General features: G+C 65.3%; 45 protein-coding genes. 26 read left to right on the forward strand and 19 right to left on the reverse strand.

The genetic code is table 11. From position 1 onward, the window contains the following. The first annotated feature begins 114 nt into the window (after positions 1-114). The 7 genes from ACPDIX_RS09165 (at position 115) to ACPDIX_RS09195 (ending at position 13,829) form a co-directional block, all read left to right on the forward strand. A complete protein-coding gene (locus ACPDIX_RS09165; protein WP_423431487.1) occupies positions 115-3,696 on the forward strand; it encodes a PA domain-containing protein in 3,582 nt (1,193 codons plus the stop codon). A gap of 1,776 nt (positions 3,697-5,472) precedes the next feature. Beyond that, a complete protein-coding gene (locus ACPDIX_RS09170) occupies positions 5,473-6,780 on the forward strand; it encodes a hypothetical protein (RefSeq protein WP_423431488.1) in 1,308 nt (435 codons plus the stop codon). Between the two features lie 518 nt (positions 6,781-7,298). Next, the gene (locus ACPDIX_RS09175; protein ID WP_423431489.1) at positions 7,299-7,721 is read left to right on the forward strand and encodes a hypothetical protein; all 423 of its coding nucleotides are present in this window, start codon (positions 7,299-7,301) and stop codon (positions 7,719-7,721) included. Positions 7,722-8,141: 420 nt separating this feature from the next. Further along, entirely contained in the window at positions 8,142-9,305 is a 1,164-nt protein-coding gene (locus ACPDIX_RS09180) for a hypothetical protein (RefSeq protein WP_423431490.1), read from the forward strand. 1,159 nt (positions 9,306-10,464) lie between these two features. After that, the gene (locus tag ACPDIX_RS09185) at positions 10,465-11,592 is read left to right on the forward strand and encodes a hypothetical protein (protein ID WP_423431491.1); all 1,128 of its coding nucleotides are present in this window, start codon (positions 10,465-10,467) and stop codon (positions 11,590-11,592) included. A gap of 80 nt (positions 11,593-11,672) precedes the next feature. Continuing rightward, positions 11,673-12,230 carry a hypothetical protein gene (locus tag ACPDIX_RS09190; RefSeq protein ID WP_423431492.1) on the forward strand — a complete coding sequence of 186 codons (558 nt, stop codon included), beginning with the start codon at positions 11,673-11,675 and terminating at the stop codon, positions 12,228-12,230. Positions 12,231-12,257: 27 nt separating this feature from the next. Further along, the gene (locus tag ACPDIX_RS09195) at positions 12,258-13,829 is read left to right on the forward strand and encodes an ArnT family glycosyltransferase (RefSeq protein ID WP_423431493.1); all 1,572 of its coding nucleotides are present in this window, start codon (positions 12,258-12,260) and stop codon (positions 13,827-13,829) included. A 191-nt stretch (positions 13,830-14,020) separates the two neighbouring features. Here the strand turns inward: ACPDIX_RS09195 and ACPDIX_RS09200 are convergent, their stop codons facing one another. Further along, a complete protein-coding gene (locus ACPDIX_RS09200; RefSeq protein WP_423431494.1) occupies positions 14,021-14,758 on the reverse strand; it encodes an SGNH/GDSL hydrolase family protein in 738 nt (245 codons plus the stop codon). Positions 14,759-14,882: 124 nt separating this feature from the next. Between ACPDIX_RS09200 and ACPDIX_RS09205 the strand changes: the two genes are divergently transcribed. The 10 genes from ACPDIX_RS09205 to ACPDIX_RS09250 all read left to right on the forward strand — a co-directional run bounded on the left by ACPDIX_RS09205 (position 14,883) and on the right by ACPDIX_RS09250 (position 28,755). Then, complete coding sequence (locus ACPDIX_RS09205; RefSeq protein ID WP_423431495.1) at positions 14,883-16,547, forward strand: peptidylprolyl isomerase; 1,665 nt, start codon at positions 14,883-14,885, stop codon at positions 16,545-16,547. Between the two features lie 131 nt (positions 16,548-16,678). Next, positions 16,679-18,220, forward strand: a complete 1,542-nt coding sequence (guaA, locus tag ACPDIX_RS09210; protein WP_423431628.1) for a glutamine-hydrolyzing GMP synthase — start codon at positions 16,679-16,681, stop codon at positions 18,218-18,220. A 236-nt stretch (positions 18,221-18,456) separates the two neighbouring features. Then, complete coding sequence (locus ACPDIX_RS09215; protein WP_423431629.1) at positions 18,457-20,328, forward strand: DUF4914 family protein; 1,872 nt, start codon at positions 18,457-18,459, stop codon at positions 20,326-20,328. 79 nt (positions 20,329-20,407) lie between these two features. After that, the gene (locus tag ACPDIX_RS09220) at positions 20,408-21,628 is read left to right on the forward strand and encodes a 5-(carboxyamino)imidazole ribonucleotide synthase (protein WP_423431496.1); all 1,221 of its coding nucleotides are present in this window, start codon (positions 20,408-20,410) and stop codon (positions 21,626-21,628) included. A gap of 3 nt (positions 21,629-21,631) precedes the next feature. Then, entirely contained in the window at positions 21,632-23,329 is a 1,698-nt protein-coding gene (ilvD, locus tag ACPDIX_RS09225; RefSeq protein WP_423431497.1) for a dihydroxy-acid dehydratase, read from the forward strand. Between the two features lie 10 nt (positions 23,330-23,339). Beyond that, positions 23,340-23,849, forward strand: a complete 510-nt coding sequence (gene purE, locus ACPDIX_RS09230) for a 5-(carboxyamino)imidazole ribonucleotide mutase (protein ID WP_423431498.1) — start codon at positions 23,340-23,342, stop codon at positions 23,847-23,849. Continuing rightward, the gene (locus ACPDIX_RS09235; protein WP_423431499.1) at positions 23,849-24,832 is read left to right on the forward strand and encodes a sodium-dependent bicarbonate transport family permease; all 984 of its coding nucleotides are present in this window, start codon (positions 23,849-23,851) and stop codon (positions 24,830-24,832) included. The genes purE and ACPDIX_RS09235 overlap by 1 nt, the downstream gene beginning before the upstream one ends. Then, positions 24,832-25,149, forward strand: a complete 318-nt coding sequence (locus tag ACPDIX_RS09240) for a P-II family nitrogen regulator (RefSeq protein ID WP_423431500.1) — start codon at positions 24,832-24,834, stop codon at positions 25,147-25,149. Before ACPDIX_RS09235 ends, ACPDIX_RS09240 begins: the two co-directional genes overlap by 1 nt. Positions 25,150-25,227: 78 nt before the next feature. Beyond that, the gene (locus tag ACPDIX_RS09245) at positions 25,228-26,523 is read left to right on the forward strand and encodes a glycosyl hydrolase family 28-related protein (protein ID WP_423431501.1); all 1,296 of its coding nucleotides are present in this window, start codon (positions 25,228-25,230) and stop codon (positions 26,521-26,523) included. A gap of 51 nt (positions 26,524-26,574) precedes the next feature. Next, positions 26,575-28,755, forward strand: coding sequence for a right-handed parallel beta-helix repeat-containing protein (locus ACPDIX_RS09250; RefSeq protein ID WP_423431502.1), 2,181 nt, complete (start codon positions 26,575-26,577; stop codon positions 28,753-28,755). Between the two features lie 77 nt (positions 28,756-28,832). Here the strand turns inward: ACPDIX_RS09250 and ACPDIX_RS09255 are convergent, their stop codons facing one another. Next, the gene (locus ACPDIX_RS09255) at positions 28,833-29,744 is read right to left on the reverse strand and encodes an ROK family protein (protein ID WP_423431503.1); all 912 of its coding nucleotides are present in this window, start codon (positions 29,742-29,744) and stop codon (positions 28,833-28,835) included. Positions 29,745-29,952: 208 nt separating this feature from the next. On the opposite strand from ACPDIX_RS09255, the gene ACPDIX_RS09260 reads away from it, so the two are divergent. After that, entirely contained in the window at positions 29,953-31,473 is a 1,521-nt protein-coding gene (locus tag ACPDIX_RS09260; RefSeq protein WP_423431504.1) for a sialate O-acetylesterase, read from the forward strand. A 162-nt stretch (positions 31,474-31,635) separates the two neighbouring features. Here ACPDIX_RS09260 and ACPDIX_RS09265 read toward each other — a convergent pair whose 3' ends face one another. The 10 genes from ACPDIX_RS09265 to ACPDIX_RS09310 form a co-directional block, all read right to left on the reverse strand. Then, positions 31,636-32,286, reverse strand: coding sequence for an acyloxyacyl hydrolase (locus ACPDIX_RS09265; protein WP_423431505.1), 651 nt, complete (start codon positions 32,284-32,286; stop codon positions 31,636-31,638). 87 nt (positions 32,287-32,373) lie between these two features. Further along, on the reverse strand, positions 32,374-33,366 hold the full coding sequence (locus ACPDIX_RS09270; RefSeq protein ID WP_423431506.1) for a helix-turn-helix transcriptional regulator: 993 nt from the start codon (positions 33,364-33,366) through the stop codon (positions 32,374-32,376). Then, the gene (locus ACPDIX_RS09275; RefSeq protein ID WP_423431507.1) at positions 33,363-33,851 is read right to left on the reverse strand and encodes a hypothetical protein; all 489 of its coding nucleotides are present in this window, start codon (positions 33,849-33,851) and stop codon (positions 33,363-33,365) included. Before ACPDIX_RS09275 ends, ACPDIX_RS09270 begins: the two co-directional genes overlap by 4 nt. A 74-nt stretch (positions 33,852-33,925) precedes the next feature. After that, a complete protein-coding gene (locus ACPDIX_RS09280) occupies positions 33,926-36,622 on the reverse strand; it encodes an MMPL family transporter (RefSeq protein ID WP_423431508.1) in 2,697 nt (898 codons plus the stop codon). Positions 36,623-36,734: 112 nt separating this feature from the next. Next, entirely contained in the window at positions 36,735-37,463 is a 729-nt protein-coding gene (locus ACPDIX_RS09285; protein ID WP_423431509.1) for a YebC/PmpR family DNA-binding transcriptional regulator, read from the reverse strand. 80 nt (positions 37,464-37,543) lie between these two features. After that, positions 37,544-37,885, reverse strand: coding sequence for a YbjQ family protein (locus ACPDIX_RS09290; RefSeq protein WP_423431510.1), 342 nt, complete (start codon positions 37,883-37,885; stop codon positions 37,544-37,546). A gap of 207 nt (positions 37,886-38,092) precedes the next feature. Next, complete coding sequence (locus tag ACPDIX_RS09295) at positions 38,093-39,241, reverse strand: 1-deoxy-D-xylulose-5-phosphate reductoisomerase (RefSeq protein ID WP_423431511.1); 1,149 nt, start codon at positions 39,239-39,241, stop codon at positions 38,093-38,095. Continuing rightward, complete coding sequence (locus ACPDIX_RS09300) at positions 39,238-40,245, reverse strand: phosphatidate cytidylyltransferase (RefSeq protein WP_423431512.1); 1,008 nt, start codon at positions 40,243-40,245, stop codon at positions 39,238-39,240. Before ACPDIX_RS09300 ends, ACPDIX_RS09295 begins: the two co-directional genes overlap by 4 nt. Positions 40,246-40,268: 23 nt before the next feature. After that, the gene (locus tag ACPDIX_RS09305) at positions 40,269-43,580 is read right to left on the reverse strand and encodes a S41 family peptidase (protein ID WP_423431513.1); all 3,312 of its coding nucleotides are present in this window, start codon (positions 43,578-43,580) and stop codon (positions 40,269-40,271) included. 239 nt (positions 43,581-43,819) lie between these two features. Continuing rightward, entirely contained in the window at positions 43,820-45,157 is a 1,338-nt protein-coding gene (locus ACPDIX_RS09310) for a hypothetical protein (RefSeq protein WP_423431514.1), read from the reverse strand. Positions 45,158-45,349: 192 nt separating this feature from the next. Here ACPDIX_RS09310 and ACPDIX_RS09315 point away from each other — a divergent pair, with 192 nt between their 5' ends. Both ACPDIX_RS09315 and ACPDIX_RS09320 read left to right on the forward strand, forming a co-directional pair. After that, the gene (locus ACPDIX_RS09315) at positions 45,350-45,664 is read left to right on the forward strand and encodes a hypothetical protein (RefSeq protein WP_423431515.1); all 315 of its coding nucleotides are present in this window, start codon (positions 45,350-45,352) and stop codon (positions 45,662-45,664) included. After that, positions 45,661-46,287, forward strand: a complete 627-nt coding sequence (locus ACPDIX_RS09320) for a YceI family protein (RefSeq protein ID WP_423431516.1) — start codon at positions 45,661-45,663, stop codon at positions 46,285-46,287. The genes ACPDIX_RS09315 and ACPDIX_RS09320 overlap by 4 nt, the downstream gene beginning before the upstream one ends. Positions 46,288-46,405: 118 nt before the next feature. On the opposite strand, the gene ACPDIX_RS09325 is transcribed toward ACPDIX_RS09320, so the two are convergent. The 6 genes from ACPDIX_RS09325 to ACPDIX_RS09350 all read right to left on the reverse strand — a co-directional run bounded on the left by ACPDIX_RS09325 (position 46,406) and on the right by ACPDIX_RS09350 (position 49,940). Further along, positions 46,406-47,692 carry an aminopeptidase P family protein gene (locus tag ACPDIX_RS09325; RefSeq protein WP_423431517.1) on the reverse strand — a complete coding sequence of 429 codons (1,287 nt, stop codon included), beginning with the start codon at positions 47,690-47,692 and terminating at the stop codon, positions 46,406-46,408. A 132-nt stretch (positions 47,693-47,824) separates the two neighbouring features. Next, positions 47,825-48,172 (reverse strand): hypothetical protein, encoded by a 348-nt coding sequence (locus ACPDIX_RS09330; protein WP_423431633.1) that lies wholly within the window; start codon positions 48,170-48,172, stop codon positions 47,825-47,827. Further along, positions 48,118-48,540 (reverse strand): phage holin family protein, encoded by a 423-nt coding sequence (locus tag ACPDIX_RS09335; RefSeq protein WP_423431518.1) that lies wholly within the window; start codon positions 48,538-48,540, stop codon positions 48,118-48,120. Before ACPDIX_RS09335 ends, ACPDIX_RS09330 begins: the two co-directional genes overlap by 55 nt. 7 nt (positions 48,541-48,547) lie before the next feature. After that, on the reverse strand, positions 48,548-48,883 hold the full coding sequence (locus ACPDIX_RS09340) for a DUF883 family protein (protein ID WP_423431519.1): 336 nt from the start codon (positions 48,881-48,883) through the stop codon (positions 48,548-48,550). Between the two features lie 135 nt (positions 48,884-49,018). Then, positions 49,019-49,471, reverse strand: a complete 453-nt coding sequence (locus tag ACPDIX_RS09345; protein WP_423431520.1) for an acyl-CoA thioesterase — start codon at positions 49,469-49,471, stop codon at positions 49,019-49,021. Between the two features lie 130 nt (positions 49,472-49,601). After that, complete coding sequence (locus tag ACPDIX_RS09350; RefSeq protein WP_423431521.1) at positions 49,602-49,940, reverse strand: P-II family nitrogen regulator; 339 nt, start codon at positions 49,938-49,940, stop codon at positions 49,602-49,604. A 263-nt stretch (positions 49,941-50,203) separates the two neighbouring features. Here ACPDIX_RS09350 and ACPDIX_RS09355 point away from each other — a divergent pair, with 263 nt between their 5' ends. From ACPDIX_RS09355 to ACPDIX_RS09380, 6 genes are all read left to right on the forward strand, one after another. After that, on the forward strand, positions 50,204-50,605 hold the full coding sequence (locus ACPDIX_RS09355; protein WP_423431522.1) for a VOC family protein: 402 nt from the start codon (positions 50,204-50,206) through the stop codon (positions 50,603-50,605). Between the two features lie 114 nt (positions 50,606-50,719). Further along, on the forward strand, positions 50,720-51,553 hold the full coding sequence (folP, locus tag ACPDIX_RS09360; RefSeq protein WP_423431630.1) for a dihydropteroate synthase: 834 nt from the start codon (positions 50,720-50,722) through the stop codon (positions 51,551-51,553). After that, positions 51,550-52,422, forward strand: coding sequence for a diadenylate cyclase CdaA (cdaA, locus tag ACPDIX_RS09365; protein ID WP_423431523.1), 873 nt, complete (start codon positions 51,550-51,552; stop codon positions 52,420-52,422). The genes folP and cdaA overlap by 4 nt, the downstream gene beginning before the upstream one ends. Beyond that, on the forward strand, positions 52,422-52,832 hold the full coding sequence (locus ACPDIX_RS09370) for a CdaR family protein (RefSeq protein WP_423431524.1): 411 nt from the start codon (positions 52,422-52,424) through the stop codon (positions 52,830-52,832). The genes cdaA and ACPDIX_RS09370 overlap by 1 nt, the downstream gene beginning before the upstream one ends. Positions 52,833-52,842: 10 nt before the next feature. Next, positions 52,843-54,225, forward strand: a complete 1,383-nt coding sequence (gene glmM / locus ACPDIX_RS09375) for a phosphoglucosamine mutase (RefSeq protein WP_423431525.1) — start codon at positions 52,843-52,845, stop codon at positions 54,223-54,225. A gap of 41 nt (positions 54,226-54,266) precedes the next feature. After that, positions 54,267-55,199, forward strand: coding sequence for an L-lactate dehydrogenase (locus ACPDIX_RS09380; RefSeq protein WP_423431526.1), 933 nt, complete (start codon positions 54,267-54,269; stop codon positions 55,197-55,199). 46 nt (positions 55,200-55,245) lie between these two features. Here the strand turns inward: ACPDIX_RS09380 and tgt are convergent, their stop codons facing one another. Continuing rightward, a complete protein-coding gene (gene tgt, locus ACPDIX_RS09385) occupies positions 55,246-56,391 on the reverse strand; it encodes a tRNA guanosine(34) transglycosylase Tgt (protein ID WP_423431527.1) in 1,146 nt (381 codons plus the stop codon). Positions 56,392-57,671 lie beyond the last annotated feature (1,280 nt).

The following is a 57,671-nucleotide window of genomic DNA, read 5'->3' on the forward strand; positions in this document are numbered from 1 at the left end:
CTAGTTTGCCGGGGCTCAAAAAAAATCCTTGCCTTTACGGGAGGCCCCGCTATGCTCGCCATGAACCTGGGTCCGAAAACCAAAATCAACCCTGAACGAGATCAAACTCGTCCTATGCAAACCCGAATGCTTACCCTCGCCCTGGGTGCCGCGGTGGCGCTCAGTGCGTCCCCCCTCCGCCTGCGTGCAGGCACCATCACGTGGACGTTCGACGATTGGAACGATCCTTCACTGGCCAACCTCGTCGTGGCAGGTGACGACAACACCATCTTCTCGGAAAGCTGGAAGCAGTACGTCGATGGCAATCCACCGACCGGCGGCTTCCTTCAGCTGACCCCCGCCCAGGGCAGCCGAAACCTGGCCGTGGTCTTTCCGGATATTGACAACGGCGCGCCGGTCAAGGCCTTCAAGCTGACGATGGACATCCGGGCCGGCAACGGGACTGCTGAAAGACCCGCCGACGGCTTCAGCATCAGCTACGTTCGCGAAAACGATCCCGCCCTCAGCAACATCGTACAATACGTGAACCCCAACACCGGGCGCGGCATTTCGTTCGGGTATGCCGGGGGCGACGACCTCGCCACAGCCCAGGGCCCCCTTGGCAGCGGGAACGCCGAAAATGGCTCCAAGACCGGTGTGGCGATCATATTCGACGCCTGGCAGGGCAACCTGTTGCCGGACACACCCGGTAACGCCGACGTCGAAGGTGTGGCCGTGCGCGTGGATGATCGGACATTGATTCAGGTTCCCATGCCCGAACGCAATGGCAACGGCTGCGAGGCGACCAACTCCATGCAGACGGGCCCCTGGCTGAACGACGGCGGCACCTACTACAATCTGGAATGGTGCCGGTTGGAAGTTGAAAAGACCGCCGATAACAAGGTGTACGTCACTTGGAAGGGCCGGAAGATCCTCGATGGCTTTCAGCTCGAGAACTACGGCGTGCACAAGGGCCGGTTGATCCTCGCCGGACGAACCGGCGGCAACAACCAAAATGTCCATTTCGACAACATCACCCTGGAGACCACCCCGGCCATCGAACCCGTGATCAAGTCTTTGACCGTCAATAACGATCTGCGAGGGTGGACCCTGATCATCGAAGACACGCCGCCTGCCCAGGCCACCAACGTCACGCAGGTGATCTGGAACGGTACTGATGTCACCGCGAACGTTAGCGTCACCCGTGTGGGCAACGAGTTTCATGTCGTGTACACCCGACCCGACCGGTTGCCGGCCGGTTCGCAGAACACTGTGCAGGTTGCGTTCCAAAGCAATCTGGGTCAGTCCCTGCTCGGCACGGCCAGTGTGGCTACCCCCAGTTACTTCGTCATGCCGACGAATTATGCCCTGCCGCTCTCGGCTGTCTCCGGCCAGCCGCGCGGTATCGCCTTCGGCGCCATCTACCAAACCATGGCCCAAAACCGGAACAGCCGTGGCGACAATCAGCTGAATTGGACCGAAGAACAGATCCTCGGCCTGTGGGGTCCCAACTTGATCACCGGCACCCTGCCAACCTCCACGGACGTCTTGGACTACCAGAACAACGGTCCAATTGGAACACCCAACGGAAACTTCCAGCAAGGCGGCAGTTTTGCTGGTCTCTGGGAGGGCGCTGACTACGCGATTACCGACCTGGGCTTCGGGTCCAATCCCGACAAGGCGTCCACCGACGACGGTACCATCGAGTGGTTTGCCTACGTCTATTTCCCGAATGCGGGCGACTACACGATGATCGTCAACAGCGACGACGGATTTCGTCTGACCACCGCACGAAATGCCCGCGACCGCATGGGCGATGTCATTTCCTTCTACAACGGAGGCCGCGGCAACGCCACGGGCCTGAACGCAGGCACCGCCCAACGGATCATTGTCGACCAACCGGGCGTCTATCCGATTCGAGGCATCGTCTACAATCGTGCCGGTGGGTTCAACGTGGAATGGTACACCCGTGACGGGACCAATTTGTTCCTCGTGAACAGCAACGCCACGCCCCAGGCCCTTCAGGCATGGACCTCGGCCACGGGCGTGGGCTGTTATGTCCAGTCCGCCATACCGGTTCGGGACGCCGTGGACGTCAGCCCCGCGCGAACCATCCGGATCGAATTGGCGAACGGAGCCACCACTGTCAACCCCGGCTCCATTACGCTGAAAGTCAACGGTAATATTTTGACCCCCACCATCACCTCGGGCGCCACAACGGTCATTACTCACCCGCCCGTGGGTCCGGGTGGCTACTGGCCGAGTGGATCTTCCAACTTTGTCCAGCTGGCGTTCACCGACAGCGCCGGCACGCAGTACGCATACGCGTGGAACTTCCAAGTCGCGCCCTACAAGACCCTGTCTCAACGGCTTCCACCGGGTTCCGAGGACGCTTCCAAACCCGGCTTCCGCGTCCTGACGTGGAAGCCCATCTTCGGGTGGACGGCCGCGGGTGAATGGGACGGCGCGTATCCGCTGACCCGGATCTACGCGGCCGAACAGCTGCTGGCCGGTTACCTCCGGCCCAACGGCGCCACCAACCAGAACCAGATGATCAACGGGTATTTTGAATACACGGGACTCGTCAACTGGAACGGCGAGCTCGACGGCATGCCCTGGTCCGGTGGGCCCAATCAACAGGGCAACTTCCGGGACGTCAACGGTTATCCCGACTCGTTCCCGCCCGGACTGCCCGGCCTCAGCGACCAGAACATCCCCAACAGCGAGTTCCTCACCAAGGCCGGTTACTCGGTCGAGGTCCTGACGTGGGTGGTCTTCCCGCAGGCGGGCGCTTATCGGTTGGGTGTCAACAGCGATGACGGTTTCCTGGTTACCGAAGGGCACCAGCGTCCCACCAAGAACGGGGCGCTCATGGTCAGTGCTCCTGCATCGGTGGCCGGTGGTTACTACGCCATCCATGCACCGGCCGGTACCGCCCGGCCGCTGACCAACGCGCCCATCACCGGCAAACTGGTGCCGACGGATCCCATCCTCGCCAATGGACCGCTGAACAACGCCGCGGCTGTCTCCAACAACATCGCCATCTGCCGGCGGGGCGGCGTTTCGTTCAGCGCCAAGATCCGCAACTGCCTCCAGGCCGGCGCCCTTGCGGTCATCGTCGTCAACAACCGCGATGAGGTGGACACGGCCGCAGGCAATAACGGGCCCATTCCGACGGAAATGGGCGTGGGCGCCGAGGGTTACCAGGACATCCCGGCCGCGATGATCATGCTCGAGCACGGTAACAAACTCATCGCTGCAGCCGCGACGAACGACGTGATCGCCACCCTCAATCCGATCCCGATCTCGTGGGACGCCGAGGGTGCGCTCGGTTACTTCGACGGTGGTCGGGGCTCCTCAGACACCGTGTTCGACATTGTCGTGCCCCAGGCCGGCGTGTATCCGCTCCGCCTGATGTACTTCGAGGGTGGTGGCGGCGACAACTGCGAGTGGTTCAGCGTGTTGCCCGACGGCACCCGCGTGCTGATCAACGACCCGAACAACCCCAACTCCCTGAAGGCGTATCGGGCCGTGACCGTGCAACCGCCGCCCACGCTGTCCATCGCACGCGACGGCAATGACATCATCCTGACGTTCACCGGCACCTTGCAACAGGCCGACAACGTCACCGGCCCGTATACGGACGTGCCGAGCGCCACATCACCCCACCGGGTGACCATTTCTCCGGGCGCGAAGTTCTATCGAGCCCGGAACTGAGGCAAGAACCAAACAACAGCAAGTCGCAGCACAGCCGGGCGGTCCCCAAGGGACCGCCCGGTCTTTTTGGCGAATGGACACCGGCCTTCATAAAGGCCCCGCCCGTCCGTGCCCTTCTGCGCGACATTGCTGAACAACCACGAAGACACGGAGAGGACACGGCAGACGTTTTCAAAGGAACCACCGAGGCACGAAGAACGGAGAACTTTTTGTTCAACCACGGAGGCACGGAGGGCACAGAGGAGAAACGCGGACATTTCATCTTTTCCTTTGACATGGTCATGTTGCCTGCCGGAATCGGGCCGTGTTCGTAAAAGGTGGTTGTTGTCCTGTCGTGCGATTCGGCTGTTAGGGCCGGCCGGTAACCATTGGCAAGGTCAGTTGTGTGGGAACACTCCTGTTTTGATCTGTGAAAATCTCTGTGTTCTCTGTGGCTCCGTGGTTTGTTTTTGAAATCCTCCCAGTGTCTCCGTGGTGAACTCCGTGTCTTCCCGGCACCGATGAAGCAGGACCCGGCGGGCAACGGGTGACGCGGCTGGCGCTTCGCTCGCCAGCCCGGAGGTCGGACTCGCAGAGGTCGGTGGAGGCGGTCCCCTCCGGCTGCCGGCGCAAGCGGTGGTTCAGACGGGCGGCGGGTGGGAGACGGGGCGACCGATCGCAAAAGGACCCGTTCGGTTCGTGGTCTGCCATGGGAACCTCGCATGGCGTGGCAGTGTGTGCGGGAGTGGGTGCGGCACCCGGAAGCGCCATGCGAGGGACAGGTTGACCGGCCGTCGGTATCGGCTCAGCGGGCGGCCGATGGAACGGCGGCATGAGACGGATGACATGCTGGCGATCAACACGTGTCCTTGACGAAGCGATTAGGATGGCGTATATGACGTTTTGTGCAAACCGTGATGCCAGGGCGCTGCGGCATGGCTGGTGGCGTTGGGGGCTGGCCGGGGGGGTGCTGCTCTCTCTCTCTCTGAGGCGTGTCGGGCTTTTTGTTGTTCCCGGGTGTTTCGGCGGTGTTGGGTGGATGTCGTGTTGGATTTCCGGTCGTTCTGTTGCCGGTGGGGCGACCGGTGCGGGGCCGTTGGGGCGGCCCTTGCTTTGTGCGGCCGGCAGGTGTTCATGAAACCGAGTGGTGAACATGAAAGGGAAGAATGCCAGGATGAGTCTGCTGGGCTGAGCGGCTGCGACGGCCGTGGTGCTGCAGGCCCAGTGTCCGGTGCCGACGAATGACGGGATGTGCGGGTATGCGTCGCAGACCGGGGACCCCAGCAACGGGTGTTGTGAGGTGACCGGACCGGGGCAGATCCAGCGCAAGACCTGCAAGGGAACGGGAGGCGACCGGGAATGCATTAATAACGCGCAGCCTTTTTCATATGTATTGGCGAGCTATAATGTCGCGACCAACGGAGAGTCGGTCTATTGCAATCGGGACGAAAGGCCGTTGCCCTATAACCATTGCTTCGGTGAGCCGAACCCAAAGGTCATTGTGATATGGTGTAACCAAGCGATTCAGCTCAGCTCGGCGTGTCGGGGTTCCAGCTCGGGAGGCGGTGGCTCTGGCATGTAGCACCTTAACGCCATCTGATGCCTCAAGGTGGCGTCGGCGCTGCCGCAGATCGGAGAGTGCCGATTCGGGCGCCGGGTGCAGGCAGCTCTTGGAGTGGCAGCTCCGTCGACCCAGGTAGGCGGGATGTCCGGTGGATCATTGAAGAGCGCGTCATGAGAAAGGGACAGCGTTCAGCGAGCGCATGCTGGCCTTGGAGCGGCTCTGTGGTTGAGAATGTGTTGGAGGTGGCCCTGTTCGAGGTTATGCCAGTGATCAACGCGCTAGCCAAGCACGTGCTGCAGGCGGTGCCTAAAAGCTGGTGGTTCACCTGCGCAAAGGTCGACGTGTTTGCTCCGCGTTCTCGGCTCGCGTGGAGCGCGTGGTTGTCGCTACGGACGGTTCGACTACAACGGCAGATTCCTTTTGTGGTCGCCGTTGTTGTGTGGCTGGGTGGCAATTGGTGCGCAGCGGTGGGAGCGGGTTACGAGGTGGAAGGGGAGACACGTTATTTTCCCCTTGTGCAGGTGGACCGAGGAGCGGCGCCGATCGCCTACCGGTTCAGGCTGCAAGTAGACGGAGACCGCTGGCTTTTGGAGATGGAAAGAGCGTCGCGCTTGGCGGAGCCGGGTGGTTTCAGCCGGTGTATTGTGGCCGGGGATGGCACAGCCATCTATGTAACGCGTGTAACGGAACCGCAGGACATGGTCGCCGGACCGGGCGAGCAGACCAACAGCGCAGCGTTCCGCGCCGCTCAGGAGCAGCTGCGTCGTGGTCTGTTGCCACAGTGGGCTGAGGTCTTTCCAGGGCCTGTGCCGCCCTGGCTGCCATGGGACGCGAATCTCCTTTGGTTGGTGTACGTCGGCGGGCATCACCTCAGGATGGCAGAACCTCCCGCGCTGAGGATGCGTTTTTTCACGGTTAACCCGTATGAACCCAATGAACCAGTGGACGTGCGATGCGGATACCATCCTAAGGAAACAAACCTGTTGCTGTGGCTGGCTCGGGTGAATCCCGGGCATGCAAGTCGGGGGCCTGGAAAACCCAGGTTCGTGTTTGCCCCACCTTTTGACAAGGGTTTTACGAACATGTTGTATGAACTCCTAGAGACCAGGGAGGTGAAGGGGTCAATTGTGCCCACCAAGTTTCGATTTACGTGGTTTCAAGCACAAATTGATCCGGCCACTGGTGGCATTCTGGCGTCCGAGAGGATGGCTGGTGAGGTTCATCGAGCCACGGCATTGCGGGGCAGGCTTGCCGGCCGTCCCCCGCTTGGCCAGTTGTATCAGGTGACCGATCATCGTGCTGCTTCGATGAATGACGGGAAGCCGCTGGTGTATCGGACGCACCGGGAGTGGTGGCAGACGAACGAGGCACGGTTTGTGAAGGCGTTGCAGGGGATTTTCGAGGAGGAGAAGCCGGCGCAGTTGTCGCGTTGGACGGTGTGGGCTGCGTTTGGGTTGTTGGTGGTGCTGTACTGGGTGGGGTACTGGGTGTGGCGGCTGAGGCGGCAGAGCCAAGCCGGGTCGGTGCCTGGCGGTGGGTGAGGTTGGGGTGGGCCGAGGTGGGTGGGAGAGGGTGGACTTTCGTTTGGGGGAACTTTGTCTTTTGGGGATGAGTGGCGGGGCGGTGGGTGGTAGGGATTGGGGGCTGAGGAGGGTGCTTGCCGGTGTTGGGATGACGGAGCGGGGCATGGGGCGGGTGGCGGCGGGTTTGGGGAGTCGGTGGGTTTTGCAGGGTTGAGAGTGGATCTGTTGCGGCTGCCAGAAACTGGTCTTGATGTGATCATGAGAATGGTGTATGCATGACTATGTGAAAGCTCTGGTGCCAGGGCGCTGCGGCATGGCTAGTGGCGTGGGGGCGCTGGCCGGGAGTGCTGCTGTCTCTCTCTCTCTCTTTGAGGCGTGTCGGGCTTTTTGTTGTTCCGGGGTGTTTCGGCGGCTTGTGGGAGGCGTCGTGTTGGATTTCCGGTCGTTCTGTTGCCGGTGGGGCGACCGGTGCGGGCCCGTTGGGGCGGTCCTTGCTTTGTGCGGCCGGCAGGTGTTCATGAAACCGAGTAGCGAACATGAAAGCGAAGAATGCCAGGATGAGTCTGATGGGCTGGGCGGCGGCCACGGCCGTGGTGCTGCAGGCCCAGTGTCCGGTGCCGACGAATGACGGGATGTGCGGGTATGCGTCGCAGGTTGCAGATCCGAGCAACGGATGTTGTGACATTACGGGCCCCGGACAGATCCAAAGGGTCACCTGCAAGGGTAGTGGAGGCACGACCGACTGCGTGAACACGCCGCGACGATACCTTTATTCGTTTACCAAGTACTTTGTGCGGACCAACCAAGCCGGTGACTGGTACTGCGGGTTGGATGACGATGGGAAATTGCCGTCGTGGGGCTGCGGGCCGAGCGGCGCCAATCCTGAAACCGTTGAGATTTGGTGCAACAGTGCACGCAGCCTGAGTAGTTCCAATTGTAGAGATGGGAGCTCGGGGTAAGACGGCGGGCCACCCGGGTGCGAGTCACGCGACATTAGAGCCCGCCTTGGGGGCCAATGATGGGCGAGTGGGCCTGACTCACGACGGGGGCAAAGGTGGCTGGATAAACGTGACCGAGGCCCGGGTGCCTTATCGGACTTGTAGCGTGTGTCCGCATGTGCAGGGGAGGTCGCGAGTTGTCTTGATGGAGGCAAGGCGATTGACAGTGAACCTGTGTTATGAATAGCCCGACCTGTGCGACAAGTAGCCTGGGTCGGCTTCTGAAGCGCCACGCGGCTTTGAAGTGTCCAATAGGTTATGGTAGAGGGAGTTGCGAGCCAGCGCGGGAGAGCGCGTCGTGGGTGGGTTGGGGCTGAGGAACGCTGCCTCGCTTGGGTGAGTGGGCCGTCGCGTTCACGGTGCTCCTGTTGGAGAGTGAGTATGAAGAAGTCGGACCACACCAGCCCTCAAGCATCGGGACTCGTGGGCATTGTGCTTTCCGTTTGTCTGGTCTGCGGTGCACCTGCGGATGGAGCCGCTGGGCGAAGGGCGTTCGAAGCCGTCGGCCATGTGGTGGAGAAAGCCGGCACTGCGGAACCCGAGTTCCAGGGGAGGGTGGTGGCAAGGTACGATTTCAGCGTTCGGGTGGATGGCGAGCGATGGCTGATGACCGTGCGCTCGGACAGCCCGGGGCTGAAGGGGGTGCGTACCTACGGCTGCGACGGAGTTGACTGTTACCTGACCCACGTCATCAGCCCGGAGGAGATGTCGTTTTCTCCGGACGTCGCCACGAATCCGGCGGCGATGGAGCTGGAGCGCGAAAGAATGCGGCGAGGCCTTTTACCGCAGGGGGCCGAGGTGACTCCGGGCGTGATTCCGCGGCGGGACTCCTGGCTGGTTCGGCACTTGTGGATGGCCTTCTGCGCCGGTGAAGTGTTGCGGTCCATGACTCCCGAGGAGGCTCTTGAGCGGTTTTACGCGGACCGGCCTGTGCTGAAGATTGAGAATCGTATTGGATGGCGATTCCACGAGAAAGACCCCTTGCTGATTGCGGAGTACTGGACATTGAGTTTGGGCATTTACGATGCGAAGCAGAAGCGGCTCACGGCATACGCGCCTCCGTTCCATGACAAGGTGCTGACGAGTTTCCTGTATCGGGTGGTGGAGACCGCGCAGGTGGGTGGTTCGCTGGTGCCGCGTCGCTTTGAGATGGCTGGGTACCTACCTTGGTACGCTCCCGGGACGACAAACGCGACTTCCGGGCGGGTCTATGAGGGCATCGTTGATGAAATCCGACCTCTACGGGGCGGTGTGTCTGGCCGGCCGCCGTTGGACCGGCTTTTCGAGGTGACCGATCATCGTGCTGCTTCGATGAATGACGGGAAGCCGCTGGTGTATCGGACGCACCGGGAGTGGTGGCAGACGAACGAGGCACGGTTTGTGAAGGCGTTGCAGGGGATTTTCGAGGAGGAGAAGCCGGCGCAGTTGTCGCGTTGGACGGTGTGGGCTGCGTTTGGGTTGTTGGTGGTGCTGTACTGGGTGGGGTACTGGGTGTGGCGGCTGAGGCGGCAGAGCCAAGCCGGGTCGGTGCCGGGCGGTGGGTGAGGTTGGGGTGGGCCGAGGTGGGTGGGAGAGGGTGGGCTTTCGTTTGGGGGAACGCTGTTTTTTGGGGATGAGTGGCGGGGCGGTGGGTGGTAGGGATTGGGGCTGAGGAGGGTGCCTGCCGGTGTTGGGGTGACGGAGCGGGGCATGGGGCGGGTGGCGGCGGGTTTGGGGAGGCGGTGGGTTTTGGAGGGTTGAGAGTGGGTCTGTTGCGGCTGCCAGAAACTGGTATTGACGTGATCATCAGAATGGTGTATGCATGGCGGTGTGAAAGCTCTGGTGCCAGGGCGCTGCGGCATGGCTGGTGGCGTGGGGGCTGGCCGGGGGGGTGCTGCTCTCTCTCTCTCTCTCTCTCTCTCTCTGAGGCGTGTGGGGCTTTTTGTTGTTCCGGGGTGTTTCGGCGGTGTTGGGTGGATGTCCTGTTGGATTTCCGGTCGTTCTGGTGCCGGTGGGGCGACCGGTGCGGAGCCGTTGGGGCGGTCCTTGCTTTGTGCGGCCGGCAGGTGTTCATGAAACCGAGTGATGAGCATGAAAGCGAAGAATGCCAGGATGAGTCTGATGGGCTGGGCGGCGGCCACGGCCGTGGTGCTGCAGGCCCAGTGTCCGGTGCCGACGAATGACGGGATGTGCGGGTATGCGTCGCAGGTTGGGGATCCCAGTAACGGCTGTTGTGAGATCACCGGCCCGGGACAGATCCAGCGCAAGACCTGCAAGGGAACCAGTGGCACAAGGGATTGCGACAATAATGCAATAGATGTGGCGTATGTGTTAGCGTCCTATCCCATTGTGACAAACGGGACTGAGGTGTACTGTAATCGCAGCTATGACCCTCCGTATTACAACTATTGTTACGGAGCCGGTGAGAACCCCAGGATCGTGTTGATCAAATGCAATCAAGCAGTCGAACGCAGCAGTACCAATTGTCGCAACGGGAGTTCAGATGGAGGCAACTCAGGCTGATGCACGGTACAAACGGAATGGAGTCGATTGGTGAACGCCAAGCGGGCAAGTTGAGGTCTGGGCGCGGCTGGAGGTCGTTTGACTGTCAGGCAGGTGGGAGTCGCTCACCAGGGCTGCGCACGACCTTTCTGCGTATTGTGGACATGTTATGCGCGGCGCGGTTCACAGAGAACGGGGGGATGGCAGCTGTGGGAAATTGGTGATGGTGCTGATGGTGCTTTGCCTGTTGGCTACGTCGGCAGCCGCAGGTGTGAACACGCGGCAATCGTACCAAGTGGAGGGCCACTATCGGTATGTGCCGGTGCGCCCGCTCCCGCCGGGTGTGCCCGAGAGGGTCTATTCGTTCGTCCTGGAGCGTGATGGACCGCGCTGGCTGATCGTCGTGGATCGTGGTTACGAAACGACGTCGCCCGGCGGCTTCAGTCGCTACACGGCCGGCTGCGACGGGCAGGACATCTATATCGCGCTGTTTTCGAGGCCCGAGGACCTGAGTCCTTCTCCTGACATTGCCACGAATTCGGAGACCTGGCGGGCTGAACTGGAGCAGGCCCGGCGGGGCCTCACGCCGCAGTGGGGCGAGGTGTGGGCTGGGCCGGTTCCCAGGTGGATGTTCTGGGATGTGCATCTGCTTTGGCTCGCGTTTTGCGGAGGGGACTTTTTCAGAAGCAATCAGCCGAGCCCCATTGACGCCCGTTTTTTTATCCGGAATCCGTATGAACCGGACGAGGCTGTGCAGATCTATTGGGCGCACAATCCACGGCAGACGGACCTTTTGATGAGTCTGGTGTGGATGCATCCCGGCCATGCAAGCAGGGGCCCGAACCTGCCAAGGTTCGTGTTTCCGCCACCTTTCGACAAGGGCTTCACGAACATGGTCTACGAAGTCGTGGACTTGTGGAGGTTCGACGGCCGGATGATCCCTCGCAAATTCCGCTACACATGGTTTAGCCCGGCAATGGATCCACGAACAGGCAGGATCCAGGTCGGCAGCATTCTTGAGGGCGAGGTCGAACAGGTGACGGAATTGAAACGGCGAATCACGGGTCGTCCCGCTCTTGGTGCATTGTATCAGGTGACCGATCATCGTGCTGCTTCGATGAATGACGGGAAGCCGCTGGTGTATCGGACGCACCGGGAGTGGTGGCAGACGAACGAGGCACGGTTTGTGAAGGCGTTGCAGGGGATTTTCGAGGAGGAGAAGCCGGCGCAGTTGTCGCGTTGGACGGTGTGGGCTGCGTTTGGGTTGTTGGTGGTACTGTACGGGGTGGGGTACTGGGTGTGGCGGCTGAGGCGGCAGAGCCGGGCCGGGTCGGTGCCGGGCGGTGGGTGAGGGGGCTGCCGGCCCCACCGCCGGGAATGCTGCGACCGTCCCCGGCTGCAGGCGGATTTGTGCAGAGCCGTCAGGCGGCTATGAACGGTTCAACGAGAAGAGACGGTAACGTGGTCGCAGGTGCGCCGGAGGCGTCGGCGGGGACGGGGCGCCTGGAGGAGTGGGCGGGCTGGTTTGTGCGCGTGTTGGCGGGTCTGCTGTGGCTGACGGCGACGCTGAAGATGATATCGGTCCTGCAGGGGGACCCGGTTCTGCGATGGCGCGATCCTGTGTTTCAGGTGCCGAATCGGAACCTGTTGGTGCTGGGGGCGTGCGCGGAATGGGCGGTGGCGGCTTATGCGGTTTGGGGCGGGCGCTTGTGGCGGAAGGTGGCGTTGATCCACGGACTGGCGGCGTGCTGGTTGATGTACCGCGGGCTGCTGAAACTCAGCGGGTTCAAAGGGTACGACTGTCCCTGCCTGGGGCCGGTGGTGCGGGATCTGCCGTTCGAGGAGGGTGCGTGGTCGGTGTTGCTGGGGTGGATGGCGTGGGGGACCTTTCTGGGTGCGAGCCTGCTGCTGGGAGCGCACGCGTGGCGGCAGGCGCGGTCGAACTTGGAACCGGGCGGGGATGGGGCCGGTTCGGCGGGCGGCGGCTGAGGTCCGGGAGGGGTGCCGGAGGGCGTCATGACGGTTGGCAGGGAGAGTGGGTGCGGGCCCGGCGGTGGGAAGGTGGCGATCCGCCGGCTTGCGTGGCCGATGCTGGTGGCGGTGGTGTGGTGCGTGGTTGCGGTGACGGTCTTTCCGTTGCGCACGGCGTTTCGGATCGGGGCGGACGAGGCGTTCGAATTCACGAAGGGGCGGTTGTACAGCGACGGGCATCGGTTGTACAGCGAGGTTTGGAACGATCAACCGCCGCTGCACACGATGTTGCTGGGCACGTTGTTCCGGTGGACCGGGCCGACGGCTCTGGCGGGGCGGCTTTTGACGGTGCTGTTTACGGCGGGCCTGTTGGTGTCGTTTTTTGCACTGGTGGAGCGCAGGGAAGGGCCGGGCACGGCGGCGGTCGCGACGCTTTTTCTCTTTCTGTTGCCGCCGTTTTTGGAGCTGGGGTTGTCGTGCATGCTGGAGATGCCGGCCTTTGCGTTGGGGATGATGGCGACGTTTTTCTGGGTGCGGGGGTGGGAGCGGGGTACATGGGCAGATTTCGCGGGGGCCGGCGTATTGGCGGGAGCGGCGTGGATGACGAAGCTGACGGCAGGGTTGTTGTTGCCTGCGATGGCGTTGGAGGGGCTGCGGCTGGCACGGGGCCGGTGGCGGGAGGCGCGCGGGAGGGTTGTGTGGTGGATGGTCTGCTGGTTGGCGGGTCTGGCGGCGGTGGTGGGGCTGGTCTGGGCATTGCACCCGGCCATGACGGTGACGCAGTTGCTGGGGGTGCACTTCGCCGGGAGGACCCGTGAGATGGCCGGGATGGGCGGGGGCACGAGGTTCTCCTGGATGACGTTCTGGTTTCTGGGATATGCGGGGGTGCCGGCCTTGCTGGGTGTGGGGCTGCGATGGGCGCGGGGTTGCTCCGGCACGGTCCTGCTGCCTTTCACCTGGTTGGCCACGGTGACCGTGGCGCATCTTGTGAATCGGCCGTACTGGGCGTTCTATCAGTTGCACTTTGTGTTTCCGTTGGCCTGGCTGGCCGCGGTGGGGCTGAAGGAGGTCGCCGGCCTGGCATGGTCTGCGCTGGCGGGCGGGAGGTCCGGTGTGGCGGTGGTTCGGTCGCTGGGTTGGACGGCCTTGTTGGCGGGTTTGCTGGCGCTGGCGGGGGTGCATGGCGGGTGGGCGCTTGTCCGCCAGGTGCACGAGCTGCGATCCGTGCCGAGCGTGGAGGAGATGCACATGGTGGGGACGCTGAGGTCGTACGGGGACCGGATTCGATGGGCATACTCGGACGATGCGATGTACGTGTTTCAGGCGGGGTACAAGGTCCCGCCGGAGCTCGGGGTGTTGTCGTTCAAGCGGCGGCACGGGGCGGGGTTTACGGGCTCCGACGTGCTGGCGGTGTTGCGGAGGTATGAACCGGAGGCGCTGATTTTGCCGCCGTATGAGGACTACAGCCCTGCGTGGCGCGAGTTTTTGGGCCGGTATCGTGTGGTGGACGCGGATGAACGGATGGCATTGTTCGTTGTGCGTGGGTTGGCGGGAGGAGAGTCAGGGCGTGCGGATCGGGGAGGGGTGTCCGGATCGGCTGCGGGCGGCCGGGATTGAGTGTTCGCGCGGGCGCGGGAGCTTTTCGATCAGAAGGCGAGTGGTGGTCCGGGGTGAGGATCCCCGCAGGGACGGTTCAAGTGCGCACTTCCAAGCGGTGCATCCGTGGCTTGCGCGGAGGGTTGGGATGGTCGCGGGGGCGGTGGCATGGTTACCTGCAGGATTTGCCGCCCCGGGGGGTGCCTGGCCGGTCAGTCGGGGTTGTGGGGTTCGGGGGTTCGGTGCCTGTTCAGGGCCTGGCGAATGCGGTCGGCCCACAGTGCGTAGCCCTGACGGTTGAGGTGGAGTCGGTCCGAAACGAACAGTTCGGGTCGGGGCCGGCCCTGGGGGTCGAGCATGGGGGTGGCGACGTCAATGTAGGTGAGTTGTGGGTCGGTGGTGGCGAGGTTTTGAACCATTTGGTTGGCGCGTTGGGCCAGGGGCCAGAGGTGTTGGCGGGCGGGGCTGGGTTTGATGGATACGAAGTAGATGTGGGCCTGGGGCAGTCGGCGGTGGGTTTCGCGGACGAACGTTTTGAATTCGAGGAAGAACTGTTCGGGCGATTTGCCGGTGGCGATGTCATTGTCGCCCTCGTAAACGAGGATCTCCCGGGGTGCGTAGCGCCAGACGAGTCGGTCGGCCAGAGCGAGCAATTCGTGCATCTGGGATCCGCCGAAGCCGCGATTGATGACGTGGCGGTCGGGAAAGGCGTGGGGCAGATCGTGCCAGAGTCGGAAGCTGGAGCTGCCGACGAAGAGGGTGGCGCCGGGGGCCGGTGGGTGAGCGGTGTCCCGGGCGTCGAAGGCGGCGAGTTCGGCGGCCCATTTGGTTGAGGCGGCCCGGCGTTGTTCGGGGCTGACCAGGGGCGTGCGGCAGGCGGTGAAGGCGGTGAGGGCGGTGACCGCCAGCCAGGCTGTCGGCGGGATTCGTTTCGGGATCGGGACCGGCATGGGGTCATGTGAGCGATCGGGGGGCTGCGGGTCAAATGGAAACCGGCGGTGGGCGGGGATTTCGGTTGACCGTGGGGAAGCCGGGCGATAGCGTGCGGGCTCTAATTGCAGGACGTGCGGGGTTATGTTTGGGACGATTCGCAAGCATCAGACGTGGCTCTGGGTCATCATCATTGCGGTGACCGTGGTGGCCTTTGTGATTTATTTCAATCCCTCGATGCAGTTCGGCGGCCCGGCGCCGGTGACGGAGTTCGGGCGGATCCGGGGGGAACGGATCACGCGGGACAAGTTGGTGGCGGCGCAGAAGGAGGCGATGCTGCATTATCTGGTGCGGACGGGGGAATGGCCGGACTCGGCCGGGCGGGAGAGCGGATTTGACGTGGAGCGGGAGGCTTATGCGCGCTTGTTTTTGCTGCAGTTGGTGCGGGATCGGGGGCTGGAGGTGAGTCCGGCGGTGAGTGCGCGGCTGGCGCAGGAGATTCTGCGGGCGTTTGCGGGGGAGAATCAGCCGGTTTCCCTGGAGGCGTTTGTGCGGCAGGTGTTGGCGCCACGGCAGTTCACGTTGGAGGATTTCGAGCGGTTCGTGCGGCACGAGGCGGCGTTGCAGGCGCTGGTGATGTTGATCGCCCTGCCGGGTCAGATGGTGACGCCGGCGGAGGCACGGGGGCTGTACGAGCGGGAGCACCAGGAGATTTCGGTGCAGGCGGTGAACTTTCTGGCGTTGAATTATCTGCCGCAGGTGACGGTGAGCACGCAGGCGGTGGCGCAGTTCTATACCAATCAGATGGCACGTTACCGCATTCCGGAGCGGGTGCAGGTGAGCTACGTGGCGTTTCCCGTCTCGAACTATCTGGCGGCGGCGGAGAGTGAATTGGCGCAGACGAATCTGGACGAGATTGTGCAGGTGAACCTGGATCGGTTGGGGACGAACTATGTGCAGTTCGGGTCCACGGTGGATGAGGCGCGGCAGAAGATCCGGCAGGAATTGATTCGGCGTCAGGCGCTGTTGCTGGCACGCCGTGCGGCCAACGAATTTGCGACGGTTTTGTTCGACCGCGAGCCGGTGCGGCCTGAGAACCTTCGGGTCGTGGCGGCCGAGCGGGGTTTGGAGGTGGGGACGCTCGAGCCGTTCACGCTGGAGGAGGGGCCGCAAGGTTTCGACGGAGGGCCGGAGTTCGCGCAGGTGGCGTTTCGGTTGTCGGAGGACAATCCGTTCAGCGCGCCGGTGGTGGGGCCGGAGGCGGTTTATGTACTGGGGTTCGTGAAGCGGCTGCCGAGCGAGGTGCCGCCGCTGGAGAGGATTTTTGCGCGGGTGCTGACCGATTACCGGTATGAACAGGCCATCCAACGGGCGCGACAGGCGGCGGAGGAGTTTCGGGCGGCCCTGACCAACGCGCTGGCCCAGGGGCGGAGCTTTGCAGAGGTGTGCACGGCGTCGAACCTGCATCCGGTTCTGTTGCCGCCGTTTTCGTGGAGCACGCGCTCGCTTCCGCAGGTGGAGCAGGACCTGCCGTTGGCGCAGTTCAAGCAGGTGGCGTTTGCCACGCCGGTGGGTGAGGTGAGTCCGGTGGTGCCGACGCGGGACGGGGCGATGTTGATCTACGTGCAGGATCGGATGCCGCTGGATCAGGCGCGGATGGAGAAGGAGCTCCCGCAGTTCACCGCCTATCTCCGGCGGCTGCGGATGAACGACCTGTTCAACGAGTGGTTCCGCCGGGAGGCGGAGGTGGCGTTGCGGGAGACGCCTCTGGCACGGAGGGCCGTGCCGCAGATGGAAGCCGCGGAATGAGAGGGAAGTCGCGGGATAGCTTCGGGCGGTCGCAGGGGCGGGTGGCGGATTCCGGGAAGGGCTCGGGGATGCGCCGGCGGGTGCGTCAACCGGCTGGGGAATCTGCCGCGGCCGGCGAGCCGGCCGAGCCGATGCGGGATCAGGTCCTGATTTTGGATTTCGGGTCGCAGTACACGCAGGTCATCGCCCGCCGGGTTCGGGAGTGCGAGGTTTACTCCCAGATCGTGAGGTTCGACACTCCCGCTGCGCGGCTGGCGGAGATGCGGCCGAAGGGTTTGATCCTTTCGGGCGGTCCGGCCAGCGTGTACGACGCCGGCGCACCCATGCCGGACCCTGGGATTTTCGACCTGGGTGTCCCGATTCTGGGGATCTGCTACGGCCTGCAGGTGATGGCACAGACCCTGGGCGGGCGGGTGGAACCGGGCCAGAGGCGCGAGTATGGCAAGGGCACGCTGGAGATCCGGCGCCGAGATTGCCCGCTGTTTCGTGGATTGCCCGGGCGGCTGCAGGTTTGGAACTCGCACGGCGACCGTTTGACGCGGTTGCCGCGGGGTTTCGTGGTGGTGGCAACGACGGACAACTCGCCCTACGCGGCCATCGAGCATCCGCGCAGGAGGTTTTACGGACTGCAATTTCACCCGGAGGTGGTTCACACCCCGCGGGGGCGGGAGATTCTGGCCAACTTCGTTCACCGGATTTGCGGGTGCGGCCGTGCCTGGACGATGCAGAATTATCTGGAGCAGGCGGTGCAGGAAATCCGGGCGCGGGTGGGATCCGAACGGGTGTTGTTGGGTTTGAGCGGCGGTGTGGATTCGAGCGTGGCGGCCGCGTTGTTGCACCGGGCCGTGGGGGATCAGTTGACGTGCATCTTCGTGAACAACGGCCTGCTGCGGGCGCGGGAGGCGGAGCGTGTGCAGGAGGTCTTTGGCCGGCATTTCCGGATGCGGCTGCAGTACGAGGATGCGGGCGAGCTCTTTTTGCGGCGGCTGCGGGGCGTGACGGACCCGGAGCAGAAGCGGAAGATCATCGGACGCACGTTCATCGAGGTGTTCGAGGCTGCGACACGGAAGGCCGGTCCGGCGCGGTTCCTGGCCCAGGGGACGTTGTATCCGGATGTGATCGAGTCCGTGCCGATCGGAGGCAACCCGGCGGCGCTGATCAAGAGCCATCACAACGTGGGCGGGCTGCCGAAGCGGATGCGGTTCGAACTGATCGAACCGTTGCGCTGCCTGTTCAAGGACGAGGTTCGCCGTCTGGGTGAGGCGCTGGGTTTGCCGCGGGAGATTCTCTGGCGGCATCCGTTTCCGGGGCCGGGTCTGGCGGTGCGGTGTTTGGGTGAAGTGACGGCGGAAAAGCTGGAGGTGCTGCGGCAGGCCGACACCATCGTGCTGGAGGAGATGAAGCGGAGCGGCTGGTATGAGAAGGTGTGGCAGGCGTTTGCCGTGCTGCTGCCGGTGCGCAGCGTGGGGGTGCAGGGGGACGAACGGACCTATGAATGGACCGCGGCGGTGCGGGTGGTGGAATCGCAGGACGGGATGACCGCCGACTGGGTGAAGCTCCCCTACGAGCTGTTGGAACGGATCTCCACCCGGATCACCAATGAGGTGAAGGGAATCAACCGGGTGGTGTTCGACATCACGAGCAAACCGCCGGGGACGATCGAATGGGAGTGACGGCCGGGGCGGGCGGGCTGCCTTGACAGGGCCGGTCGGGGTGTTCTACGGTTCGGGCCGGTCCCGGCCCGACACGCTTGTCGGCGGAGGGTGTGGTGGTGATCCCAGGAACCCTGGGTGGGCGACCGGCTCCCGGTGCCGATCCGAGGCCGAGGTGTGTCCGCAGGGAACACGAGCGTGGACCATCCGGAGGGTGGTCCGAGGCGAATCGAAGGTTTGGAAGGGAAGTGCGATTGATGCGAGAGTTCGAGATCTACCATCCACCGGCTGAGGCGGTGGAGATTTTGGAGGCGTGTCCCCGGCTGATCATCGCCGGGAGTACGGAGGAATTGATCGAGCTGGCCTGTGGCGGGCCGGGCTCGGATTACTTCGAGGTGGCGTATGAGGTTCCCGGGCGGGGCCGTGTGGTGGAGGCCACGGTGGCCCGGGTGCGCAACGGGATCGTGGCCAACTATCCGGAGCCGTACATGCGGCGGAGGGATCCCGATTGCATGGTCATCGGGGACGACACACCGACGGACAAGCCGACCTTCCAGCAGCGGTTTGGCCGGCCGTTCGAACCGGTGCGCCAGGAGACGTTCGAATGGCTGAAGCGGCAGGAGCTGGCTATGTTCGGTTTTCACGCGGGCGGACTCGAGACAGGATTGGACGCGCTGGTCATTGCGCCGGCGAACGCGGGGTTCTTCGCCCTGGGTCTGGCCTTGCTGCAGGGCATTCTCAGGAAGGACGAGGTCCCCGGCACGTTCCGTCCCCGGGCGGTGATCTACGTGGCGCCTCCCTTCCGGCACACTCATTTCAACGGGCGTCAGGTGGTGGTGCACAACCGGCGGGACGGGTTGCACGAACTGTTTTCGTACAACCTTTATCCCGGTCCCAGTGCGAAGAAGGGCATCTACGGCGTGCTGCTCGGCCTGGGCGAAAGGGAGGGCTGGGTCACCAACCATTGCTCGACGGTGCAGGTGATCACGCCGTATGACAACGTGGTGACCATCATGCACGAGGGCGCCAGCGGCGGCGGCAAGAGCGAGATGTTGGAGCACATGCACCGGGAGCCGGACGGCCGCTTGTTGCTGGGCGAGAACATCGTGACGGGCGAACGGCGGTACCTGCAGATTCCGCGGGCTTGCGAGCTGCGGGCGGTCACGGATGACATGGCGCTCTGTCATCCCTCGGTGCAGTCGGGCGAGGGCAAGCTCACGCTGATGGATGCGGAGAGCGCCTGGTTCGTGCGGGTCAACCACATCGAGCATTACGGCACCGACGTGCATCTGGAGAAACTGTGTGCCGAACCACCGGTGCCGCTGTTGTTTCTGAACATTGACGCGGTGCCGCGCAGCCGGGCGTTGATCTGGGAACACATCGAGGATGCTCCCGGGGTGCGGTGTCCGAACCCGCGTGTGATCCTGCCGCGCAAGATCTATCCGGGCGTGGTGGAGGGGCCGGTGACGGTGGACATCCGCAGTTTTGGCGTGCGAACGCCGCCGTGCACGCGCGAGAAGCCGACCTATGGCATCATCGGTCTGTTTCACATCCTGCCGCCCGCGCTGGCGTGGCTCTGGCGGTTGGTTTCGCCGCGGGGGCATGCCAACCCGAGCATCGTGGATACCGAGGGGATGTCCAGTGAGGGCGTGGGTTCCTACTGGCCGTTTGCCACCGGGCGGAAGGTGGACCAGGCGAACCTGTTGCTGCGGCAGTTCCTGGACAGTCCGAAGACGCGGCACATTCTGGTTCCCAACCAGCACATTGGCGCGTGGAAGGTCGGTTTCATGCCGCAGTGGATCGCGCGGGAATATCTGGCGCGGCGCGGCCCGGCCAGATTCCGTCCCGATCAGTTGCGGCAGGCCCGCTGTCCCTTGCTGGGTTACGTTCTGCATCAGCTTCAAGTGGAGGGCGTGTTGATTGCCCGGTGGTTCCTGCAGGTGGAGACCCAGCCCGAGGTGGGGGAGCAGGCCTACGACCGGGGTGCGGCGATCCTGCGCCGGTTTTTCGAGAAGTGCCTGAGGGAGTTTCAGGTGCCCGACCTGGACCCGCTGGGGCGGGAGATCATCACGTGTTGTCTGGACGGTGGGACGGTCGGTGATTTTGAGAAGCTGATGCCGGCGGCTTGAGCGGACCCGGCCATTGCGGGCGGCGCGTCTCGCGCGTTTCCGGGGAGACCCGACGCGGCGGTTGCGACGACGGTGGCGCATGCGTGCAGAAGGCCTTGCGGTGACTGGCGAGCAGGTGAAAGCGGCCTGTTTGGAGGGGACCGGGGCACCGTGCCTGGTGATCCTCGGAGGAGGGCAGCTGGCCCGGATGCTGGCGTTGGCGGCCATGCCGTTGGGGTGCCGGGTTCGATGTGTGGAAACGCACGCGGACTGTCCGGCTGCGTGGGTGGCGCCGGTCACCACGGTCCCTTCCTGGGAAGACGTGCGGGCGGTGGTGTCGGCGGTGGGTGCGGAGGGCGTGGTGACCCTGGAGAACGAATTCATTCCGGACGGCACGATCGAGGCGTTGGCAGCCCGGGGTCGGACGGTGCTTCCGGGTTTTGCCACGATGCGGCGGATTCGCGACAAGTTTTTGCAGAAGACGACGCTGGCGGATGCGGGTCTGCCGGTGCCGGCGTTTGCACCGGTGGCCGGGCCGGAGGAGATCCGGACACGGGGTGCGTCCTGGGGGTGGCCGGTTGTGCTGAAGGCGCGTTGCCATGGTTACGATGGCAAGGGCAACGCAACGCTTCAGGGGCCGGAGGACGCGGAGGAGGCTTGGCGCCGTCTGGGTGGTCCCTCGGGTCGGGCGCTGTACGTGGAGGCGTTTTGTCCTTTTGATCGGGAAATCGCCGTGCAGGTGACACGCGGGCGGGACGGGCGTTCGGTGGTTTATCCCGTGGTGGAGACGGTGCAACGGAACCACATTTGCCATCATGTGTTGGCACCGGCGCGGCTGGGTGGGCCGTTGGCAGCCCGTGCGGCGGAGCTGGCGCAGGCTGCTGTGGAATGCGTGGGTGGTGTGGGGACGTTCGGCGTGGAAATGTTCTTGGATGCCGAGGGGGGCCTTTGGATCAACGAGCTGGCGCCGCGGGTGCACAACTCCGGGCATTACACCATCGAGGCCTGCGAGTGTTCGCAGTTCGAGAACCACGTGCGGGCGGTGCTGGGTTGGCCCTTGGGATCGCCGCGCATGCGGGCGCCCGCAGCCGCGATGGTGAACCTGCTGGGGCGAACGGCGGGCAGCGGCAGGGTGCGCGGGCTCGAGCAGGCGTTGGCCATCCCCGGGGTGCATGTCCACCTTTATGGCAAGTCGCGGTGTGCGCCCGGGCGGAAGATGGGGCATGTGACCGCCCTGGCTGCGGCGGTGGAGGAGGCCTTGGAACGGGCTGCGGCGGCGGCCCGGGCCATCCGTTTTGGCGAAGATCCGCAGGAGGTGTGAATGATGGCGGAGCTACCCCGACCCTGGTCGGCTCGAGTCCTGGACGGGCTGGAGCGTGCGCCGAGCCGCGCGATGCTGTATCCGCTGGGCTTCGGCCCGGAGGATTTCAGGCGGCCGGTGATCGGCATTGCGTCGACCTGGAGCATGGTGACGCCCTGTAACATGCATCTGGATGAACTGGCCCGGGCTGCGGCGGCCGGTGTGGAGCGGGCCGGAGGCAAGGGGTTGATCTTTAACACGATCACCATCTCGGACGGGATTTCCATGGGGACCGAGGGGATGAAGTATTCCCTGGTCTCGCGGGAGGTCATTGCCGATTCGATTGAGACCGTGGTGGCGTGCCAGGGGATGGACGGTTTGGTGGCGCTGGGTGGGTGTGACAAGAACATGCCGGGCTGCATGATTGCCATTGCGCGGTTGAACCGTCCGGCGGTGTTCGTGTACGGGGGGACCATCCTGCCGGGATGTCTGCCCGGTTCGGAGCGCAAGGTGGACATCGTGTCGGTATTCGAGGCTGTCGGGGCGCGCGCGGCCGGCCGGATCACGGATCAGGAACTGGAGGCCATCGAGCGTCATGCTATCCCGGGGCCCGGTTCTTGTGGAGGGATGTACACGGCCAACACGATGGCCAGCGCCATTGAAGCGCTGGGCATGAGCCTGCCCAACAGCTCGGCGCAGAACGCCGTATCACCCGCCAAGAGGGAGGACGCCCGCCGCGCGGGGGAGGCCGTGGTGAACCTGTTGCGGCTGGGATTGAAGCCGCGGGACATCATGACCCGGCCGGCTTTCGAGAATGCCATCACCGTGGTCATCGCACTGGGCGGTTCGACCAACGCCGTGCTGCATTTGTTGGCCATGGCGCATGCGGCGGGTGTGCGGCTGAGTTTGAGGGATTTTGAGCGGATCGGGCGGCGCGTGCCCGTGGTGGCGGATTTGAAGCCGAGCGGCCGTTATTCGATGAGTGACCTGGTGGCGATCGGCGGGATCCGGCCCTTGATGAAGCGGCTGTTGGATGCGGGGCTGTTGCACGGGGATTGTGTCACGGTGACCGGGCGCACGTTGGCGGAGGATCTGAAGGAGGTCGGAGATTATCCCGATGGGCAGGAGATCGTGCGGCCCCTGGATCGGCCGATCAAACCTGACAGCCACCTGGTCATCCTGCGGGGCAACCTGGCGCCCGAAGGGGCGGTGGCCAAGATCACCGGCAAGGAGGGGCTTCGGTTTGAGGGACGCGCCCGTGTGTTCGACTCGGAGGAGGATGCCATGCGGGCCATTTTGGGCCGGCGCATCCGGGAGGGCGACGTGGTGGTGATCCGTTACGAGGGGCCGAAAGGGGGACCGGGCATGCGCGAGATGCTGGGGCCCACTTCGGCGATCATGGGCCAGGGCCTGGGCGCCAAGGTGGCGTTGATCACGGACGGACGTTTCTCGGGAGGGACCCACGGATTCGTCGTCGGGCACATCAGTCCCGAGGCGTTTGTGGGAGGACCGCTGGCCCTTGTGAAGAACGGGGATCGGATTGTCATTGATGCCGTGCGCCGGACGCTTACGCTGGAGGTGCCGGAGGCTGAACTGGCGTCACGGCGGGTCCGGTGGCGTCGGCCGCGGCCCCGTTATCGTCGCGGCGTACTGGCCAAATACGCGCACACGGTCAGCTCGGCCTCCCTGGGTGCGGTGACGGATCTGCATCTCGACGACTGAGGTTGCCAACATGGCGGGAGCATCGTCCGGCAGGCCCCTGGTGGGGATCATCATGGGAAGCGATTCCGACTGGCCGACCTTGAAGGGCGCCGTCGAGGTACTGGAAGAGTTCGGTGTCCCGCACGAGGTGCGGGTGGTTTCGGCTCACCGCACGCCGGATGACATGGCCCGGTACGGCAAGACGGCCGAGGCGCGCGGGTTGCGGGTGATCATCGCCGGTGCGGGCGGTGCGGCGCATCTGCCGGGCATGGTGGCCAGTCACACCGTGTTGCCCGTGATCGGAGTGCCGGTATTGACGCAGGCGTTGCACGGGCTGGACTCGCTGTTGTCCATTGTGCAGATGCCGGCGGGGGTGCCGGTGGCCACGGTGGCCATTGGTAATGCGCGCAATGCGGGTCTGCTGGCGGTGCGCATTCTGGCCGTTCAAGACGACCGGTTGCGCGCGCGGTTGCACCGGTACCGGACCCGAATGGCACGCGAGTCGCGCGCCAAGAATCGCAATCTGCAAGCTGGCGGGTGATGGAGTTCTGGGAGAGTGTCCGGCTGAATCTGGCCTCGCCCCCGATCCTGTTTTTTGCGCTGGGGTTGCTGTCGGTTTTGCTCCGAACCGATTTGCGTCTGCCGGAGCCGGTTTACGTGGGGTTGAGCACCTACCTGCTGCTGGCGATCGGGTTCAAGGGGGGTGTGGCGTTGGCGGAGGCGGGGTTGCGGGAGGTCTGGCTGCCCGGCCTGGCAGCGATGGCGATGGGGACGGTGATCCCGTTGTGGTGTTATGTGGTGTTGCGTGTGGGATTGCGTCTGTCTGCAGTGGACGCGGCCGCGATTGGTGCACATTACGGGTCGGTCAGCGCGGTGACCTTCGTGACGGCCGTGCAGTATCTGAAGGATCTGGGCGTTCCGTTCGAGGGATACGCCAGTGCCTTTCTGGCGGTGATGGAGTCGCCGGCCATTGTGGTGGGGGTCCTGCTGGGGCGGTGGGCCACGCGACACGGGGGATTGACGGGCCGGGAATGGCGTCGTCTGGCGCACGAGGCGTTGTTGGGCCGGAGTGTCTTTCTGCTGGTGGGATCGCTGCTGGCCGGCGCGGTGTGCGGGCGACGAGGTCTGGAGATGACCGAGGGTTTGTTCGTCACGCCGTTTCAAGGGTTGCTGACGTTGTTCCTGTTTGAGATGGGGATGGTGGCGGCGCGGCGGTTGGGCGATTTGCGGAAGGTGGGGCCCGCCCTGGCGGTGTTCGGGGTGGTGATGCCCGTGGCGCACGCGGTGCTGGGGCTTTGGGTGGGACACTGGACGGGGCTCAGCCCCGGAGGCGCATTTCTGATGGGGGTTCTGGCGGCGAGTGCATCCTACATTGCGGCGCCCGCGGCGATGCGTCTGGCCCTGCCCGAGGCGAATCCCACGCTCTACCTGACGGCCTCGCTTGCGGTGACGTTTCCCTTCAACGTGACCCTGGGGCTGCCGCTTTATGCGCAGATGATCCGGTGGTTTCTGGGAGGCTTCTGATGAACGGGCATTCCATGACGCTGGTGACGGTGGTCTGCGAGGCGCTGGCCCGGACTCCGTTGTTGGAACTGTTGCGGCAACTGGGCATCCATGGCTACACGCTCTTCCCGGTTGAGGGCGCCGGGTCGAAGGGGGATCGCCCGGCCGACATCGAGGAGTTCGGCAACATCCAGGTGGAGATCATTGTTCCGGAGGAGACGGCCCGGCTGTTGACGGAGCGGCTGGCGGCGGAGTTTCTGACACGTTTTGCGGCCATCGTGTACAGCACCGAGGTGCGGGTGATCCGGCCGGAGAAGTTTCGTCCGCATCGGAGTTGAGCCGGGCCCGGGCCGGGCCGGGAGCGGAGTCGGAAGCAATTGCCCGGCCCGGGGTGTGGGGTTTATGCTGTGCGGGTCATGCGAACCAGTTGGCGTCCTCTTGTCCGGTTGGGTGTGGTGTGGGGGTGTGCCTTGGCGTGGACAACGAATGCGGCTGTCACGGATCGCTGGAACGTGCTGGATTACGGTGCCGTGCCGGATGGTCGCACCGATTGCACGGCCGCTTTTCAGCGGGCCCTGGACGAGGCCGGCCGGCAAGGTGGCGGTGTCGTGTACGCGCCGCGGGGTCAGTACCGCTTCGAAGGGTCCCTTCAAGTTCCGCCCGGTGTGACGCTGCGCGGCGTTTGGGAATCTGTACCGGCCCACAACGGCATCCGGGATCGCGGCCTGCCCAAGCCGACCGACGACGGCACCACCTTCCTGGTCACCGGCGGTGCCGGTTCGGAAGACGGGCCGCCCTTCATCACGTTGAACCACAACAGCACGCTCAAAGGGGTGGTGATCTACTATCCCGACCAGGATCCCGAGCTCGAACCCAGGCCGTATCCCTGGGCGATTGCCATGCGGGGGAAAAACCCGGCGGTGCTGGCCGTGGAACTGCTCAATCCCTACCAGGGCATCGACGCCTCGAACAATGAGCGGCATCTCATCCGTGACGTGCACGGGCAACCGCTGCGGCGGGGCATTTACGTGGATGCCATCTACGACATCGGCCGGATCGAGAACGTGCATTTCAACCCCTGGTGGAGTTTGCGGCCGCGGTTGCGGGCCTGGCAGCAGGAGAACGGGGAGGCTTTCATTTTCGGGCGCAGCGACTGGCAGTACGTGTTCAACACGTTCTGTTTCGGCTACAACGTGGGTTACAAGTTCATCGCCACGCGGGCCGGGGTGTGCAACGGCAATTTTCTGGGGATCGGTGCGGACGATTGTTACACCGCCGTGATGGTGGAGCAGAGCGCCCCGTACGGCCTGCTGATCAGCAACGGGGAATTTGTTTCCTTTAACGGGCCGGACCCGACCATGGTGCGCGTGGATGCACGTCACACGGGCACGGTCCGGTTCGTGAACTGCGCTTTTTGGGGACCGTGCAATCAGATTGCCCGGGTTTCAGGGCAGGGCACCGTGGGCTTCAGCGACTGCACGTTCGTGCAGTGGGACCGAAACAACGAAGGGCGGCACGCCCTTCAGATCGAGAGCGGCCGGGTGCTGGTGCGGGGGTGCGAGTTTCAGGCTGCCAAGCCGCAGGTCAGCCTGGGCGAAGGGGTGCAACGGGCGGTGGTCACCGGGAACCTGATGCGGGGACGGTTGGCGATCCGGGCGCCCGCGCGGCCCGGCATCGTCGTCCGGGACAATGCGGCCGAGGACAGTCCCTGAAGAACCTGATGCGCGGCGGCGTGTGAGTGGCCCGGAACGGAGTGCGGAGCCATGAGAACGGGTCAATCCAAGGGAACGGGTGCGGGGTTGAGGAATCGTATGGCCGTGTTGCGAGGCTTTTGGGGTTTGCTGGCCGGGCTGTGGATGGGTGGCGCGGCCGTCCTGTCCGGTGGCGAGGGCAGGGGGCCTGCCGGCCCGGTGTTTTACGTGGCAGTGACCGGCAACGACGCGTGGTCGGGCCGGTCGCCGGAGGCACGGCCGGAGTTGGGGCAGGGACCGTTTGCGACGTTGGATCGGGCGTTGGCGGCAGTGCGGGAGGCGCGGAAGGCGGGCACGATTCCGTCAGGGATGACGGCCCGGATCTGCCTGCGCGGGGGTACGTGGTTTTTGGAGGAACCGGTGGTGCTGACGCCGGAGGACTCGAATCTGGAGATCGTGGCGTATGGGAATGAGGTCCCGGTTTTGAGTGCCGGGCGGCCGGTGACCGGGTGGGGGGTGGTGGTGCGCGGCAGCGACACGTGGTGGGAGACGGGCCTGCCGGAATGGCGCGGCGCAGCCGGGCCGCATCGCCAGTTGTGGGTGGACGGCCGGCGGGCCGTCCGTGCACGACATCCGGACCGGGGTTATCTCCCGGTTGCGGCCGTGCCGGATGCCACGCCGCGTTGGCACGATGGCCAGCGCCGGTTCCAGTGTCGGCCGGGGGACGTGCCGGTGGGCCCCACGCTGACCGATGCCGATGCGGTGGTGATGAACCGGTGGACGGATTCGCATCTGCCGATCGTGGGTTGGGATCCCGAGGGGCACATTCTGAGTTTTGGCAAACGGTCCGTTTACCAGTTGCAGCCCGGCGATCTCTATTATTTGGAGGGCGCCTGGGAGTTTTGCGATGCGCCCGGCGAGTGGTGGTTGGACCCGGACAACGGCCGGCTGGTTTACCGGCCCCGGCCGGGCGAGGATCCGGTTCGCAGTCGGGCGATCGTGGCACGGGCGCCTGTGGTGCTGCGGATCGAAGGGCAGCCCGAACGCAATGCGTACGTGGAGAACCTGAGGTTGGCGGGACTGACCTTTTCGCACACCGAATGGTGGTTTCCGACCGATCCGGAGACGGCCCGGCGTCTGGCCATGGCCTGGCCGGCGCCGGCGCATGAAGTGGGCGGGTTTGGCCAGGCCGCCGTGGGTGTGCCGGCGGCGGTGCAGGCGGTGGGTTTGCACCGGAGCCGGATCGAACGTTGCCGGTTCGTGAATCTGGGTACATACGGGCTGGAACTGGGCCGGGGCTGTGTGTCGAACCGCGTGTGGCGCTGTGAGTTTGCCGACCTGGGCGCGGGCGGGATCAAGATCGGTGAGACGGTGATCCGCCCGGCCGAGCGGGACGTTGCCCGGGCCAACGAGGTGGCGGACTGCCACCTGCATTTCGGAGGCCGCATCTTCCACAGTGCGGTGGCCATCTGGATCGGCCAGTCACCGGACAACCGGATCCTTCACAATCACATTCACGACTTCTATTACACGGGCATCTCCGTGGGTTGGACGTGGGGCTATGACCCGCGCGCGCTGGCCACGAACCAACTGGTGGCGTGGAACCATGTGCACCACATCGGGGTGCAATCCGATGGGGACGGGCCGATCCTCAGCGACATGGGCGGCATCTACACCCTGGGGCGGCAGATCGGCACGCGGATCGTCAACAACCTGTGGCACGACATCGCCGGCGTACGGTACGGCGGTTGGGGGATCTATTTTGACGAAGGCACGCACGGGATCGTGGCCGAGAGCAATCTGGTCTACCGGACCACGCACGGCGGCTTTCATCAGCACTACGGTGCCACCAATCTTGTCAGGAACAACATCTTCGCCTTCGGCCGCGATCAACAACTGCAACGCACGCGCGACGAGGATCACGTGAGCTTCATCTTCACCAACAACATCGTCCTTTTTGACAACGGCGTGGTGTTGGGCGGGAGCTGGCACAACGACCGGTTCGTGATGGATTTCAACCTTTACTGGGACCTGCGTCCGGATGCGCGCTGGACCGAGCCGCGATTTGCCGGTGCGACTTGGGAGCAGTGGCGCGCGCGGGGCCATGACCGCCACAGTCTGATCGGCGATCCCATGTTCGCCGCGCCGCAAGCGGGAGATTTCCGTATTCGCAGCGGGTCGGCCGCGCGGTTCATCGGGTTCCAGCCGCCGGACTTGCGCGAGGTGGGGCCGCGGGAGGACGTTGCGGACTGACGGCTGCCGGGGGTGACGGATTCGTCCGCCGGTCCCCGCGGGTCTTTTGCGCTGCGCAACGGCCCGCGCCCCGCGACCTAGGCCCAACGCGCCATTTCGATTGCCCCCACGGGCACGGCGTCGCGTCCCAGGGCGGACAGTGCCAGTTTGGGTCCCGGCTGGAAGGCGTTCATGAGATGGCGGGGGAGGTGACGGGCCACGGCCGCCCGCAGGGGCTCGCCCACGCCGGCCAGGCCGCCGCCCAGGATGACGATTTCGGGGTGGAAAAGGTGCACCGCGTGGGAGAGGCCGAACGCGAAGTCGTCGGCCCACTCTTCGAGGAGGCGTTGGGCGAGTGGATCGCCCTCCGCGAGGGCGGCTGCCAGGTGCCGGGCTTCGTGCCCCGGATCCTCGCGGACTCTTCGACCAAGAGGCGTGCCGGGTGCAGCCGCCACGGCTTGGCGGACGCGTTCGTTCATGGCCCAGCCCGAGCAACGCGACTCGAGGGTGGTGCCCTGGCGGTCCAACCGGAGGTGGCCCAGCTCGGCCTCGCCGGGTGGAACGCCGTGGTAAACGCGGCCGCCCACGACCAGTCCGCCGCCCACCCCGCTGCCGATGGTCACGTAGAACACCGGATCGTGTGCCCGTCCGGCGCCGTGCCAGGCCTCGCCCAAGGCGGCGACGTTGGCATCGTTGTCCACCAGGACGGGCACGTCCACCATCGTTCGAATCCATTCGGCCAGCGGGAAGCCGGCCCACCCGGGGATTTGATGGGACTGAGTCACCGTGCCGGTCTTCCAGTGGACAGGACCGCCAAACCCCACCCCCACGGCGCGGACATCGTGGCCACGGATCAAGTTGGGCAGTTCCCGCGCAATCCATTGCCGGATGCCTTCGGCGCCTGCAGCAGGCTCGACCCGTGTTTCCTTGCGGTTCAACACGTGAAAGGGCGTTTCCGCCACGATCATTTGAAGTTTCGTCCCGCCGATTTCCAATCCCACGAACGCCATGCAGCGGAGGGTATGCGGTCAGGCGCGGGGTGGCAAATGATGGGACAACCCGCATGCGGGTCGGAGCCTGTCCCCGCCCCGGGCGGCGGGAGAGTGTCCGGCGGTTGCGGAGGTTGCCGGGCGGAGTCGGTTCGGCGGGGGCGTGTTGGTCCCGTCGGGTCAAAGTTCGTCATTGACAGACCTCGACGGCGACCTTGCACTGCGGTGCATGATTGAGCGAGTTCGCCTCTCATCCGTTTGGGCCTGCCTGCTTGCCCTGGCCGGCGCACCGATCGTTCATGCCGATTTCCAGGTTGCACCCGTGTTCAGCGACCACATGGTGTTGCAACAAGGTCAGCCGGTGCCGGTCTGGGGCTGGGGTGATGATGGTGAACGCATCACCGTGCAGATCGGCTCGCGCCGCGCCACCGCCGTGGTTCACAACGGCCGCTGGGAGGTGCGGCTGCGCCCCATGAAAGCCGGCGGCCCGTGGACCTTGGAGGTGCGGTCGCCATCGCGTTCCGTGACCTTCACCAACGTCCTGGTGGGAGAGGTCTGGCTGTGCAGCGGCCAGTCGAACATGGAATGGCCGTTGGAGCGGAGTTACCAGCCGGAGGCGGACATTGCGTCGGCGACGAACCGTCTGATTCGCTTTCTGGACGTGCCCAATGTGAAGGCGGAGGCACCCACCATCCGGCTCAACGCCCGATGGGAGGTTTGCTCACCGGATCGCGCCCGTACGTTCTCGGCTGTGGCGTATTATTTCGGCCGCGCATTGTACGAGGCCCGCAGGGTGCCGATCGGCCTGATTCGTTCCGACTGGGGAGGTTCGCCGGCCGAGGCGTGGATGAGCCGGGAATCGCTGGAGATGCGACCCCGCTACGTCCGGGAAATTCTCGACCCGTTTCCCGAGCAGTGGCGGCGGTATCAGGAGAGCCTTGAAGAGTGGCGTCGGGCCCGCGAGGAAGCGCAGCGGGAGGGCCGCGAGTTCAAGCGCAATGCGCCCTGGCCGCCGTGGCGGCCCTCCGAACTCTATCACGGGATGATCGTGCCTTTGATTCCATATGCCATCAAGGGGGTGATCTGGTACCAGGGCGAATCCAACGCGGGTCGGGCCGAGCAGTATCGAACCCTGTTTCAGGATCTGATCCGGAACTGGCGGCGCGACTGGGGCCAGGGGGATTTCCCGTTCCTGGCCGTGCAACTGGCGCCCTTCATGGCGGTTCGGGACGAGCCCGGGGAAAGCGCTTCGGCGGAGCTGCGCGAAGCGCAGGTGCTGGCCATGCGGCAGCTGCCGAAGGTGGGGGTGGTGGTGACGACGGACGTGGGCGACCCGAACGACATCCATCCGGTGTGGAAGAAACCCGTGGGCGAGCGGCTGGCGCTGGCGGCCCGCGCCCTGGCGTATGGGGAAAAGATCACCTGGTCGGGACCTCTTTATCGCAGCGTGCGGTTCGAGGGCTCGAAGGCGATTGTATCCTTTGATCACGTGGGCAAGGGGCTGGAGGCCCGCGGCGGTCCGTTGAAGGGATTTGCGGTCTGCGGCGAGGACCGCCGCTGGTTGTGGGCCGAAGCCCGCATCGTGGGGGACGAGGTGGAGGTTTGGAGTCCGCAGGTGCCGCGTCCGGTTGCGGTCCGATACGGGTGGGCCGACTGTCCGGTGGTGAACCTCTGGAACCGGGACGGTCTTCCGGCTTCGCCCTTCCGGACCGACGATTTCCCTCTGACGACCGCACCGCGCGAACCTTGACGAAAAAAGGCGGGGCTGGGGGCGGGGGGCGGAGGACATTCCCGCCCGCCGCGGGCGGAGTGTTTGGTTCGGATTCTCCCTCCGTGCGGCGGCCGGCTTGCCTGTGTCGGCTGTGTGTTGGGCGGCACGGTTGCGTCCGGCGGCGGTCGGCCGGGCTCCCCATCAGAATCGGTAGTACAACGTGAACGTGTGGCTGTTGAGACCCGGGTTGCGGGAGCTGAGGCTGGCGTTGGACATGTGTTCGAACCGGTACCCGCAACCGAAGTGACGGGTGAGGTCCCAGTTCATCCCTGCGTAGCTGGTGAATTGGAAATTGATGCCGAGGTCGAGCCCGCCGAAGGTATGCCGGGTCAGCGCCGTCGGGCTGATTCCCAACTCGATCCAGAATGGCGAGTCCGGCGGGCGCACGGAAAGGGCCGGCCCGGCGCGGAAAAGCCCGGAGGTTTCCCCCCGGCCGCCCAACCAGCCCAGGCTGACGCTGAGGTGGGTCTCGATTTGCCACCCGGAAGGGCGCGACCATCCCCAGGGGAGGCGCCACCAGGCGAAGGCTTCGCCACTGCCCATGTCACGTCCGCGTTGGTTGATGGCCAGGGAGGCGTGCCAGCCTGCCAAGACGGGTTGGAGATTCACGGGATCCTGCGAATCCGAGGCCGGGACCGGCTGGCCGGCAAGGACAAAAGCGACGCCCAAGGCCAGCCCGGAGGCGGAGGCCCGCCGTCCCAGCCGGGCGGACGCGCCGCTGGTGCGCCGCGGCACCGGTACGCCTTCCGGACCGAGGGAGGGGAGTTCGACCGCTTCAGGTGCCTTTTGCATGCCCCGCACGTTAAAGACCCGCGCAAGAGGCTGCAATGAGTCAGTCAGCACCGGCTGCCCGCCGCCTGTGGAAAACGATGGGGTGTTTCAGGTCGAATGCCCGGTCAGCAGCCGGGAGGCCGCATCGTGGACGCGCTGGATCAGTTCTTTGGGCCGCAGTACGCGTGCCTGTCCACCCCAGCTCAGCACCCAGCGCGTGATTTCCTCCAGCTCCGACAATTCCAAGTGGAGCTCCACACTGCCGTCGCGCCGGTCACGGAGCTGCTGGGTGGGGTGCCACTTCTTTTCCCGAACGTAGTCGGCGGCCGGCGGTTGAAACAGGATGGCGACGTGATAATGGCCCGTGCCGGAGCGGACGCCGAAACTGCCCCGCAACAAATCGTCCGGCGAAAAACGGCCCGGCCGGCGAAATCTGCGGCCGGTGAACCGAACCTCCTGAATGCGGGCGGGCACGAACGTCCGTAGCGATCCCCGGAGGTGGTCATGGGCGAAGAGGTACCATTCGCCGTTGATGTTGGCCAGGTGGTAGGGATCGATGCGGCGTTGTTCGGGCCGGGTCTGGCCGGGTTTGCGGTAAAGGATCTCGAGCTGTTCGCGGCGGGTGACTGCGCGGGTGAGGGCGTCAAACACACCGAGATCGAGCCGGGGTTCGACCCGCTGGCGAAAAGAAAAGGAGCGGGCCACGTCTGCCAGACTGACCGAGATGGTCTCGGGCAGGCCCTGCTCCATCTTCTGGATGGCGCTCAGCAAGGGTCGCTCGAACGGCGTGCCCCGGTATTGTTGGAGTGCCTTCTCGGCCAGCACCAGCGCCACCAGCTCGCCCTCTGTCAGCTTCAGGTTGGGAAAGGATTCGACCGGTTCGGTGTAGTGGTATCCGAACCGGCGCGCGTCATAAGCCAGCGGCAATCCCAGCCGATCCCGCATGAACTCCAGGTCGCGATGGACGGTTTTGGTGCTGACCTCCAGGAGCCCGGCCAGTTGATGGGCGTTGGGGAAATGCCCGGCCTGGACCTCCTGGTGGATGCGCAGCATCCGTTCCAGGGGCGGTCGCGACCTGCCACGGCGTCCGGCCTGACTCATGTGCCTTTCGACATCATCTGGGTCGAAGGGGTTGGATGCGTCAAGCTCGTGTCGCTGAGGACGACCAGACCGTCAATTTTCTGGGCTCCGTTGCCCCGCAGGCAGACAACCCGGGCGAACCCCTGCTGGAAAAGCAACGTCTCCCACTGCCGGATCAGCCGGGCCTGCTCCTCCGGGTTGTAGTTGATGCCCAGGACCACCACGCCCAGGTCCCGGCCCGTATCCAGCCGCTGCAGGTGCCGGGCGAAGTTCGACCGGTTCACGGGCACGAGGAAACCGTCCTTCCGATATTCGGGCCGCAGAATATGGAACTGATTCCAACTGTAGAACTGGACGACCAGGTTGGCGCGGTCGCCCTCGTGGAACCGCGGCAGATGAGCCGGGTCGGGGTCCAACGTGCCACAACCGGTCCACGCGACGGCCAGTGCCACGATGGTCAGCGTGCCGGGAAAACCGTCTCGTGCGTATGCGCGAATGCCTTTCATACCCGGCCGACACAGGAGCAACCGGCGGGCCAATTGGCCGCGGCGCGTGGGGGCAGGGGGGAGGATGCGATTCGTCAGAGAGGCCGGCGGCGCCGTTGATGCACCACCACCAGAAGGGCGGGCAACACCATCAGCGCGGCCACCATGCAGGCGGTGACCCCTGCACTCATCACGAAGCCGAGGCTGGCGATGCCCCGGTGGTCCGCAAGCAGGAGACTCCCGAACCCGGCCACGGTGGTCAGTCCCGAGATCAACACCGCCTTGCCCGTGCTCCGGGCCAGCAGACCCGGTTCCTGTTCCTCGGCGTACCGGTTGAGGATGTGAATGCCGTTGGTGACACCGATCCCGATCACCAGCGGCAGCGTCATGATGTTGGCGGGGTTGAAGGAAACCTCACGGCAGACCATCCAGCCCAGCAGCCACAACATCCCGAGTCCGACCGGCAGCAGGGCCAGTACCACTGCGGCGGGACTGCGAAAGTGCCAGGCCACCAGCGCCACGATGGCAAACAGCGCATACCAGGCCGCTTCTTCATAGCTTTCTTTCAAGAGGGTGGTGTACTCGTAGAGTTGCACCGGTGTGCCGGTGGCGTCCGGATCCACCGTGCGCAACTGCCGGACGAACGCCTCCTGCGGCCCCCGTTGCCAGACATCCTCCTTCGGAAAAACCTGAAGCAGCAGTTTTCCGTGCACGCCCACGAAGCGTTCCCGCAGCGCCGCAGGAAGGTCCTCCAGCCGCACCGGCACACCGGGGTCCTGCTCCTGCAGTGCCCGGAGGGTCTCGCGCAGGTCTTGAAAGAAGGCGCGCTGATAGGCCCCCAGTTTCCCAGCCCGGGCGGTCTCCGTGCCCAGTGAATCGTCCAGCATGCTCCGGCGCAGCGCCGTGATTGTGTCGCGCAGCGAAACCAGGTTGGTTCGGAGATCGGATGCCTCTGCCGACAGGCTCTCCAGCGCGAGCCCCACGTATCCGCCGAGCGCCCAAAGTGTGCGACTCAGATCGTGCAAAGCCACGGGGGCCGGATCGGGCACGGGCAGGGGGAGCTCCCGCGCCAGGTCGCGGATCTGGCGGATGCGCTCGCTTTTCCGCCCGGGTTCCGGCGTCAGCAGGGGGACCAGGCTTTGCACCTCCGCGACGGCGGGGAGACGTTCCAACTGCTGCTGCAGTTGCCGGGCCTCGGAGAGGTCGTCGGCAATGACCACCCCGTACAGCAGGGAGCGGCCGGCCGATTCGATCAGTTTCCTGCTGTACACCACCGCCGGCAGGTTCTCGCTTTGGAGATGGAGCAGGTTGTAGTCGAAGCTCACGCGGGGGGCTTGAAAACCCGCCAGCAACGTCACGATGGCGCCCAGGGCCAGGACCGTCCGCGGCCGCTGCAGCCAGAGCCGTTCGATGCGCGCCCGCACGGGGATGCGAACCGAGGTTTCGTCCCAGAGATTCTGGCGGCCGGCCAGCAGGAGCGCAGGCAGGAAGGTCAAAGTGGTGACCAGGCAGATGAGCATGCCGCTGCCGCAGATCCAGCCCATTTCCTGGATGCCCTTGAAATCGGTGAGGGTCATGGCGCAGAACCCGCCGGCCGTGGTCAGGGCACCGGTCAGGATACCCTGGCCCGTGTGGGTCATGGCACGTTCCAACGACGGCACCCGCCCGTGGCCGGCCCGCAGCTCTTCTTCGTACCGCGTGACCAGGTGGATGCCGAAATCAATGGCCAGGCCCACCAAAATGGGCACGAAGGTGATGGTGAGAATGTTGAGATGACCGACGGTCAGGGTGGCGAAACCGAGCGTGTGAGCCACCCCCACCAGCAGCGTGGCCATGGCCTTGAGAGGGCGACCGGTTTCGCGGTAGCCGAATACGAAGAGGGCCGCGCACAGCACCAGGGCCACCACACTGGCGCGCAGCGTGTCGCGCTGGGACTGCCGCATCTCGTCCCACTCCAGCACCGGCTCGCCCGTGATGCCCACGTTAACGCCGGGCACTTCTCGTTTGGTTTCCTCCACCTCTTCGCGGAGGCGCGCGATGGCCGCCCGCTCCCCTTCCACGCCGGGGGGATGGGTCGTCACCAGGAACATCCGGCCCTGGTTGTAGGCCAGGTACTGGGCATGGAGGGCCTCCTCACCCCCGTTGAACAGGGCGGTGACACCGGGGGAAGGCGGCAGCCCCGGCGTGTGAAGGCAGGCCTCGGCTTGGGCAAGGATCCGTTCCAAGGCAGGCAGGGCGCCCATGAGGACCTCCTGTTGCCCGGCTGGTGCGTTGCGGGCGGCGCGAAACCACGTGTTCACCTGGTCGAACAACGAGACCAGGTTGGTGGTGCCGCCCAGTGCAGACAGGAACGACCGGTATCGGACCAGTTGTTCGTGCAACTGGTCGAGTTCGTCTTCCGAAAGCAGGTGAAGCGCCTTGTTGCCGAGGAGCTTCAGGTCCCCCTTGTAGAAGACGCGGTGGAAAAGCTCCGGTTCGGCTTCCAGCCGGGCGGCCAGTCGTTCCACGAACTGCCGGTTGGCCTCCGGATCCTCGCTCTCCACCACCACCACCAGGTCGTCCGGTTTGGGGAACTCGGCGCGGAATTGGAGGAAGTTGCGGTGGTACCGGAGGTTTTCACCGACCAGGTTGCCTCGGCGGGTGTCGAACTGGAGGTTGCGGACCGTGTAGAGCAGGGCCGCGGCGGCCAGGAGCAAGTGCACCCCGACGAACCAGGCCGGCCGTCGGGCCACCAGTCGGGCCAGCGTGGCCAGGAGGGCGGGCACCCACTGATGGGCCCTGAACAGGTTCATGAACCGTGCCACGCACGCCGGCCCGGACCACGCCGCACACGCCGCGACGAACCCGCCCTGCGGGCGCAACGAACCGTGGAAGGAACACGCATCGGCGGCCGAACGGTCCGGGTCAGTTCAGGAATTCGGCGTTCGAATAGACTTCCTTGACGTCGTCGTGCTCCTCCAGGGCCTCGATCAACCGGTTGACCGCGGCGATGGCTTCCGGATCCTGAAGGGGCACGGTTGTGATCGGCAGCTCGGTGACCTCGGCCACCTCGCACTTGATGCCGCGTTGTTCCAGGGCCTTGTGCACCGCCTCGAACCTGGCGGGTTCGGTGATGATTTCGTAGCCCTGTTCGTCCGCCCGGAAATCTTCCGCACCGGCCTCGAGTGCGATTTCCATGAGCTGATCCTCCTGGGCGTTTTCGCGCGCCACGATGATCTGGCCCTTGCGCTGGAAGAGGTGGCTCACCGCGCCGGTGGTGGCCATGGAACCGCCGTTGCGCGTGACGATGCTGCGGATCTCGGCCGCGGTGCGGTTGCGGTTGTCGGTGCTCACCGGCACCAGCAACGCCACGCCGTGCGGCGCGTAGATCTCGTAGGTGATCTCCTCGTAGTTGCCCGAGTCCCCGGCGCCGGTGGCCCGTGCGATGGCCCGCTCGATGTTTTCCTTCGGCATGTTGGCCGACCGGCACTTCAGCAGCACCATCCGCAGGCGCGGGTTCATCTCCGGGTCACCGCCGCCCTGTTTGGCCGCGATCATGATCTCCCGCGCCAGCTTCGAGAACAATTTGCCCCTCTTGGCGTCCAGAGCGCCCTTGAAGTGCTTGACCTTTGCCCACTTGCTATGACCAGCCATAAACCTGTCCGTCCAATTCCTCTGCCGCGTTTCGCAACCGGCCGGACCGCCGACGTTCCAGAGAACCGACCCGCGACCGTTCAGCCCTGCGCCGGCTCCACGCGAACGGCCGTGCCGTAACACAGCACCTCGGTGACGCCGGAGGCGATTTCCGTGGCGTCGTAACGCACCCCGATGACGGCGTTGGCACCCAGTTGACCGGCGTGCGCCAGCATCTGGTCGAACGCCTCCTGCCGCGCCCGCTCGCACAACGCCGTGTACAGGGTGATGTTTCCCCCGAACAGCATCTGCAGACTGGCACCGATGTTGCCCAGGAGCGAACGCGAACGTACCACAATCCCGCGTACCACGCCATAGTTCTGCACCACCCGGTAGCCGGGCAACTCGAACGCCGTGGTCGTCAGAGGATGCGTCTGGCTCATACCGCACCATTCAATCCCGCCTCCGCCGCAGCGAAAAGTCCAATCGGGCCCCCGGCTCCGGCGGCAGCCGGGTCCGGGACGGGCCCGGGGGCAGACGCCCGCCGGGGAGCGCGTCCAACCGCAAACCGCGGTCGCGTTTCCTCGCCGGCCCGCGCCGGGCCGGCATCGTTGCGCGACCGAAACCGGCCAGGGCGGGCCGGCCGCCCGTCAGATCTCCAAGGTCACACGCCGCGCCCAGGCGTCGGCCTCGAGGATCTGTTCCAGGGTGGGCTCTTCGATGACCCGGTGGGCCTCCATGGCACGGCGCACCCGTTCCGGGATCTCGGCAAACGAGAGCCGGCCCTGAACGAAGGCTGCCACCGCCACCTCGTTGGCCGCGTTCAACACTGCGGGCAGCGTCCCGCCGATCCGGCCGGCCCGCCGCGCAAGGTCCAGCGCGGGGAATCGCTCGCGATCCGGGGCCTCGAACGTGAGGGCACCGAGCTTGACAAAATCGGTTTGGACGCGGCCGCTCGGCACGCGTTCCGGATAGGTCAGCGCATACTGAATCGGCAGGCACATGTCCGGCGTGGACAACTGCGCCAGCCAGGAGCCGTCCACGAATTCCACCATCGAATGGACCACGCTCTGCGGATGGATCAGGACCTCGACGCGGTCGATGGGTATGTCGAACAACCAGCGGGCCTCGATCATTTCGAGTCCCTTGTTGAACAGCGTGGCCGAATCAATGGTGATCTTGCGGCCCATCACCCAGCTCGGATGTTGCAGGGCGTCCTCCAGCCGGATCTCGGCAAACCGATGTTGGGGCCATTGCTGTGGATCGCGAAACGGCCCCCCGGATGCGGTCAGCCAGAGTTTTCGCACCGACTCGATCGGGCGGCCGTCCAGACACTGGAAAATGGCCGAGTGCTCGCTGTCCACCGCCAGGATGCGCACGCCGTGGGCGCGGGCCTCGCGCATGACGATGGACCCGGCCATGACCAGGACCTCCTTGGACGCCAGCGCCAGATCCTTGCCGGCGCGGATGGCGGCCAGGGCGGGTCGCAAGCCGCCTGTTCCGACGATGGCCAAAAGGACGATGTCCGCCTCCGGCATCGTGGCCAGACGCACCAGCCCCTCCTCACCGCTGCAGACCTCGCAGGGCAGACCGGGCGTGGCCTCCAATTCCGCCGCCGCGGCCGGATCCCGCAGACAGGCCAGTCTCGGCCGGTACCGCCGGGCCTGTTCGCGCAGCAGCGCGACGTTGCTGCCGGCCGCCAGACCGACCACGCGCAGCCGGTCCGGCAGATCATCCACCACCTTCAACGCACTCGTACCGATGGATCCGGTGCTGCCCAGGATGACGACGTTCTTCATGGACGGGTCAGAACGTGGCGCAGGTACAGATACATCAACGGCGCATTGAACAGCAGGCTGTCCAGGAGATCCAACAGACCGCCGATGCCGGGGAACCAGCGGCCCGAATCCTTGACGCCCGCCTCGCGTTTCCAGAGCGATTCGATCAAATCTCCCAACACGGCACCCGCACCCAGTGCCAGACCCAGCACCACCGCGTGCAGCGTGTGCATACCGGGCAGGCGGGGACCGAGCGCCGCTGCCAGGGCCAGACTTGCGGCGGTCGAAAAGAGAAGCGCACCTGCGAAACCCTCCCAGGTTTTGCCCGGGCTGACCCTGGGAGCCATCTTGTGGCGGCCGCAGATCGAGCCCACCACGTAGGCGCCCGTGTCGCTGAGTTTGGTCACCACCAGAAAATACAGCACGTACCACCGCCCGAGACCTTCGATGCCGGGGAAAAAGTGGATCTTCTGGATGAAGTTCAGCAGCCACGGCACGTACAGCAAACCCAGCAGACTCACCGCCATGACGGACAGGCCCTGACCCGTGGGACCGGAAACCAGCAGGCGCAGCGCCAGCCCCAGAACGAACACGATCAGGAAACTGGTTTCGAAGTCGTTCACCCGGGCCGGGCTGTTGTGGATGCCCAGTTTGCCGGTGCAGTGGAGGAACGTCCCCACCATCAGCAGGCATCCGCCCAGCAAGCCGCACCCGCGAAAGGCAGGCAGTCCGCGCCGTGCCGCCAGACCGTAGAACTCCGCCAGTCCCGCGGCGGCCAGGAACACCATGATGCCCAGGAAGACCCAGTTGGCCACCGCCGGATGATCGGAGAACAGTGCCAGCAAAACGGCGGTCCACAATACCAGCGAGCTGGCCAATCGCCGCAAAAAGGTCCGGGCGCGACCCCCCGGAACGGTCCGGCCCGTGCCGGACGCGGGCGGCCGCAACTCGGACGGCGAGGGACCGGGCTTGGGTGTGGGCGCGGATGCCTGAGAGCAGGCGGGCTCGTTCGGCTCGGGTTCCATGGGTGTGCCGTGATTGCTTGAGGTCAGGAGGCCCGGTTGGGGTAGGGCGGTTTGCGCACCCGCGGCGGCGGGTTCTCCCTGAGCATGCGCAACACCTCCTGCACCGCGCGTTCCAACTGGGGATCCCGGCCCCGGGCCATTTCGCCCGGATCATCCACGACCTCGATGTCCGGATTCACCCCGTATCCTTCGATGATCCATTCGCCGGTTTTGCTGTAGATACCAAAGGTGGGGACCGTGACGGTGCCGCCGTCAATCAGCTGCGGTGCGCCGGTCATGCCGATCAACCCGCCCCAGGTTCGTTGGCCGATGAGGGGGCCGAGCCCGGACTGTTTGAAATAGTAGGGGAAACAATCCCCGCCGGAACCGCTCCAGCCGTTGATGAGCATCGCCTTGGGCCCGAAATGAGCCACCGGCGGCCACGCCCAATCCCGTCCGTCGCGCACTCCCCAAAAGTTCCGCAGCGGCCGGTTCAGCAGTTCCACGAAGCGATCCGGGATCTGGCCGCCGCTGTTGAAGCGTTCGTCAATGATCAGACCCTCCCTGGTGATCTGGCCCCGCCATTGCCGGACAAGTTCGTTCTGCCCGTTCCGGCCCGTGTCAGGGACGTACACGTACCCGATGCGCCCCTGGCTGAGCTCCTCGACGCGACGGCGATTCTGTTCGATCCATGCCAGGTTGCGCAGCCGCATCTCTCCGTCCAGGTCGAGGGTTTGCACCAGCACCTGGCGGGCGCCCTCGAAGGCGGGCCGGTCGTTCACGGTGAGCAGCACCGGCTGCCGCTCGAGTCCCTGGAACGCGGCCCACGGATCCCGGTTCGTATCCACCGGTTCGCCGTTGACGGCCAGCAGGTAATCGCCCACGTGCACGTTCGTGACGCCCGGCTCGCGCAGGGGCGAACGAACCTCCACATCCCAGGGCGCGCCCTCGAGGATGCGGGCGATCTGATAGGCCCCGTTGGTCAGGATGAAGTCGCAACCCAGATAACCCACGCCGCGTTCGGGCGGGCGCTCCAGGTCACCCCCGCTTCGATAGGTGTGGGAGGCGTTGAGCTCGGCGATCATCTCGCCGATGATGTAGTTGACGTCCCAACGGGTGACCGCCTCGGCCAGGAGGCGTTCGTAGCGTTCCCGGATGGTGTCCCAGTCCACACCGTGCAGGTTCGGGTCGTAAAAGTAATCCCGTTCCAGCCGCCAGGCATCGGTGAAGATCTGACGCCACTCGGCCACCGGGTCGATGGTGGCCTCGAGCCGGTCGGACGCCAGGCGCTTGTCCATGCGCTGGTTTTCCCGCGGTTCGACGAAGGCGTACTGGCTGCCCTTGCGAACGAAGAGTTTCGAACGATCGGCGGTCAGCTCGAATGCGTCCGCGTCGTCCAGCACACGCCTGGTCTCCCGCTTGTCCAGGTCGTAGTACTCAACGGGGCTGGCGGTGTGATCGCTGCCCACACGGGGCATCCAACGGTAGAGCAGTTTGCCGGGCACGGCTGCCAGGTCGTCGTAGCGGCCCGGTTTGGTGGGCAACAGCACGACACGCTGTTCAAACCCCTCGAGATCAATCTCTACAGGGGCGGGGGACCGGGTTTCCGATTTCTCTTTTTTCTTTTCTGCGCCGGACGGTTCGGAGGGAGCCTCTTCGGCAGAGGGCTGCTGCGCGGCTGCGGCGGGCGCGTCGGTTGGCCCGGCTGTCAACAACGCCGCACTGCGTGCGTCCGCCTTCTTCGGTTCGTCAGGTTTTTCGTCCCTGTCCGGCTTGGGCTTTTCCTCGTCGTTCCGTGGAGCGACGGGGGAGGGAACATTGGTTCGGAGCGGCACGGCCGCCAGGCGCTGCCCGTTGGCGTAGATCCAGGAGTTGTCCACCTCGCTGTAAAACGGCTCAAAGTGGCGGAAGCTGCGGAAAAACAGGTATTTCCCGTCGGGATCGAACACGGGTTGATCGTCGTTGTAGAAGCCGCTGGTGACCTGGTGGCGCCGGTGATGTTGGTAATCGTAGAGCACGATGGCGGTCTGGCGGTTCTCGCAATCGCCGGCGTAGGCGATCCATCGGCTGTCCGGCGACCAACTCACACGGAAACGGCTCAGGTCGCCATGGTACATCCACATTTGCTGGTCAATGCATCGGTTGGTCCGGGTGTCCAGATCGTAGACCCAGATACGCATGGATTGATCAATCCAGAGGATCTTCTTGGAATCGGGGGACCACTGGGGCTGGTAGCGGAAACCGGGGCCCAGCCGGGTCAAGGTTCGCGGTTCGGCCGCCCCGACCGGTGCGGGGTCGGCCGGGATCAGAGTCAGCTCGTATTCGCCGGTGCGGTCACTGAAACAGGCGATCCAACGGCCGTCCGGGGACCATGCGGGATACCGCTCGGCCGAGCCCGGTGTACGTGTGAGGTTGAAGATCACACCGTGCTCGGCCGGCACGGAGAAGATTTCGCCCCGGGCCTCGAACAGGGCCCGCTTGCCCGTGGGCGAGGGTGCCGCGTTCTGGATGAAATTCGACACGTTTTGCACCCGAGGTTTCAGGGTGAGCCGATCGGTTCGGACCGTGACCGGCACCTCCCGCGTCTGTTCCGTTTTAAGGTCCAGCAGATAGAGGCGACCCGCGTTTTCGAACACGATCTCCTCCGGACCGATGCTGGGGAAACGAACGTCGTAGTCACGGAAGAACGTCACCTGACGGAACCGGTCCCGCGCAAGGTCGTAGGCCCAGATGTTGAACCTTTTCTCGGGCCCGCGATCGGAGAGGAAGTAGAGCGTCTGCCCGTGCCACATGGGGATCGATTCGGAAGCGTCGGACTGCGTCAGGTTGCGTGCCCGGTAGGTCTGCAGGTCGAACAGCCACAGGTCCGGATTCATGCCGCCGCGGTACCGTTTCCAGGTGCGGAAGTCCACGCTGATGGGCTGATAGACCAGGGTGCGCCCGTCCGGAGCGATCGCACCGAACTCGCCATACGGAACCGGCAGCTTTTCCGGAAGCCCGCCTTCCACGGGCACCTTGTACAGCTGGTTGAACCGGTTTTTGTAGCTGGTCATCGTGGTGGCATAGAGCAGGTGTTTGCCGTCCGGGTACCAGTCCACCAGCCGGTCCGGCGCGCCGTGGTGCGTGACCCGGTGGGGCAGGCCGCCGGTGACCGGCATCACGTACAGGTCCACGTTGCCGTCGTAGTTCCCGCTGAAGGCGATGCGCGTTCCGTCCGGCGAAAACTTGGGGAAGGTCTCCTCGCCGCGGGGCGAGCTCAGCCGCACGGCTTCGCCACCGGTTTTCGGCACCAGCCAGATGTCACCGGCGTACACGAAGACGATGTGGGTGGCCGAGACATCCGGCTGCCGAATCATCCGGGCACTCAGGGGGCGGGGCGGTTCTTCCGCGCCGTGAACCCGGGCGGTCCCGATGGCTGCGGCAGCGAGGCCGGCGAGGACAAGTATCCCGTGCAGCATATGCAACGGGTGGGAATGTGTCCCAAAGCAGGTGTAAAAACCAAGCCCGGAATCCGTCGTCCGCCCGGCTCTCGGTCGGTCGCCCTTCGGCGCGATGCCCGGCAGCATGACACGGAATGCGCCGTCACCGGCCGAAATCAGGCCGGCTGCTGATAATGCACGTCCACAAAGGTCAGGTACACCTCGCGTGTCACCTCCCAGGGACGATTCTGACCGGGCGCGTAATAGGCACCCACCTGGGTCCAGCAGGCCAGCTTGTTGCCGATGGCCAGCAACTCCGAGTTCCACCGCGGGTCGGTGGCCAGACGCCGGAACAGGTCGCGGAGCGGCCCGCTGGCGAACCGCGTGGGCGAGACCCGCACATCGGCTGCCTGCACCGTGTAGCCGTACGTTCGGGCCATTTCCTCCCGCAGCGAACTGGTCTCGCTGAAGGAGGCCAGGGTCCGCAGCAGGCGCTGGGGTGACCGGCTCATGGGACACTGGCCGGCGCGGAACGGGACGGACCCGTCCAGAAAACACTCATGGACGCCGAGTAAAATCCGCCAAACCTCGCCTTCCGCCCCGCCCACGCCTGCGCAAGTGTCGGCCACCACGCCCTCCAACTCGGCCACGACGGCCCGTCGCAGCAACACCAGCGGAACACCCTCCATGAAACGGCCCAGCCAGGAACTGTCGCCGCCCCAGTCCACGGTCTCTCCCGTCTCCAACTGCACTTGGGAATGGACTTCCAGGAACCCGGTCGGGCCGTGGCCCAGGCGGACCAGGCTGGTGGATTCGAGCAAAAGCCGGGCGCCGGCGGGGAAGGGGACGGTCTGGCCCCGCGCCAGAATCAGCGCGCCACTGCGCACCGTCCGTACCTCGCGTCCCCGGCTGCTGCGCACCTCCGTGTCGGAACCGAGCAGGCCCGATTGACCTTCCCAACTGACCCGGCTGCCCGAGGCCAGGACGATGGAGAGCTCCGGCTTCAGCGGTTGCTCGGTCCCGTCGGCCAGGCGGAGACGAAGCTGCCATGTCAACTGGCCCCGGGCCACGTCCAGCACGGGTTTGCAACAACGCACATGCCCGCCCCGGTAGAGAAGTTCGTAGTCGACGCTCTCCAGCGGGTGAAGCCCGTCCATGGGTGCCACGTGCACGGCCCGGCCGACACTCCCGGAGATGTTCTCGCGGGAGAGGCTCACGCGAAACCGCGGCGGCCCCACCAGCCGCGTGTGCATGCCGTCCACCAGGAGGACCTGATGCTCCAGTTCCAGCGGCCGGAGTCCTTGTTTGACCGTTTCCACCGCCACTTGGCAGGCCTGTTTGAGGTCGCCCAGCGTCGTCACCACGGGTTGGCTGCCGCGCAGCTCCACCAGCCCCTCCGGCAGGCGGAGCGTCCCGCCGCGGAGAAGCGACCGCAGCCACTCCTCGATCTGCTGGGCGCCGGCCTTGACGGGGGCTCCCAGACTCCGAAGTTGATCGGCCCGCAGGCGTATCATGACCGTGATGCCAGTTTGATCGGCCCGGGCAGCGCCTGACCAGTCCGGATCCGCCGGCAACTTAGTTCCACCCAACTGGCAAGGTGGCCCTCCCACCCGGGCACGTTCCCGGATCTGCGAAGAGCTCCGGACCCCTTGAAAACGATGCGGGTCGCTTGCGCGAGGGATTCGATGTGCTAAAGATGCGCCCGCATGATGGGGCGGTGGACCTGGCGTCGTGTGTTTCGCCTGCTGGCACTGGGTCTGGCGGTGGCCGGACTGGCGGGCTGGCTGGTTGGCGGTGCCCACGTGGGGTGGACCCGGACCAGCGTGCCCGTGCGGACACTCGACGAGGTCACCGGCCTGGAGGCCATTCATTACGAACGCCGGTTCGTGCCCGGGCTGGACTTCGTGGCGGCGCTCTGGGCTGCCGCCGGTCTGGTGGCGGGCCTGGCGTTCCTGTTTCGCAAGGATGCCCGGGTGGCACCTTCCCAACCAACCGACGAAAACCGAAAGGAGGAACCATGAGCCTGAACGCAAAGTCGGGTCGAGTCTGCTGGCTGGTCCTGGCCACGGCCGGGGCGGTCGTGGCCGCCCCCCTGGAGTTCGATTTCCGCGATCCGAAGGGGGTGAACAACGTGGTGTTTCATCTGGATGCACCCTTGGAATCCATCAGCGGCAGCGCCACCGGCATCTCCGGCAGGGTGACGTTCGACCCCGATGATCCCGCCGCCACACGCGGCCGATTGGTGGTGGCCGCGGAATCCCTGCACGTGCCGAATCCGATGATGAAAGAGCACCTGCACGGCCCGCAGTGGATGGACGTGAAACGGTTTCCGGAAATCGTGTTTGAAGCCGTGGCGCTCGAGGATGTCCAACAGGAGGGCAACGAGGTCACGGCGAAGGTCCGCGGGCGCATGACCATTCGAGACGTGACCCGCGAGATGGTCGTGCCGGTTCGCCTGACTTATCTGAAGGACAAACTGGGCGCGCGGACCAACGGCCAGATGCAGGGCGACCTGCTGGTGATCCGGTCGCGCTTCACCATCCGACGCAGCGATTTCGGAATCAACCCGAACGCGCCCCGGGACAAGGTGGCCGATGAAATCGAACTCACATTGAGCCTGGCCGGAGCCGCCCCGCGCTCCTGAAGGGGGCGGGAGCATCCGCTGGGCAGGCCAGGCATCAAGAGAGGTTGCCCTGTTGCGCCGCGCGCCGGCGGCATCCCTCCCGGCGGGTGCGGTGGACCGCGCCGGTACGCCGCGCGCCTCACCGGCTCATGAGCTGTTCGATCTCGTCCGGTTCGATCGGGATGTCGGCCATCAGATCCACCGGCCCCTGGTCGGTGACCAGCAGGGTGTTCTCCAGCCGGACGCCCAGGGCCTCCTCGCGGATGTAGATGGCGGGTTCGCACGTGAGCACCCAGCCGGCGGCGATTTTCTGGCCCGGCTGTAACACGTCGTGCACGTCCAGGCCGATCGGATGAGCCACACCGTGCATGAAATAGCGGCGGACGGGGGGTGAATCGGGATCGGTTTTTCGCCCTCTTCGGGGCAGCAGGCCCAGCGACCGGCATTCTTCGGCGATGAGCGTTTCGGCCTCCTTCCGGAGGTCGTTGAGGGTCTTGCCGGGGACCAGTGCGCGGGTCATCTGCCGGAAGACGCGGAGCACGGCCTCGTAGACCCGGCGCTGGCGCCGGGTGAACCTCCCGCTGACCGGCACGGTGCGCGTCATGTCGGCGTTGTAACTGGCGTAGTTTGCCGCCACGTCCAGCAGCAGCAACTCTCCGGCGCGGCAGGTGCGGTCGTTGCGCGTGTAGTGGAGGATGCAGGTGTTGGGACCGGAGGCGATGATGGGAGGATAGGCAAAACCCGAGCGCCGCCGGATGAATTCGCGCGCGAACTCGGCTTCCACTTCGGCCTCGTTGATGCCGGGCCGGATCCGGCGCAGGACCTTGCGGAAGGCGTGACCGGTGAGGCGACAGGCCTCGTGGATGAGGTCCACCTCGACGGGGGATTTCACCGTGCGCAACTGATGCATCAGCGGCGCCAGCCGCCGGTACTGGTGCAGGGGATAGCGTTGCTGACAGTCGCGAATGAACCGGGCGTCGCGCGTCTCGACCTCCGGCATGGCGCGATAGTGCTCGTTGCTGTTGAGATAGACGAGTTCCATCTCGCACATCAACTGGCGAAAAACCGGGGGGAACTCGTCCAGCCAGCGGATCTGCTCGATGCCGGAGATCTTGCGCGCTTCTTCCCTGGTGAGTTTGGGCCCCTCCCAAATCAGCGTGTGCTCGTCCGGGCGCCGCAGGAAGAGCACCTCCCGGTGAGTGGGATCGCTGGCGTCCGGTGCCAGCACCAGGATCGTCTGCTCCTGGAGGATGCCCGTGAGGTAGAAGAGATCGGCGTTCTGCACGAAGCCCAGCGTGCCGTCGGCGTTGGTGGGCATCACATCGTTTGCGTTCAACACAACGAGTGAACGCGGCGGCAACAGACGCCTCAATCGGTCCCGGTTTTCACGAAAGAGCCGGGCGGGGATCGTCACCGGTCTGATCATGTCGGCTGAACTTACGAGACCCCGCCCGAGGGGGTCAATCTTGCGGTCCCCGGGCCTGCTCGGCCGGCCGCTCCTGCCACGCCGGCCAGCGATGCCACGGATGGCGGGCTCGCCAGACCGGTCGGGCGAACCTCACGAGGCGTCGGAAGGGTTCGTTCGGGCCCTGGACCGAATCAACGAGGCACCGTGTTTGCGCCACCACCGCCACAGGGCGTAAAGCGCGGGCAGCAACGTGCTCAGGTGCCGGCGTCCGCGCACGGCCCACCAACCTGCCACGGCACTGGCCACGGCCCACGCCCCGGCCCTGTGGCGCAGCCGGGCTATCCACCCGCCGGTGGAAGAGAGACGGGTCAGGCTCTCCCACAGGGCACGGGCGTTGGCGTACTCGGTCCGAAGCACCGCCCGGTGGAGTTCCGCCTCCGCGGTCAGGAGCCGCTTGATTTGTTCTCGTTCCGCCTGGGATCTTCCCCGTTCAGCCATGCGGTGTCCTTCCTGAATTCGGCCACGGTTTGGGCAAACGGGCCGGGGCCCTCCCGAACTTCACTGATCAAACGGCGCAGACCCAGGATGGAGCCGCCCAGGCAAATGAGGGCCACGGCCAGCACGCCCCATGCGTTCAGGACCTGGTAGGCCACCCACGCGACCAATCCCAGAAGGAGCACCACCCCCGCGGCACCCAGCACCAGGAAACAGGTCAGTCGCGCGGCAAACCGCAGCAGCCGCTCCTTTTCCTCCTCCCATTCCAGGGCGAAAAGCTCCAGGCGGTTGCGCGCAAGGCCGACCAGCGCGCCAACGGCCCGGCGGAGGCCGAAACGCCCACCCCGGTTGTGCGGAGGTGCCTCCGTCATTCGATTGTCACCTGCGGCCCAGCAGGACGCCGATCAACAGCCCCAAAGCGAAAGACAGGGCGATCGTCTCGTAAGGATGCTGCCGGATGACACTGTCGGCCCGACGGGCTGCCTCCCGGGCGCGCACCACGACGCCCTCCTCCAATTCGGCGCAGGTGGCCTTGGCGCGTTCCAAGGCCTGGGCCAGCCGATCACGGGCTTCACGCGCCTTGTCGGACACGTCATTCGCCGTGGCCTGCAACAGCGCCTCGGCGTCCCGCGCCAACTGGCGCAGGTCCTCCACCACGCGTTCCTTCGCCAGGGCCGTGCGCGCACCCTCCAGATTGGCAAAATGGGTCTCCATAAGCGTATCTCCATCCGTTGCCCGGTTGTTTGGGTTTTTCTGTTGGTGCAGAATCCGCTTCGGACCCTGCGCTTCTTGTGCGACCGCCTTACAATGAACCAGATTCGGCGCTGAGGCAAGCGAAAGTCCGCGTGCTCAGCGGGCTGTGCGGGACGAATCCGGCGGGGGCGGATGCCCCGGGGCGCGCTCCAGCAGGGCCAGGAACCATGCCGGGGGCCGGATGGGCCGGCCGTGCGTATCCACGAACGCGTGCACGGTGTAGCCCTTGACCACCAACTGCCCGGAATCGGCGTGCCGGACCTCCATGTCGAACCGCAACTGTGCACGACCCTGCCGATTCAGTGTGGCGTCAATCGTGAGAAGATCATCGTAGCGCGCGCGTCCCACCAACCGCAGGTGCGCCTCGATCACCGGCAGGAACACCCCACGGGCCTCCACCTCGGCGTAGGACAGCCCCAGTCGGGCGCGAATGAACTCCGAACGGGTGCACTCGAACCAGTCCAGGGCCCGTGCATGATAAAAGGTGCCCATTTGATCCGTCTCGGCGTAACGCACCCGAACGGTATGCCGGTGGGTCAATGGCTGCATGGACCCTCCCTGGCTTCGCGAGCCTTTCTCACCCACGTGCACGGCCGGGTCCCCGCAGGAGAAGGTCCCGGGTTGATCTCCGGGGCGCGGGGTCGCCGGCTCCACACCGTTGAAGAGCCGGCCCCCACGCTCAAACCGCTGCGTCTCCGGTCTCCTCGGTTCGGATGCGGATTGCGCTCTCCACGGGCAGCACGAACACCTTGCCGTCGCCGATCTTCCCGGTGCGGGCGGCCTTCACGATGGCCTCCACCGCGGATTGCACCAGATTGTCCGGCAGGACCACCTCCACCTTGATCTTGGGCAGAAAGTCCACCGTGTACTCGCTGCCGCGATAAATCTCGGTATGCCCTTTTTGTCTGCCGAAACCCTTGACCTCGGTCACGGTCATGCCCTGGACACCCAGGACGGAAAGGGCCTCTTTGACATCCTCCAGTTTGAAAGGCTTGATGATGGCCTCGATTTTCTTCATACGCCCAAAATCGGTTCGATGCCCCATGCTAATCGGGCTTCCCGGCCTGTAAACGCCAATCCGCCGTACCCGCTCGCAGCGGCCGGGGAGGTCCGGCCGGCGGGACGTTGTGTGGGTCGGGGATGGACGCGGATGAGGTGCGGTGGGTGCAGCGGCGCGCGGACCGTCCCTTGTTGAGTATGAACCCGGTCACCAGGCCGAACACCCCGGCAGCGGGCCGGAAGAAGATGGCGCCGGATCGGTTGCCACCCTATGCTGCAGCCATGGCAAAGGTACGGAAATTGTTGCACACGCGTTATCGGGTGAACGACCTGGAACGCACCGTCCGGTTCTACCGGGAGGTGTTGGGCCTGGAGGAGGTGCGCCGGCACAAGTCGCCGCGCGGCTCGGAGCTGGTCTTCCTCAAGGCGCCCGAGAGCGAAGAACTGATCGAGATCTGCCACTACCCCGGCAGCGGCCCGGTTCAGGTCCAGCCCGACCTCACGCACCTGGCGTTCGAAGTGGACAGCCTGGAGGCGTTCCGGGAGCACCTGAAACAGTTCGGCCTGGACTATTCGGAGCCCCCGCACATCCGTGAAGACGGCAGTGGTTTTGCCTTCATTGATGCGCCGGAAGGCTACGAAATCGAGCTGATCCAGCGGGGCCGGGGTGAGAGCGGATACTGAGGGCGGTGCGCAGGGAAGGGTGCGGGCCCGTGCAGGGCCCGGCACCCGGTGAGGATTGTCAAGCAGCCGGGAGGGGCGTTGAGCCGATTGCCTGAAACGGAGGCCAGGGCGGAGATGCTCTGGGAGGCCGGGCCCCATCGCTGGGAGTTCCCCCGCCGGACCCTGGTGATGGGGATCGTCAACGTCACACCGGATTCTTTTGCTGACGGCGGCCGGTATTTCGACCCGGAACGTGCCGTGGCGCACGGGTTGGAGCTGGCGGCGCAAGGTGCCGACCTGCTGGACGTGGGCGGGGAATCCACCCGTCCTGGCGCGGAACCGGTTCCCTTGGAGGAGGAGCTCCGCAGGGTGCTGCCGGTGATTCGGTCCCTGGCCCGGCAGGTGCGCATCCCGATTTCGGTGGACACGGTCAAACCGGAAGTGGCCGCGGAGGCACTGGCCGCCGGTGCCTGCATTGTGAACGACGTGGCGGCGAACCGCTCCGACCCGACGCTGTGGCGCGTGGTGGCGGAGGCCCGGGCGGGTTACGTGTGCATGCACATGCAGGGTTGTCCCCGCACCATGCAGCAGCGGCCCACCTACCGGGACGTGGTGGCGGAGGTGTCGGCCTTTTTCGGGGAACGTCTGGAGCGACTGGCCGGTGCGGGCGTGCCGCCGCAGCGCGTGGTGTTGGACGTGGGGATCGGGTTCGGCAAAACCTGCGAGCATAATTTGCAATTGCTCCGTGAATTGGCGAGCTTTACTAGGTGGGGGCGCCCCCTGCTGCTGGGCGTCTCGCGCAAGTCGTTTCTCGGCGTGTTGACCGGAGCGGCGGTGGCCGATCGTTTGCCGGGCTCGCTGGCTTGTGCCGTGTGGGCGGTGACGCGGGGGGTGGCCATCCTGCGGGTGCATGATGTGGCCGAGACCGTGCAGGCGGTGCGTGTGATCGAAGCCGTGTTGAAGGCATGAACGGTTGGGATCTGTCAGTCCTGAAAGCGCTGGGCCGGCCGGCGCTGGAGATCGCCATCCTGACGGTGGTGATCTACCATGCGCTGCGGTTCGTGCGCGGGACTCGGGGCTGGCCGGTCGTGCTCGGGTTCATCCTCAGTCTGCTCACGCTCGGTCTGATCATTTACCTGCTGGACCTGCAGGTCTTGCGCTGGTTGTTGGGGACCTTCTCGGCGTTCATGGCCGTGGCCATCCTGGTGATCTTTCAACCCGAACTGCGCCGCATGCTGGCCGAGGTGGGGAAACTGCCGCTGTTCGCCACCCCGCAGGAACAACGCGAAATCATCGAGGTGATCATCAAGGCCTGCGAACGGCTTTCCGAATGCAAGATTGGGGCGCTGATCGCCATCGAGCAGTCCATCCGACTCGAGGACGTGGTCGAATCGGGGATTCCGGTGGACTGCGAGGCCACGCCGGAAATGTTGGAATGCATTTTCTTCCCCAACAATGCGATCCACGACGGCGGGGTGCTGATCAAGGGCGATCGGATCTCCCATGCGGCCTGCATCTTTCCGCTGTCGCGCCGGCAGGACCTGGATCCCACCTTGGGCACGCGGCATCGGGCTGCCCTGGGTCTCAGCGAGGAAACCGACGCCGTCGTGGTGGTGGTGTCCGAGGAGACCGGTTCCATCTCGTACGCGTACCGGGGCCAGTTGGTGCGCGGCGTCACTGTGGAAGCGCTGCGGGACTTCCTCACGGCGACGTTGATCCGGCCGGTTCGTGCCCGGGGCTGGATCGCCTGGTTGCGCCAGCGTTTTGAACGGCCGCGACCTGCACCGGCGGTGTTGAGCCGGCAGCCGACCGTGCCGGGTTCGAGCGAGTCGAGCTGATGGCGCGCATTCCTCTCCATTGGTTCAAGGAAAACCTGGGGCTGAAACTGTTCGCCCTGGCATTGGCGGTGTTGATCTGGACCACCGTGCACGACATGATCCAGGGCGGAAGCGGGAGCGTGGGGTTCGGCCGGACCCGCACCCTGACGGACGTGCCCGTCTGGGTCCTGGTCCGGGCGGGCGACAGCCAGGGATTCCGGGTCGAACCTTCCACCGTGGAGGTGACGGTCCGGGGACCGCGGGAGCTGGTGGAAGCTCTGGATCCGGAAGACCTGCGCGTGGTCGTGCGTGCGGACCCGGATTCGGGCGAACCCGGCCAGCCGCTCCCCGTGGAGGTGGTGCCGCCCGAAGGAGTCACTGTGGTGCGCGTCCAACCCTCCCGGATCCGGGTGTGGAGTCCGCCGGATTGAACGAACCATCATGAGCAAGAAGAACCGTATCTTCGGGACCGACGGCGTCCGTGGGACGGCCAACCTCGAACCGGTGACCGCCGAGACGGCCCTCAAACTGGGCCGGGCCGCGGCTCACGTTTTCAAGCACCTCGAAGCCCAGCCCCGGGGCCGGGGCCGGCACAAGATCGTGATCGGCAAGGACACCCGTCTCTCGGGCTACATGCTCGAGAACGCACTCTCCGCCGGCATTCTCTCCATGGGAGTGGACGTGCTTTTCATCGGCCCGCTGCCCACGCCCGGCGTGGCCTACGTCACGCGCAGTCTCCGCGCCGATGCCGGCATCGTCATCACCGCCTCGCACAACCCTTACACCGACAACGGGATCAAATTCTTCCAGGCTGACGGCTACAAACTCGACGACGCGGTCGAGGCCGAGATCGAGCGCCTGGTTTTCAGCGGCGAAATCGAGAACATCCGCCCCAGCGCCGAACACATCGGCAAAGCCGTCCGGATTGACGACGCGCTCGGCCGGTACATCGAGTTCGCCAAGTCCAGCTTCCCGCGCAACCTCACGCTGGAAGGGCTGCGGATCGTGGTGGACTGCGCGCACGGGGCCGCCTACAAGTCCACCCCCTGCGTCCTCCGCGAACTGGGCGCCGAGGTGCTGGTCTTCGGGAACCAACCCGATGGCACCAACATCAACCGGGACTGCGGTTCCATGCACCCGGAGCAACTCTGCCGGCTGGTCCTGGAGTACCGGGCCGATGTGGGGATTGCCCACGACGGGGATGCCGACCGCGTCCTCATGTGCGACGAGAAGGGCCGGCTGGTGGATGGCGACGACATCATGGCCATTGCCGCCCTGGAAATGCTGGCGCAGGGGACCCTGGCCGAACGAACCCTGGTGACCACCGTCATGAGCAATGCGGGTCTGGACCGCGCCATCCAGGCGGCCGGTGGCCGGGTCATCCGCACGCAGGTGGGCGACAAGTACGTCATCGATGAGATGATGAAAAACGGCTACAACCTGGGCGGCGAACAGAGCGGTCACCTCATCTTCCGGGATCATTCCACGACCGGCGACGGGTTGGTGGCCGCCCTGCAGGTGCTGCGCATCATGCGCACCACCGGCAAGCCGCTCAGCGAGTTGACCCGTTGCTGGGAACGCTTCCCCCAACGCCAGTTCAACATCAAGGTCCGGGCCAAACCGCCGTTCGACGAACTCAAGGACCTGGCCGAGCTCAAGGCGCGGGCCGAAGCCGCGCTACAAGAGCAGGGTGGACGGCTCCTGCTCCGGTATTCCGGGACCGAACCCAAGGCCCGTCTCCTCTTGGAAGGGCCGGACGCCGCGGCGCTCGAACACTGGGGCAACCAGATCGCGGCGGTCATCCGGTCGCAAATCGGTGCCTGATCGGGCCTTCCGTTCCCTCAACCCCGGCGGCAGGTATCTCCATGAAAGTGGGCATCGTCGGTACCGGTTTCGTCGGCAGCAGCGCGGCCTATGCCATGGTTTTGCGGGGTGTGGCCAGCGAGTTGGTGCTGGTGGACGCGCGCCCGGAACTGGCCCGCGCACAAGCCGAGGACATCCTCCATGCCGTTCCTTTCGGGTCCCCGGTTCGGGTCATGGCGGGGGATTATTCCGACCTGGCCGGCGCCCGGGTGGTTGTGCTGGCCTGCGGCGTCAACCAGCAGCCCGGGGAGACGCGACTTCAACTCCTGGAACGCAACACCGCGGTTTTTCAGGAGGTCATGAACCGCCTGCGCCCGCATGCTCCGGGGGCGATCCTGGTGGTGGCCACCAATCCGGTGGACCTCATCACGCAGATCGTCCTGCGGCTGTCCGGGCTGCCCCCGGATCGCGTGGTGGGGTCGGGCACGATCCTCGACACGGCCCGGTTCCGCGCCCTGTTGGGCGAGCACCTGGGCATCGCACCCCAGTCGGTGCACGCCTACGTGCTGGGCGAGCACGGCGATTCAGAGGTGCTCGTCTGGTCCAGTGCACGAGCCGGCGGGGTGCCCCTGGAAACCTTCGCCCAACAATCCGGTCGGGCACTCACATCCGAGGTCAAGGCGCGGATCGACGACGGCGTGCGGCGCGCCGCCTACCGCATCATCGAAGGCAAGCGCGCCTCCTGTTACGGCATCGGGGCCGGCCTGGCCCGCATCGTCAAGGCCATCCGCGACGACGAACGGGTGGTCCTGACCCTCAGCGGGTTCGACGGGCACCTGGCCGGGTTTGCCCCGGTCTGTTTTTCCCTGCCGCGTGTTCTGGGTGCCGACGGTATCCGCACCACCCTGCTGCCGCCGTTGAATCGCTCGGAAAAGGCCGCCCTGCGCCGCAGCGCCGAGATCCTGCACGAGGCCGCGCGCTCCCTCTCGCTCTGAGGACCGGATCGAGCCGGCCGGAATGGAGGACCGGCCGGAACGGATCCTACCGCTCCAGGCCGGCAACCGCCCGGGCCGAGAGCACCCGCCGGCTGGGCACGTACTGCGCCACAAATTCGCGCCGGAACTCGGCAAAGGTTCCCGCCCGGATGGCCGCCCGGATCTCCGCCATGAGTTTCAAGTACAGATGCGTGTTGTGCACGCTCACCATCCGCAGACCCAGAATCTCGTTCACGTTGAGCAGGTGACGCAGATAGGCCCGCGTGAAGTGTCGGCAGGCAAAGCAGTCGCACCCCTCCTCGATGGGCCGGAAATCCGCCTTGTACGCCCCTCCCTTTAACGGAAACGCACCTCGGCGGGTGAACGCCGTCCCATTGCGCGCCACCCGGGTGGGTAGCACGCAGTCGAACATGTCCACGCCCCGCGCCACCAGTTCGACGATTTGCGCGGGCGTGCCCAGCCCCATCGCGTACCGGGGCTTTTCCCGGGGCAGATGCGGCAGCGTCATGTCCACCGCCCGGAACATCTCGGGTTCCGGCTCGCCCACACTCACGCCGCCGATGGCATAGCCGTCGAAATCCATGGCGACCAACTCGCGCGCGCAGTACTCGCGCAGCTCGGCGGACGTGCCCCCCTGGACGATCCCGAACACCTGCTGACCTTCGGCACGGGGTTGCTCCCGGCATTCGCGCGCCCAGCGCAGGGTCCGTTCCACGGCCATGCGCTGCTCGCGCGGCGGCGCGTCATACGCGGGGCATTCGTCGAACACCATGGCGATGTCAGATCCCAGGACCCGCTGGATCGCCATGGCTTCCTTCGGCCCCAAAAACAGCCGCGCCCCGTCCACGTGCGACCGGAACTCCACCCCGTGAGGATGAATCTTCCGGATCTGGGCGAGGCTGAAGACCTGGTAGCCGCCGCTGTCGGTGAGGATCGGCTTTTGCCAGTTCATGAAGCGGTGCAGGCCGCCGGCAGCCTCCAGGATCTCCAAGCCGGGGCGGATGTAGAGGTGGTACGTGTTGCCCAGGATGATCTGGGTGCCCATCTCCTCCAGCTCGCGTGGATCCAGGGCCTTCACGGTGGCCTGCGTGCCCACGGGCATGAACACCGGTGTCTCCACCACACCGTGCCGGGTGGTCAACCGGCCCAGACGCGCCGCTGTCTGTGTATCTGTCTGCAACAATTCGAACATGCGGCGGGGGTTTTACCCGAGCCGGCTGCGGTTCGCCAAGTATGCCGTGGACGGGTGAAGTCGCCGGAAAGCTTCCGCAGAGCATTCCACGCCCCTTGCGAAGCCCCGAGGGAGATGTCACCACGGGCCGGCACGCGCGGAACAAGGCCCGGGATCGCTCGGCCCGTGCGCCGGCGGACAGAGCCGGACCTCGAGAGTGGATCCTGACGGTGCCCACAGGTGAACACCGGGCGAAACGATCCCGGAGCGGCCCGATCCGCCGTGCCCGTCCCGCAACCACCGAGACGCGGAGTCCAACCTGGAGACGCCGGGGGACTTGCCAATCAACCACAGAGGCACCGAGAGCACGGAAGAAGTACAAGAAAGACACTTCACGCGAGAAGGGGTCGTGATCGTACACATGGCGTCGCGGCAAACGGGATGGCCGTGTTGATCAAAAAATTGGTAGCAGATGCGCCCGGCATGGACTGCAGCCTTGCATGGACGGATGCACGCAGCACTTGTGAGGGCAGCCCAAGACCTCTGTGTTTACGCCGTCTCCTTGGTTCTTTCCTTTGGGAAGACTCCGGCTGCAGGGGGTGGTGAGGGCCTTGCCCGGCTCCCGCATGGGGACAGGGGGTTGGGGTGCCAGCCGCAGCAGGTACCCCGACCGGCAACGGCAAATTCGACCTGTGCACCAGCTCCGGGGTCAGCGGTCTCCGAAAACTTGTACCGAGCAGGAACCGCCGCTGCCCTGTTCCTTGGCTCGAACCGTTGACAGAGCGGCCTGCTACCCCGGCAGGCCGGCTCGCATCCAAGGAACGAATCGCAATGAACACCCCAAACATTACCTGCGCCGGCCTCGACACGGTAAAGGGTTTCTTGCTGCCGGGCCTTCAAGGTGGCCCCGCTCAAGCTTCTCCGCAGCCCCGATGACGTGCGCCGGCTGATCCCGTTCCTCCAGGCCGCAGGCCAGCTCCTCCGGGTGCCCTGCGGGGCCACCGAAGGTTGTGAACCACCCGTCCTGCGAGTCTCCAGAGCGCAGCCATCCCGGTCTCTGTCGTCTGGAGCGCGGGTTCGCCAGCCGGGCAATGTAGCCGCCCTGCCGGCCGGGCCGTCCGCACCGGGCCGGCTCAGCTGCCGGAGATCCCGGGCTTGACCGGCCGGCCGGGCGCCTGCAGGGCGGGAAGCTCGGGGCGCAGAGGGAAATGCGCCTTGACCCGGAGGGCTGGCCTGTTAGGAAAGGGATGCGACGCTGTACAGCCGCGCGAATGCGGATGCGTGCGCGACTGCGCAGATGA

Source organism: Limisphaera sp. 4302-co, assembly GCF_049537155.1.
Taxonomy (GTDB): domain Bacteria; phylum Verrucomicrobiota; class Verrucomicrobiia; order Limisphaerales; family Limisphaeraceae; genus Limisphaera.

Coding starts and splice junctions, on each gene's coding strand:
- ACPDIX_RS09165 (WP_423431487.1), top strand. CDS start 115: ATGCAAACCCGAATGCTTACCCTCGCCCTGGGTGCCGCGGTGGCGCTC.
- ACPDIX_RS09175 (WP_423431489.1), top strand. CDS start 7,299: ATGAAAGCGAAGAATGCCAGGATGAGTCTGATGGGCTGGGCGGCGGCC.
- ACPDIX_RS09180 (WP_423431490.1), top strand. CDS start 8,142: ATGAAGAAGTCGGACCACACCAGCCCTCAAGCATCGGGACTCGTGGGC.
- ACPDIX_RS09185 (WP_423431491.1), top strand. CDS start 10,465: ATGGTGCTGATGGTGCTTTGCCTGTTGGCTACGTCGGCAGCCGCAGGT.
- ACPDIX_RS09190 (WP_423431492.1), top strand. CDS start 11,673: ATGAACGGTTCAACGAGAAGAGACGGTAACGTGGTCGCAGGTGCGCCG.
- ACPDIX_RS09195 (WP_423431493.1), top strand. CDS start 12,258: ATGACGGTTGGCAGGGAGAGTGGGTGCGGGCCCGGCGGTGGGAAGGTG.
- ACPDIX_RS09200 (WP_423431494.1), bottom strand. CDS start 14,758: ATGCCGGTCCCGATCCCGAAACGAATCCCGCCGACAGCCTGGCTGGCG.
- ACPDIX_RS09205 (WP_423431495.1), top strand. CDS start 14,883: ATGTTTGGGACGATTCGCAAGCATCAGACGTGGCTCTGGGTCATCATC.
- guaA (WP_423431628.1), top strand. CDS start 16,679: ATGCGGGATCAGGTCCTGATTTTGGATTTCGGGTCGCAGTACACGCAG.
- ACPDIX_RS09215 (WP_423431629.1), top strand. CDS start 18,457: ATGCGAGAGTTCGAGATCTACCATCCACCGGCTGAGGCGGTGGAGATT.
- ACPDIX_RS09220 (WP_423431496.1), top strand. CDS start 20,408: ATGCGTGCAGAAGGCCTTGCGGTGACTGGCGAGCAGGTGAAAGCGGCC.
- ilvD (WP_423431497.1), top strand. CDS start 21,632: ATGGCGGAGCTACCCCGACCCTGGTCGGCTCGAGTCCTGGACGGGCTG.
- purE (WP_423431498.1), top strand. CDS start 23,340: ATGGCGGGAGCATCGTCCGGCAGGCCCCTGGTGGGGATCATCATGGGA.
- ACPDIX_RS09235 (WP_423431499.1), top strand. CDS start 23,849: ATGGAGTTCTGGGAGAGTGTCCGGCTGAATCTGGCCTCGCCCCCGATC.
- ACPDIX_RS09240 (WP_423431500.1), top strand. CDS start 24,832: ATGAACGGGCATTCCATGACGCTGGTGACGGTGGTCTGCGAGGCGCTG.
- ACPDIX_RS09245 (WP_423431501.1), top strand. CDS start 25,228: ATGCGAACCAGTTGGCGTCCTCTTGTCCGGTTGGGTGTGGTGTGGGGG.
- ACPDIX_RS09250 (WP_423431502.1), top strand. CDS start 26,575: ATGAGAACGGGTCAATCCAAGGGAACGGGTGCGGGGTTGAGGAATCGT.
- ACPDIX_RS09255 (WP_423431503.1), bottom strand. CDS start 29,744: ATGGCGTTCGTGGGATTGGAAATCGGCGGGACGAAACTTCAAATGATC.
- ACPDIX_RS09260 (WP_423431504.1), top strand. CDS start 29,953: ATGATTGAGCGAGTTCGCCTCTCATCCGTTTGGGCCTGCCTGCTTGCC.
- ACPDIX_RS09265 (WP_423431505.1), bottom strand. CDS start 32,286: ATGCAAAAGGCACCTGAAGCGGTCGAACTCCCCTCCCTCGGTCCGGAA.
- ACPDIX_RS09270 (WP_423431506.1), bottom strand. CDS start 33,366: ATGAGTCAGGCCGGACGCCGTGGCAGGTCGCGACCGCCCCTGGAACGG.
- ACPDIX_RS09275 (WP_423431507.1), bottom strand. CDS start 33,851: ATGAAAGGCATTCGCGCATACGCACGAGACGGTTTTCCCGGCACGCTG.
- ACPDIX_RS09280 (WP_423431508.1), bottom strand. CDS start 36,622: ATGAACCTGTTCAGGGCCCATCAGTGGGTGCCCGCCCTCCTGGCCACG.
- ACPDIX_RS09285 (WP_423431509.1), bottom strand. CDS start 37,463: ATGGCTGGTCATAGCAAGTGGGCAAAGGTCAAGCACTTCAAGGGCGCT.
- ACPDIX_RS09290 (WP_423431510.1), bottom strand. CDS start 37,885: ATGAGCCAGACGCATCCTCTGACGACCACGGCGTTCGAGTTGCCCGGC.
- ACPDIX_RS09295 (WP_423431511.1), bottom strand. CDS start 39,241: ATGAAGAACGTCGTCATCCTGGGCAGCACCGGATCCATCGGTACGAGT.
- ACPDIX_RS09300 (WP_423431512.1), bottom strand. CDS start 40,245: ATGGAACCCGAGCCGAACGAGCCCGCCTGCTCTCAGGCATCCGCGCCC.
- ACPDIX_RS09305 (WP_423431513.1), bottom strand. CDS start 43,580: ATGATTCGGCAGCCGGATGTCTCGGCCACCCACATCGTCTTCGTGTAC.
- ACPDIX_RS09310 (WP_423431514.1), bottom strand. CDS start 45,157: ATGATACGCCTGCGGGCCGATCAACTTCGGAGTCTGGGAGCCCCCGTC.
- ACPDIX_RS09315 (WP_423431515.1), top strand. CDS start 45,350: ATGATGGGGCGGTGGACCTGGCGTCGTGTGTTTCGCCTGCTGGCACTG.
- ACPDIX_RS09320 (WP_423431516.1), top strand. CDS start 45,661: ATGAGCCTGAACGCAAAGTCGGGTCGAGTCTGCTGGCTGGTCCTGGCC.
- ACPDIX_RS09325 (WP_423431517.1), bottom strand. CDS start 47,692: ATGATCAGACCGGTGACGATCCCCGCCCGGCTCTTTCGTGAAAACCGG.
- ACPDIX_RS09330 (WP_423431633.1), bottom strand. CDS start 48,172: ATGGCTGAACGGGGAAGATCCCAGGCGGAACGAGAACAAATCAAGCGG.
- ACPDIX_RS09335 (WP_423431518.1), bottom strand. CDS start 48,540: ATGACGGAGGCACCTCCGCACAACCGGGGTGGGCGTTTCGGCCTCCGC.
- ACPDIX_RS09340 (WP_423431519.1), bottom strand. CDS start 48,883: ATGGAGACCCATTTTGCCAATCTGGAGGGTGCGCGCACGGCCCTGGCG.
- ACPDIX_RS09345 (WP_423431520.1), bottom strand. CDS start 49,471: ATGCAGCCATTGACCCACCGGCATACCGTTCGGGTGCGTTACGCCGAG.
- ACPDIX_RS09350 (WP_423431521.1), bottom strand. CDS start 49,940: ATGAAGAAAATCGAGGCCATCATCAAGCCTTTCAAACTGGAGGATGTC.
- ACPDIX_RS09355 (WP_423431522.1), top strand. CDS start 50,204: ATGGCAAAGGTACGGAAATTGTTGCACACGCGTTATCGGGTGAACGAC.
- folP (WP_423431630.1), top strand. CDS start 50,720: ATGCTCTGGGAGGCCGGGCCCCATCGCTGGGAGTTCCCCCGCCGGACC.
- cdaA (WP_423431523.1), top strand. CDS start 51,550: ATGAACGGTTGGGATCTGTCAGTCCTGAAAGCGCTGGGCCGGCCGGCG.
- ACPDIX_RS09370 (WP_423431524.1), top strand. CDS start 52,422: ATGGCGCGCATTCCTCTCCATTGGTTCAAGGAAAACCTGGGGCTGAAA.
- glmM (WP_423431525.1), top strand. CDS start 52,843: ATGAGCAAGAAGAACCGTATCTTCGGGACCGACGGCGTCCGTGGGACG.
- ACPDIX_RS09380 (WP_423431526.1), top strand. CDS start 54,267: ATGAAAGTGGGCATCGTCGGTACCGGTTTCGTCGGCAGCAGCGCGGCC.
- tgt (WP_423431527.1), bottom strand. CDS start 56,391: ATGTTCGAATTGTTGCAGACAGATACACAGACAGCGGCGCGTCTGGGC.